The organism is Streptomyces sp. Rer75 (genome assembly GCF_013414305.1).
Lineage (GTDB): Bacteria > Actinomycetota > Actinomycetes > Streptomycetales > Streptomycetaceae > Streptomyces > Streptomyces himastatinicus.
Map to the genome: position 1 here is coordinate 574,497 of NZ_CP058693.1, position 57,305 is coordinate 631,801.

The window sequence follows — 57,305 nt, forward strand, 5'->3', positions numbered from 1 at the left end:
CGCTGACGCGAGAAGAGCCCGGTACCCCGCCGCCCGCGGAGGACGAGCGGGCCGTCGAGCTGCTCAAGAGTGTTCAGGACCTGCGCGCGCGGCAGGCGCGTGGCGAGTTCCGCAGCGACCTCGACGTCGGGGCGGTGTCCCTCGCCTTCTTCGCGGCCTCGATCGCCCCGGTGGCCCTCCCCTGGATCGCGCGCGAGTTCACCCAGCAGGACCCCGCGTCGCAGGAGTTCGTCGACCACTACTCCGAGCAGGTGGCCCGGATCATTTCCGCGCTCGCCGAAGCGCCGGTGAAGGATGGAGCGGTGAACGGCCCGGCGGAGGACGGCGAGCCCGAAGAGTGACGGTGGCCGTGCTCCCGGATGGCGGGAGCACGGGCGCTCAGCCCGGTGGAAGCCGCCGGGCCATCTGTAGGTGCGCCAGCTGCCAGCCGCCCGACGCGGCTGTCACCCAGACCCGGCTGACGGCGGCCTGGATGACGAAGGGAGTCAGCTCGGGCACGAAGGCCACGCGCATCTCCTGAAGACAGCTGACCACGGCCGTGGTGCCGAACCGCTGGACGGTCACGTCGTAGGTGTCCACCTGGCTGGTCCGGCCCAGGCGTGCCGCGTACCGCAGCCAGTCGTCCACACCGTGCATATGACCCACCGGCGAGTGCACGATGACGCAGTCGGGGCGCATCAGGGCACGCAGGCTCTGCTCCGGGTCCGGGAGTGTCTGCGCCGCGAGCCAGGCGGCCTCGGCGTCCTCGACCGTGGCCGGGGCGGTGGGGCTGACGGTCGCCGCTGTCGATGAGGTGGTCACAGTTCCAGCTCCAGGATCGGGGACCTCGACCGCGACGAGCACGGGGTGAACAGGCCCTCGGCACGCTCGTCGTCGGTCAGGACGTCGTCTCGGTGATCGGGCTCGCCGGCACGCACGCGTACGATGCACTCGCCGCAGATGCCCTGCCCGCACGAGGAGGGGGCCTCGACCCCGTTCGCCAGGAGGACGTCGAGGACGCTCTGATCCTCCGGGACGAGGTACTCCGCTCCCGTCGAGGACAGACGCACCGTGAATCCGCCTTCCCCTCCCCCGCCGGTCTCGGCGGCGGCCGTGGAGGCGCCGAAGCGCTCCGTGTGCAGGGCGGAGGCGGGCCATCCCAGCTCGGCCGCCCGCCCCAGCGCGTAGTCCATGAACCCACCGGGGCCGCAGACGTAGACCGCGGTGCCAGGGGCGGGTGCCCCCAGGTCGCGCCCCAGGTCGAGGAGTTGCTCCGGGCCTTGGTCGTCGAAGTGGAGGGTGGCCCGTGGGTGGTGCTCCAGCTCGGGGGCGAAGGCGGCGTCGGTCCGGCTGCGGGCACAGTAGTGCAGGTGGTAGTCGCCGCCTTCTGCGTCGAGGGCCTGTGCCATCGACAGCAGCGGGGTGATGCCGATGCCGCCCGCGAGGAGCAGGTGACGTCGCGCGGGCGCCAGACCGAAGCGGTTCCTCGGCGCGCCGATCCGTAGCGTGTCGCCCTCGGCGAGGCCGTGCATGGCTCGTGAACCGCCGCGCGACGCGGGCTCGTTGAGCACCGCGAGCCGGTACTGCTTGCGGATGCCCGGAGGCCCGCACAGGGAGTACTGCCGGACCAGCCCCGCCTCGCCGACCTGTACGTCGATGTGCGCGCCGGCCTCGTACTCCCACAGCTCGCCGCCGTCGGCGCGGGCGAGGTCGAAGACCGCGATTCTCGGCGTGGCGTCGTACCGGGCCACGACGACCGCGTCCGTCCAGGTGGTGCTCACGCCTCGGTCACGCCCCTGCCGCGGTCGGCGCGGCCGCCTCGTCCGCACCGGCGGGTTTCGGGACGTCGTCCCCCGGCTCCCGCCGGATGAAGGCCCCGGCTTCCACGTGGCGGACCGGCTCGCCCGGGACCCCGACGCCGAGCGGTTTCCGCCCCGCCTCGACGTCGTCGATCATCGTGCGCAGCATGCGCCGGAGCATGACCACCCCGCGGTCGGACGGGGCCAGGGTCTCCTCGGAGTGCTGGGTGATGTCGCCCTGGGACCACTGGGCCTCGTAGTCGCCGGGGAAGCGCTGGCGCTCCTCGTCGGTCATCTCCCAGTTGTCCTTGCCGTTCTGCCTGATGCCGAAGACGAAGGACTCGAGCCGGGTCGGGTCGGCGGAGCGGATGGAGAAGACCAGCCGGTGGTGGGTGTCGTCGGCGGGGACGACCCAGATCAGCATGTCGTGCCGGGCGTCGGGGGTCACCCGGACGAAGTCGGGCAGGGCGACGATGTTCGGCAGGTGGAGCTCCACCGACCAGTCGATGTCCACCAGCTCCCCGTCGGGGCCCTTCGTGTCCTGGTAGCGCTGCACGTACTTCACGCCGTGATCGGTGCGGTGGTAGGTGACGCGCTCGGCGATGGTGCTCGCGTCGTAGAAGTGCTCGGGAAAGCCGGTGGTGCCGGTCCCCTGGAACTGGAACCCGCTGTGGGTGGAATGGAGCCACGAGGCGTGCACGGGGTCGACGGCGTTCTCGTACAGCTGGAGCCAGTTGTAGTCCTGTTCCATGCCGATGACCGCGGCGCCGGGCACCGTCCAGCTGGTGTAGTAGCTCTCGCCCTCCCCGAGGGGCTCCAGGCTGTCGAAGCGCGGCAGCGGGGGCTTGTGCTCGGGCGGGCCCATGTAGACGAAGACCAGGCCGTACCGCTCCTCCACCGGGTACCACGGCTGGCGGGCGAGGTTGCGGCGGCGGCCGCCGTCGAGTTCACACGCCTGTTCCAGGCAGTGGCCCCGCACGTCGAACTTCCAGCCGTGGTAGCAGCAGCGGATGCCGTCCTCCTCGATACGGCCGTAGAAGAGGCTGCTGCCGCGGTGCGCACACCGCTCGAAGACGACGCCGGGGCGGCCCTGGCCGTCCCGGAAGACGATCAGGTCCTCGCCGAGCAGGCGGGCACGGTGCGGTACGTCGCTGGTGAGCGCGGTGGAACTGGCGATCGGCTGCCAGTAGCGGCGCAGCGCCTCGCCCATCGGCGTGCCGGGGCCGACTTCGGTCAGGCGGGCGTCGTGAGAGGAGGGCTTGCGCCCGTAGCCGGTTCCCGTGTCGACCACGGGCGTATCGGTCACGGTGGTGTCGGTCATGCTGAACCATCTCCTCGGCGTTGAGGTGGTGCGGACGCGTGAAGTGACGCGCGAAATGAGGCCACGGGCAGGGCCGGACGGTGTGCGGCGAACCTGCGGGCGCCTTCCGTTGTACGGCCCTGATGAAAAACTGTCAACGCACCTGACCTGCTTTGATGAATTACTTGCAGACCCTTTCTGGGCGAGTTACGTTGGCTTCGCGCCGAGGCGACGAGCCGCTCGCGGACTCCCGTCGTCTCGCGATCGCACCACCCCGGAACGCGCCGCGCGGGCGACGGCCTACCCTGCGCCTCCTCGCGCTCCTCGCCGCCGGCGCGCGTTCTTCCGGAGCCGAACCCCAGCCGAAGGAGACGATGATGTCTGGATCTCCCGCATGAGCGCCGGGCACGGCGCCGAGTACGACTACGTCGTCGTCGGCGCGGGCACGGCCGGTTGCGTCCTCGCCGCACGCCTGTCCGCCGACCCCGGGACACGCGTACTGCTGATCGAGGCCGGCCCGCCCGCGGACCGCGGCCTGCTGGTTCAACTACCCCTCGGGGTCGGGCTGTTGTCGGGCCGCAAGGGAATCGGCTGGGGGTACGAGACGGAGCCCGAGCCGGGACTGAACGGGAGACGCATTCCTGTGCCCCGTGGCCGGCTGGTCGGCGGGACCGGTTCGATCAACGGCTCCACCCACGTCCGCGCACACCGTCTCGACTACGACGACTGGGTCACGTCCGGCGCCACCGGCTGGGGCTGGGACGACCTCGTTCCCTACTTCCGCCGCTCCGAGAACAGTTGGCGCGGCGACACCGAACACCACGGCGGCTACGGACCCGTCACCGTGTCGACCTCCCCCGGAAGAGGCACCTTCGGACGGCGACTCGACCGCGCCGCCCGATCGCTGGGCATCGAGTTCCCCGACGACACGCAAAGCGGCGACCCCACCGGCGCCGGCCAGAACGAGACCGCCATCCGCCGCGGCCGGCGCCACAGCACCGCGGCCGCCTACCTGCGCCCCGCGCTGCGGCAGCGGCCCCATCTCACCCTGCTCTCCGGGGTGTTGGTGGATACGCTCCTCCTGGAGAACGGACGCGCGACCGGCGTCCGCGTCGTGAAAGGCGGCCGGAGCCGGGTGGTCCGGGCGGCCCGCGAGGTCGTGCTCTGCGGCGGCACGTACAACTCACCGCAGATACTGATGCGTTCAGGCATAGGTCCGGCCGACCATCTCCACGAGCACGGCATCGACACGGTGGTGGACCTTCCCGGCGTCGGCGCCAATCTTCACGAGCATCCGGCCGCGCCCGTACTGTTCGACGTCAAGGACCCGGTGACCTTCCACGAGCACCTGCGCGCGGACCGTCTGGTGCGCCACGCGCTCCGCTGGCTCGTCGCCGGGAGCGGCCCGCTGGCCCAGATGCCCGAATTCCTGTCGGCCTACGTCCGGACCCGCCCCGGCCTGGACCGCCCCGACGGATTCCTCGGCATCCTGGCCGGCGGGTTCGACGCCCGGCCCTGGTTCCCCGGCGTCCGGCCGCTGCGCAACCGCCACTGCGTGGCCCTCAACGCCGTCGCCACCCCACGCAGCCGTGGCGAGGTCCGGCTGCGGTCCGCCGACCCGACGGCCACTCCGCGCATCACGTTCAACCTCCTCACCGAGCCGGAGGACGTCGTCGCCCTGCGGGAAACCGTGCGCACCACGCTGGCCATCCTGCGCAGCCCCGAGGTCGCCCCGATGATCGGGGCGGAACTCGCACCGGGACCCGACGTGACCACCGACCAGGACCTCGAACGCTACCTGCGGGAGACCGGCTACTCCGCCAACCACGCCTGCGGCACCTGCGCCATCGGCACCTCCGGGAACGCCGTCGTCGACCCCGACCTGCGGGTCCGCGGTACCGACGGGCTGCGCGTCGTCGACGCGTCGGTGCTGCCGAACGTGCCCGGCGCGAACATCAACGCCACCGTCATCGCCGTCGCCGAGAAGGCGTCGGACCTGATCCGCGGCGTCCCGGTCGCCTCCGGCGCCACCGCCGCCCCGCTCCCCGAGAGGACCGCAGGATGAGGGAACCCCTGACCTACGCCATCGCGTACGGCGCGGCCGAGGCCGCGCTGGAGGCGGCCCGGGCCGAGGGCGCGCGCATCTGTGTGGTGGTGGTCAACCGCGGCGGCATCACCAAGGTGCTGCTCGGCGACGACGGAGTCGGCCCCATCGGTGTCGAGACCGCACGCCGCAAGGCGTACACCGCCGCCGTCACCGGCATGGCGACCTCCGCGTTCGCGGCGCTCGCCGCGGATCCGGCCATGGCCGTCGCCCCGCCCCATCTGGTCGACGGTCACCTGCTGCCGGTGCCCGGAGGGCAGCCGGTGGTCGTGGACGACGGCGAGGTCATCGGCGGCATCGGCATCGGTGGCGCCGACGGGGCCACCGACGACCGCCTCGCGGTGGAGGCGCTGAAGAGCATCGCAGAGCTGCTGGCGTAAGCACGAACGAACGAGCCCACCCCAGGAACACAGCCGAAGGAGCACACGATGATCGAAAATACCCTGGTGGTCGAGGGTGTGGCCCACGACTACAACTTCCTGCCCGAGAACTGCGTCGACCCGGCCTTCGGCCGCGCGATCGGCGAGCACATGTACCGCCAGCACCAGCGGTTCGGCGGGCCCGACTACGCCATCGAGAAGTCGCTCTATCTGAACCACGGCGCGGGCGCCGAAGCCATCGGGCGGTCGATCCTGGCGGAAAGCCAGTCCGACATCATCGTCTACCACGAGACACCGATCTACGGACACTTCCACGACGGCGGCTCACGTCTGTCCACCGGCCTCACGATGCGGGAGTTGTGGCCGAACCGGGTGCTCGTCTACGGCGCGGTGTCCCCGCTGCGGCCGGGCGCGGTCGACCGTGTCGACGAACTGGTCGACGAGCACCACGTGAACGCGCTCAAGCTCTACCCGATCGACCTGGTCGAGGGCCGGGTCACCTCACTGGACATGAGCGATCCGGAGGTGTGCTACCCGGTGTTCGAACGGGCCCGGGAACGCGGGCTGAAGGTCGTGGGAATCCACAAGGCGCTCCCGGTCGGCCCCGGGCCTGCCCACGCACTGCGGATCGACGACATCGAAGGCGCCGCGGCGGCGTTTCCCGACCTGACCTTCGAGGTGGTACACGGCGGACTGGCGTTCGTCGAGGAAACGGCCATGTTGATGGAGTGCGCTCCCAACGTCGTGGTCAACCTGGAGGTGACCTCCGCCCTGGCACGGACCGCACCGCGCCGGTTCGCCGAAGCGATCGGAGCCTTCCTCGCGGTACCCGGCGGCGCCCAGCGCATCATCTGGGGCACCGGTGTCATCGCGGCCCATCCGCGCCCGCTGATCGAGGCGTTCTGGGATCTCGAAACACCGCGGGACCTGATCGAGGAACGCGGCGTGGAGCCGCTCACCCCGGAGGCCAAGAGGGACATCCTCGGCCGCAACTTCCTGCGGCTGCACGGCATCGACGAGGACAAGCTGCGCGCCACGATCGCCGGCGACGAGTTCGACACCACCGAACTGGCCGCTCCGTGGGGCGGCAGGATCGAAACCGAGCTGGGGGCGGCGTGATGAGCGGTGTCACCGAGGCCCGGGTCCGGGACGAACTCAACGGAATCATCGACCCGTGCAGCATCACCGCGGGTGTCCCGGCCGGCATGGACGACATGGGGCTGATCAGTGACATCCAGGTCAGCGACGACGGCGCGGACGGTCAGCGGATCAGCGTGAAGATCGGGCTCACCGACCCGACCTGCATGCTGCTGGGCGCATTCGCCAACGAGGCGCGCGAGCGGCTCGCCGGGCTACCGGGTGTCACCGGTGTCGACGTCGTGCTGGACCACGAAATGGAGTGGACGCCGGACATGCTCGCCCCGCACTATCAGCAGCGGCTCGCCGAGCACCGCGCAAGGAGGCGTCGCAGCCTCCCTCTCCTCGCCGTGACCGCGAGGGGCGGAATCGGTGACCAGTGACGTCATGCAGGTACGGGCGAACAACGCCGACGTCATGGGCCGTTTCATGGAAGGGCTCAGCCGGGCACCGCGTCCCCCCGAGAAGATCGACCCGGCTGACGTCCGGGTGCTGCGCGACCTCGCGTACGGCACGGACCTGCGGATGGACCTGTATCTGCCGCAGTCCGCGCCGACGCCCACACCGGTGATCGTGTGGCTCGCGGGCGGCGGCTGGCGCAACCAACGGCGGGGGTACGGCCCCCGGTTGCCCCGGCTCTTCGCCGAACGCGGGTACGCCATGGCGGACATCGAGTACCGCTCCTCCGAGGTCTCCCCCTGGCCCGCCCAACTGCACGACGTCCTCGCCGCGCTGCGCCACCTGCGCGACATCGCGGACACCCATGCCCTGGACCGGGCGTCGATCGGGCTGTGGGGCAGCTCCGCCGGCGCGCACCTGGCACTGCTCGCGGCCTTCGCGGCCGACACCGACCACTCCCCCGCGGCGCCCGGTGTACGGGCCGTGGTGGCGGGCTATCCCCCCACGGATCTGCTGCACCTCAACGACGACGCCCTGCCCGGTGGGGTGCTGGGCGTGGACCGCTCCGATCCGGCCTGGGGCCTCCTGGGCGGACGCCCGTCGGACCGGGCCGCCACCGCCGTCGAGGCCAGTCCGGCCCGGCAGGTCCACCCGCGCGTACCGCCGGTGCTCCTGCTGCACGGCGACGCCGACCTCCTCGTCGGCCCGGCACAGAGCCGCAGGCTCCACGACGCCCTGCTCACGGCGGGCGCCGAATCCCATCTGCTGCTGGTCCACGGCGCCCACCACGGCTTCCTCAACACCGGCGACTGGGAACTGCACCCCATGACGGCCACCGCGCTGTCGTCCCGCGCCCCGGACGCCGAACGTTCCGTGCTGCTGACCCCCGCACTGATCGAGCGCTTCTTCGACCGCCACCTGCGAACGGATCCATGGCATGCCTGACACACCACCGCGCTACGACCACGTGGGCCGCGCCCTCTCCCGTCTCGCGCTGGCCGCCGTCTTCGTCTCCGGAGGCCGCCACGTGTGGCGGCACCCGGACGGCCCCGCGCAGGGAGCGGAGACCTTCCTGAAGCGGTGCCGCCGCGCGGTGCCACTCCTGGACCGGTTCACCGACCGGCAGCTGGTCCGCGCCAACGCGGCCGTCCATGTCACCGCGGGAGCCGCACTGGCGGCCGGCATCGCGCCCGCGGCCTGCTCGGCGGCGCTCGCCGGGTCGCTGGTGCCCACGACCCTCGCAGCCTTCCCCTTCTGGACCCAGCCCGATGGCCCGCAACGCGCCCACCAGCAAGGCGACTTCCTCAAAAACCTCGCCCTCGCCGGGGGCCTGCTCGCCGTCATCGTCCACGACGAGCGACAAACCCGGCGCACCTCCGGGTAGGACAACCACCACGCCCACATCAGGAGGACCCTCACCATGACCGCCACCACTCCCGCAGTGCCGGACCGGCAACGTCACATCGAGGACGAGCTGGTCCGCACGGTGCTCGCCTCGTTCCACGACACGCCGGATGCCCGGCTCAAGGAACTCATGCAGGGCCTGGTGCACCACCTGCACGCCTTCATCCGCGAGGTCCGCCTCACCGAAGCCGAATGGCAGCAGGCCATCGACTTCCTCACCGCCACCGGCCACATCACCACCGACCGCCGCCAGGAGTTCGTGCTGCTGTCCGACGTCCTCGGCGCCTCCATGCAGACCATCAACGTCAACCACGAGGCCACCGCGGGCGCCACCGAGGCCACCGTGGTCGGCCCCTTCTTCGTCGAAGGCTCCCCCGAGATCGCCCTGGGCGGCGACATGGCCGCAGGCGCCCCGGGAGAACCCTGCTGGGTCGAGGGCACCGTCACCGACACCGACGGCAACCCTGTCCCGGGCGCACGCCTCGAGGTATGGGAAGCCGACGAAGACGGCCTCTACGACGTGCAGCACGACGACGGCCACCTGGCCGCCCGGGCCCACCTGTACACCGACGAGCAGGGCGCCTACGCATTCTGGGGGCTCACCCCCACGCCGTACCCCATCCCCCATGACGGTCCCGTCGGAACCCTGCTCGACAAGACCGCGCGCTCGCCCCTGCGCGCCTCCCACCTGCATTTCATGGCCACCTCGCCCGGCCTGCGCACCCTCGTCACCCACATCTTCGTCGAGGGCGACAGCCTGCTGGGCTCCGACGCCGTGTTCGGCGTCAAGGACTCCCTCGTCAAGCGCTTCGAACGGCAGCCGGCCGGCACACCGGCCCCCGACGGGCGCGACCTGTCGGGACGGAGCTGGTCCCGAGTGCGGTTCGACATCGTGCTCTCCCCTCGGCGGACATGACCTCCACGGACAGAAGGAGAAGGCTCACGTGCGGTTCGAGCATGAAACCCTGGCGCAGCGCGTGTGTTTCGCACCCGGGGACGCTTCGGCGGCGGTGCGCGCCGAGGTGGAGCGGCTGGGCGGCTCCCGGGCGATGGTGATCGCGGCGCGCTCCGAGGCGGGTCTGGCCGAGAAGGTCACCGCCCAGGTGCCGGTCGTGGTCCGCCACGACGAGGTGGTGATGCACGTACCGGTCGCCTCGGCCGAGCGGGCGCGCGCCACGGCCGCCACGCACGAGGTGGACCTCCTGGTCAGCGTCGGCGGGGGCTCGACGACCGGACTCGCGAAGGCGATCGCGCTGACCAGCGGGCTCCCCATCGTGGCCGTACCCACGACGTACGCGGGGTCGGAGGCCACCAGCGTCTGGGGGCTGACCGAGGGGGCCCGCAAGACCACCGGAGTGGACGCGCGGGTCCTGCCTCGTTCGATCGTGTACGACGCGACGCTGACGCTCTCGCTGCCGGTGGCCATGAGTGTGGCTTCCGGGCTGAACGCCCTCGCACACTGCGTGGACTCCCTGTGGGCGCCGCGCACCGATCCGGTGGACCAGGCGCTGGCGGGAGAGGGCATCCGTGCGCTGGCGTCGGGGCTCCCGGCCGTCGTGACCGACCCGACCGGGCTCGAGGGCCGCGAGCGGGTCCTGTACGGGGCCTACCTGTCGGCGGTGGCGTTCTCCTCGGCGGGCTCGGGACTGCATCACAAGATCTGCCATGTGCTGGGTGGCGCGTACGACCTGCCACACGCCCAGACGCACGCGATCGTGCTGCCGTACGTACTGGCGTTCAACGCACCCGCCGCCCCGGAGGCCGAGCACCGGATCGCGGAAGCGTTCGGTGCCGCGTCGGCCGTTGACGGCCTCCAGCGGCTGCGGCGTGCGGTGGACGCACCGAAAGCACTGCGCGACTACGGGTTCGACGAGGCGGACATCGATGATGCCGTGCGAGCGATCCTGGAGGTGGTCCCGGCGAACAACCCGCGCGCTGTGGCCCGTCATGATCTGCGGCGGCTGCTGCGCGCCGCGTGGCAGGGTGCAGACCCGTCGAGCCAGCAGTGATGAACCGACGGCTGATCAAGCAGCCGGCTGGACCCGCACGGGCAGGGATGCCCATGAGCGCAGGGTGTTGTTGGGGTGGCGGAGCGGTGCGCCGGTGAGTTCGATCCGCTGGACGCGACGAGCCAGGGCGATCAGCAACGCCTCGGCCTCCAGACGGGCGACGTGCTGGCCGACGCACTGGTGCAGGCCCATGCCGAAGCCGACGTGGCCGGAGGGGTCACGGGTGAGGTCGAAGTGGTCGGGGTCGTGCCAGCGGCCCGGGTCGCGGTTGGCCGCGCCGAGGAACATGAGGATCTTCGTGCCCTGGGGGACGACCGTCCCGGCCATGGTGACGTCGGTGGTGGCGGTGCGAAAGAAGGTCTGCACGGGTGACTGCCAGCGGACTGCTTCGTCGAAGGAGGTCCGCGCCAGCTCCGGCTGTTCCCGCAGTCGTTGCCATGCGCCGGGGTGGGTGGCGAAGGCGTACAGGCAGGCCGCCAGGCCGTGCACGGTGGTGTCGATGCCGGCGGTGAGCAGGGACCGCACCACCAACGGCGCCTGTTCGTGCGTGAGATCGCCGCGGTCGGCGGCGGCCCAGATCTGCGCGCCGAAGCCGTCCGCACCCAGCGCCTCCCGGGTGCACTGGGCGTTCACCCACGCTGAAAGCTCGGCCACCCGGTGGTCGTCCGCCGCGACGAGGTCGTTGCGCGGGCCGAACGCGTTGAAGGCCATGTTTCCGTACGGCAGGAGGTTCTCCCGGCCGTCGGGGCCGAGGCCCACGGCGTCGGGAAAGGCACGCAGCGGGAACGCCTCCGCCAGTGCCACGAAGGCGTCGAACTCCGTTGCATCACGGAGGACTTGGTCGACCAGTTCCTCGGCGACCGCGGCCCACCTCGTGCGCAGACGGCGGAGGGCGGGCGGGGCGAGGATCTCGCTCAGCACCCGACGGGGTGCGTCGTGGCGTGGCGGGTCGGCCTCCAGGAGCAGGCTCGGCGGGCGCCACGGCTTCTCATGACGGAAGTTGGCCAGGCCCACACCGGAGCCCGACTCGAAGTGCTGCCAGTCCGCCAAAGCGGCGTGCACGTGCTCGTAGCGGGCCAGGGCGTGGACGTCGTAGCGCGACAGGTACACGACCGGACCGGCCTCGCGCAGAGCCTGGTGCAGCGGTTCGGGGTCCAGCAGGACCTCGTGGGCGAACGGGTCGGCGTCACTGACGGGCAGCGCGACGGCATGCTCCAGTGCCTCGGACATCACGGCTCCTCGGGAAGGTGGGAATCTCAGAGATCGTGGAGATCTCAGAGATCGAGGACGAGACGGTCGCCGCAGGACCGGGATACGCACACGAACATGCAGTCGTTCGCCCTCCGTTGCTGGTCGGTGAGGACGGAGTCCCGGTGGTCGGGCTGCCCTTCCAGCACCGGCGTCAGGCAGGTGCCGCAGGTTCCCTGCTCGCAAGAGGACAGCACGTCCGCCCCGGCGCGACGCACCGCCCCCAGCACCGAGACCTCCGGGGTGACGGTGACGGTGCGTCCCGTACGGCGCAGCTCCACCTCGAAGGTGGTCCCCCGTACCGGCCCGGTTTGCGCGGCTGCGGTGAAGCGCTCGACGCGCAGGGCGTACGGCGGCCAGGCGGCGCAGGCCGCTTCGACGGCGGCGAGGAGCGGGGCCGGGCCGCAGCAGTACACCTTGGTGTCGGTCCGCGGCGTGCCCAGCAGGGCCGCGAGGTCCGGCAGCCCGAGTTCGTCCTGCGGGACGACGTGTACCCGCTCGCCGTGGGCATCCGTCAGCTCCTCGCGGAAGGCCATCGACGCCCGGGTCCGGCCGCCGTACAGCAACCGCCAGACGGTGCCGAGCAGTTCGGCCTGGCGCACCATGGGCAGCAGCGGGGTGATGCCGATGCCGCCCGCGATGAAGAGGTACTTCTCCGACGGCACGAGGGGGAAGTGGTTGCGCGGGCCGCCGACCCCGACGCGGTCCCCCGGACGCAGTCGGTCGTGCACATATGCGGAGCAGCCGCGCCCCGCCGGTTCCCTCAGGACGGCGATCCTGTAGGTGTGCGCGTCCCATCGGTCGCCGCACAGGGAGTACTGCCGGGTCGTCCCTTCCGGCAACACCAGGTCGATATGGGAACCCGGCGTCCAGTCCGGCAGCCGGCCGCCGTCCGGGCGCGCGAGGGTGAGTGACACGACGCCCGCGGCGACGCGTTCCTTCGCGGCGACCACCAGAGTTGCCGCGCACCCGGGCGTCGGCTGTCCCGTGCCGACTCCGGACTCGGCATCCGTAACCACGCTGATTCCGGCCACGTTGCCACCTCCCGTCGTTGGGTTGCAGGCAGGATGCGCGGTCGCCACGAACCGTCGCGACGGCATTCTCAATCAGTGAGAGACGAACTTGTGGCGCCCCTCAGATGGCCATCGCACTGCCGTCAGGTGAGGCCACCCGCATCGCGCAGCCGCCCCGCGGCGCCCGGCGCCCCCAGCGCCCGGGAGACACCACGTGCCGCGGTGCGCACCACCGGCACGACGGACGCGGCCCCGGCCTCGTTCGGGACGATCACCGCCAGCGCGGCCACCACCTCACCGCGCGCGTCACGCACCGGTGCCGCGATGCCCAGGACCTCCGGGTGCACGTACCCGGGGCAGTACGCGTACCCCTGCCTGCGGACCTCGGCCAGCACGGCCCGCAGCCGCGCGGCGGTGGCCGGAGTGTTCGGGGTGTAGCGGTGCAGCGGCTCGTCGAGCACCCGTTGGCGCAGGTCGGCGGGGCCGTGGGCGAGGAGGATCAGGCCGCTGGAGGAGGCGTGCAGCGGAAGGCGGCCCGCGATGCGGGTGTAGTTGATGACCGCACCCGGTGCCGTCAGCCGCTCCAGGAACAGCACCTCGTCGCCGTCCAGCACGCCGAGCTGTACGTGATGTCCGACGACATCGTGGACGCCCTCCATGAACGGCATGGCCGCGTTGCGCAGCGACAGAGTGGGCGAGGCCCGGGTGGCCAGCTCCCACATGCGCATGCCGACCCGGACCCGGCGGCCGGTGTCCCGGGCCAGGAACCCGTACGAGACCAGCTCGGCCACCAGCCGCGATGCGGTCGCCACGTGCAGCCCCGTACGGCGGGAGATCTCCGAGACGGTCAGGGCCGGCTCCTCCGGCGTGAACGCCTCGAAGATCCGTACGGCCCGCGCCAGAACCGACTCGCCGTTCTGTGTCCTCACCTCGTCATCATCGGATCTCTCCCGGACGCGTCAACCCCACGGCGGCTCGTTTGTGGGGACGCCCGCGGTGGCGGAGGCGGTACCGCCCCTGGCGCGGGTGGCAGGGGCGCCGATGGAGCCCCTGCCGGGCGAAGTAACCGCCCCGGCCCGTCGGCAGAGCGTCTCGGAATTCGCCGCCCACTGGCAGTTCGCGGGCGGCAGGAGCGGTCCGCGGCCAGGTGGACCTCACGGGCGGCGCCGAGTCGACGGCGGGCGCCAAGTGCTAGCGTGAGGCGGACTGGGCCGGTCCGTCCGGCGAACCTGTGTCCTGACGGGGGACCCCTTCCACCATGCACCACCTTCCACGCGCCGCCGCGCTCGCCGCCTGCGCCCTTCTCACCCTCTCGGCCTGCTCCGGCAGCGGGTCAAGCGACGCACCATCCGCCGCCGGGAAGGATGGGAAGAACAGCACCAGCAGCGGCTCGCCGAGTTCGAAAGCCACGCCGTCGCGATCCGCCGCGGCGGGCGAGGCGACTGGCGGAACCGGCCCCGCTCAGGCCGTCACGTCCAAGGCCGAAGTCAGCATCAAGTCATGCCAGCTGCGCGACGCGTCCAAACTGTTCGCGGTCATCCAGCTCAACAACACCAAGGGCGCGGCGGACTACGCCTACACCGTCAAGGTCCGCTTCCTGAACCCCGCACACCCCGGCCAGGCGGTCTACACCACCCTCGCCCACCAGCCCGTCCCAGTCGGAGTCATGCGAAGCGCACTCGCCTCCACCGCTTGGAAGGGCAACACCGCCGCGATGCCGAAAACCTGCGAGGTCGCCAAGGCCACCAAGGTCAAGACGGCCAGCTGACCCGTCTGGGGCGGAGGTGGCTGCGGTCACGCCCGGCAGGGCTCCCCCATGTGTTCGTCCGGAACGCTGTACACCGCCTTGCGCACACCGATCACCTCTCGCAGCGCCGGCACGGCTGAGTGCGGATGTGCGCCACCAACCTCCGTACCGCCTCGTCCAGCGGCACATCGCACAACCGGAGGCAGCCCGGACCCGAGTGCGGTTCGCGTGCGTCGGCGTACCCCAGTAGCCGTGGCGCTCCCGCACCGAGGATCCGCAACGCCTCGGCCAACTTCGCGGCCCGCGCAGTGAGACTCGCGTCGCCCCTCAGGATGCGCTCGCGCGGCGGCGGGCCGGGACGTGATCCCCTCGTCCGGGGTTGTCTCCGTCGACCATGACGGTCGACACGGTGCTGCCGGGGAGCAGACAACCGTGGATGTGCCCGCCGACATGACCCGGCTGACCTTCGACACGATCGGGCTGTGCGGGTTCCGCTACGACTTCGAGTCGTTCCGCCGCGACGAGCCGCACCCCTTCGTCGCGGCCATGTCGCGCGCGCTCGACTTCGTCCAGGCCAAGGGCGAGTCACTGCCGGGCATGGAGGTGTTCAGGCAGAAGCAGAGCCAGCAGTTCCGCCGGGACGGCGAGTCGATGGCGGACCTGGTCGACGAGGTGATACGGCAGCGCAGGTCCTCCGGGGACACGAGCACGGACGATCTGCTCGGGCGAATGCTGCACACCCGGGACGCGGCGACCGGCGAACCGCTGGACGACGCCAACATCCGCCACCAGGTGATCACCTTCCTCATCGCCGGGCACGAGACCACCAGCGGCGCGCTGTCGTTCGCCCTGTACTACCTCACCAAGCACCCCGAGGTGCTGGCCCGGGCCCAGGCGGAGGCGGACGCCCTGTGGGGGGACGCCGACGAGCGACGAGCCCGACCCCGAGTACGGGGACATCGGCACGTTGACCTCGCCTGGGGCGAGAACGTGGAGCTGTTCGACCCGGACCGGTTCGCGGCGCGGCAGCGCATCAGGACCGGCCTGCGGCCCGGCGCGCTTCGGGCACCACCGCGTTGGCCTTCCTGCACGGCTCCAATCTGGCGACCGGCTCGGGTATCGCCCGTGACCTGGCGGTGGAGGGTGAGGAGCGTGGTTTCGCGACGTCCGTCACTCCCCTCAACGACACCGCGGGGAAGCTCAAGGACGTTGACCACCCGGTGGTCATCGTGGCCGCCTCCTACAACGGCAAGCCCACCGACGACGCCGCGGAGTTCGTCGCCTGGCTGGAGGGGCTGGAACCGGGCTCTTACGACGGTGTCGAGTACGCCGTTCTGGGGCTCGGCGACCACAATCAGCTCCTGGAACCTTGGCATCTCCCTGTCGGACTCGCAGTTCCAGAGCGTGTCGACGTCCGGTTGGCCGCGCCGCTGCTGGACCCGGCGAGGGTCGCCGGGTCGATGCGGGGCCTTCTTCAGACGGATGGTGTCCATGCGGGCGCGCGTTCGCGGTGCAGTGCGCGGCCGACGGTCAGGGCCCGTGCCGCGCGGTCCGCCGTCGCACCGCTGAGCCCCGTGCCCAGCCGCAGCGCGCGCAGGGTGAGGACTTGCGCGGCCATCATGGCGATGACCGGGTCGCGGGAGGTGAGGTAGCGCTCGCAGCCCGGGTCGCGCAGGTCGTCCCGAACCAGTCGGCGCCCGCCGCGCACCTGCTCCATGAGCTCTTCGATGCGCGTGTTCAGCGGGGCGGCCGCGCCGTTGGCCGCCCACCGCAGGTACGGCAGCTCGCGCGGCCCCATCGCCAGGACCACGGTCTCCGCCATCCGCCGCACGGCCGGATCGGGGTGCAGCAGCCGATGCGCCTGGCAGACCGGAATGCAGGTGCAGACCTTGTTGCAGGTGCAGATCGTGCCGCCGCCACCGCCGTAGGTGGGGTCCGGTGCCTCGTAGGTGGGTGGTTCGTACGTGGGTGGTTCGTATGTCGTCGGTGGTTCGTACGTGGGGGTCGGTGGTTCGTACGTCGTCGGTGGTTCGTACGTCGGCGTCGGGGAGTCGGGGGTCGGTGTCGTCGGGCTGAGGGTCGACGGACTCGATGAGGGGTGGGAGGTGGTGGGAGACGGCGAGGAGGGAGACTCCGAGCCCCCGTCGTCGCATCCGCCGAGCAGCAGGGCCGCCGCGACGGACGACGCGATCCCGGCCCCGAGGAGACCGCGCCGCCCCGATGCCGCCGACCACGGTGGTCCGGTGATGGGCAGGATCTCGACCGGCCCCGTGGCCTCCGGGTCGTCGACCCGCTGGATCTCGTAACGCGGAGCGTCCGGTGTCTGCTCGGGTGGCTGCCCGGCCTGGTTGTCCCTGTTGTCCTTGCTATCCCTCCCTGGGCGCCTCGGTCGCGGCCAGGGCAGCATGACGTCATTCATTCGTGCCTCCGTGGACGCCGCAGGGCTCCCCGGTGTGGTCGTCGCGCCATATGAGGCCGCCCGACCCGGCGATCCGGGTGAGGAGCTGGTCCTTCACCAGTTCCCTGGTGATGTGGCAGCGCTGGGACCCGGTGAACTCGCCTCGGCCGTTCGTCGCCAGCGACTTGTGATAGCAGTCGCCCGCGCAGTTCCACTTGGCGAAGCACCCGTCGCAGAACGACCGGTGTTCGACGCCCAGATCGCGCAGCCGGTCGAGACGGTCCATGTCGAAGGTGTAGCCGTCCGGCCCCGGCGAACCGTAGAAGAACACGTCGGCGAACTCGTTGTCCTCGGAGAACGCCTCGAAGCAGGCCGATACGTTCCCCGCGGGGCTCAGGCAGAAGTTGTCCTGGGTGATCCCGCAGAAGTGGTTGGTCAGCGTTCCGACCCGGGCCGCGCTGTAGATCAGCTCATGACCGAAGCGGGCGGCCCTGCCCTGCGCTTCCCGGTAGGCGGCGATGAACTCCTCGGTCTCCGCGTCCGGCTCCCCCGCGTGCCGTCCCAGCTGGTAGGCGGGTTCCACCTGGACACGCTTCGGTGTGAAGTTCGACAGCACGAACTCGATCGAGTCGGGCAGCAGCGGTATCTGCTCCGCGGTGACGGTCAGCCGCACCGCGTAGGGGTAGTCCGCGTCGGTGAAGCGCCGCATGGTGTGCATGACGCGCGCGCTCGATCCCGTGCCCCGTACGGTCGGCCGGTGCTTGTCGTGGGCCTCGGGCAGGCCGTCGAAGGGCAGGCTCATGCCGCCGTTGAGGTTGGTGATCATCCAGTCGATCTGGCGGTCGGTGAACACGCCGTTCCCCGCGGAGGCCGCGATGACCTGGAGGTCTCCTGCCCGCTCACGGGCGTACGCCAGCGACTCGGTCATCAGGCCCCAGTGGACGCTCGGCTCGCCGCCCCCGTGGTAGTGCACCCCGGCGAACGGGGCGCCCTCGCGCCGGGCGTTGTCGATGACGAAGTCGATGCCGCGCTTGGCCACGTCCATCGTCATATACGTGGCGGGACTGTCGCCCGCGGAGGCGTAGCAGTAGGTGCAGCGCAGATTGCACGCCGTCGTCAGGAAGAGCGTGACCTCGGTGGGCGTGGGGGTGCCCCGGCGGCGAGTGACCGGCGCGGGGGGTCTGTTCAGGAGCCCGGTCTCACGGGCGAACGCCGCGACGTTCTGGTCCCCGCCCTCACCACCTGTCAGGACGGCGGAGAGGGCCGCCACCATGCCGTTCGTGGCGGCGAAGGCCACCCCATGCAGGGGGGCGTACACCAGATGGGCCCCGTCTTCCAATGGAATCGCAAAGACATCCCCGGTTCCGTTCAACGATCGCTCCCAGCAGCTCGCCTCGACCGCGCTGCGACGGCACGGGCAGCAGTGGGATGTCGTACAGCGCACCCATCGCCCCCGTGGCAGCACCGGCGACCGCCATCCTGCGCCCCATCCTCGGGACCCCTCCCGAGGGTGATGTGCAAGCTAGCTCGTTCGAGTGAATCGCTACGGGTGTTGCGCGTTATGGACCGGATGCCGATATGGGCGCCGCCGAGCGGCCCTGCCCGGCCTCCTGGAAGGACCCCGGCTCAGGCGGCAAGCCTCGGTGCCACGGCCACCGCGGGCACGGGTGCCACCGGGATGCGTACCGGTGCGACGGGGGAAGGGGCGGGCCACACGCGGTACGTGGTCTTGGCCTGGTCCACAAGGGGATCACCGAGGGTGGCTCGCCCCTCGGAGTACAGCCTGTCGCATTCGGGGGTGGGGAGGGCGACGTAGCAACCTCCCCGGTTGGTGGCGGAGTCGTACGGCTGCCAGTAGCCGTACCGGCGGCGGCCGCTCGCGTGCACGGTGAGGAACACCGGAGTGCGGGAGTCGGACACGACGCGGAGCACACCGGCGCTGGAAACGTCGAACGGGGCCTCGGAGCGGGAGCGGGACTGGTAGCGGGCGGGGGACATCACGATCGCCTTTCCGAGGGGCCGGGACTCAAGATCAATTACCCAATTAAAGCAGCGTTTTGATCTTGAGTACACAACTTTCTTGCATGCAAAGGGGATTGGATCACGCGGCCCCGCACCGACCCGGTGACAGGCACACGGGGGTGCGGGGCAGTCCGCGGGTCGTCGCCGCCTCACCGACCGGGTGGTGTCAGCTGCCCGTGGCCCGGACGGTGCTCATGACCTGCTTGATCTGGGCAGCGGTCAGCGCGTTCGGAACACCTTGGTCCGCGTAGATCACCCAGCCGTGCATGGTCCCGTCGGGGAGCTTCTGCGCGATGCTGTGCACGATCGCCTTCGGCGGGACGCATGAGCTGGGGCGGTTGGTGACGGTGACCTCGGCGGTCGCGGTGTAGCCGTCGATGCCGCCCTGCTTCAGCGGCTTGGCCGGAGTGACCTTGACCTTGGGCTTGTGGTCCTCGCCACCGTACGCGGCGAAGCCCCAGTTGCCCGCCCAGTTGCGAGCGTTCTCCTGGAGGGAGCCGTCCTTGCCGCCGCCCGTGGTGCCGACGGTGGCGAGCTGCCCCTTGCCCGCCTCGCCGATGGCCTTCGGGTTGGGACTCGACCCGCAGCCGCCCTCGCGGTAGTTGGCGGCTCCGGTCATGACGACGATCGGCTGGCCGTTCTTGTCCGTGTAGGACAGGGCCGTGCCCTCGTCGATGCGCTTCCACTTCTTGGCCTCGGCGGGCACGTCGTAACGGAAGTGGTGCTTCTGTGAGGTCTGCGTCTGCCATCCCGGGACCGACGGCTGGTCGCCCGAGGGGCTGGCCGGGCCGGAGGACTGGGACGATCCTGCCGAGGGTGCCTTCGACCCGGCCGCGTCGGTGCCCTTGTCCGTGGCCTGGCCGGTGTCTTCGTTGCACCCGCTCACAGCGAGGGTCATGCCTATGCCGACGGCTGCGATCAGAGTCTTCTTCGTTCGTCGGGACGGCATCCGGGTGGCCTGTCGGTGCTGAGCAATGCGCTTGAGGATCTTTGGCTGAGACATGATCGGCACTTTAAGCCACCTGCGCTGGCGCAATCCCACCGGTGGATGCCTCATCGCGAGACGTATACCTACTCGTGACACACAACACCGATCGGTGACGTTCCTGCACACCGTGCCGGATCGGCGGCCTTTACCGCTGATCCGGATCACCATAGGGTCCAGCCCATGGACTGGTTGGGGCCGGTGAACACGCTGATGGGTGCGGGGATCGGCGTGGGCGCGACGCTTCTCGCCGACCGGCTTCGCTGGCGCCGTGAGCGCGAAGCGCTCCGCCAGGACACGCGTCGGCAGGCGTACGCGTCGTTCATGGCTGCCCTCTCGGAGGTGTATACGCGCCTCCATGTGATCGCTCGCGAGGGAGGCTCGGCGGAGGACGCGGGAAGGGCGGCCCACGAGGCTTTCGCGTCCAGCAACCTGTATCCGTTGCGCTACGAGCTCGCGCTGATCGCTCCGTGGGAGGTCATGGAACCGACCAACCAGGTCTTCTGGAAGATTCGCGACCTCCGTGACCTGGTGGCCACCGGCGTCACCACGGAGGATCCGGCCTTCGGGAAACACCTTCGCGACTACCTCGCGGCGGCTGAGACCGCGCAGACGGCCATGCGCCGGGACCTTGGCACCTCCTGGCCGCAACACGACGAGGATCCCCCTGCGCCACGCGCCGGTTGAAGCACACGGCACCGCGCCCAGGAGGATCGTGGGGGCATCCTGGGCGGGTCCCGTCCCGCCCAGGACGCGGTGTTCTACGACGAGCCCTTCGAGGCGCCGACTTCCGCCGGCGCGGCCGGTGCCGTGGCCTCGTCGTCGACCGTGTCCTCGTTGTCGTCGGCCGTGGCGGCTTCCCGCGTGTCCTGACCGTCCTGATGGGCGTCCCGCTTCTTCTCCGAACGGTCCACGACGGCGGCGGCCAGCGCGTTGCCGACGACGTTCACCGCGGTACGCGCCATGTCGACGATGAAGTCGACGCCGACCAGGAGCGCGACCCCCTCGGCCGGGATGCCCACCGACTTGCCCGCGGCGAGGAGCACCACGATGGAGGCCGATGTGACGCCCGCCATCCCCTTGGAGAGCACCACCAGGACACCGACCATGAGCAGCAGGGACGGTATCGAGGTGTCCGCGCCGTAGGCGTGGGCGAGGTACACCAGGGCGGTGGCCTGGTAGAGCACGGAGCCGTCGGAGTTGAAGGAGTAGCCGAGGGGGACGACGAACGAGGACGTCGAGCGGCTGACGCCGAAGGCTTCGAGCTTGCCCATCAGGGGTGCCAGAACCGCTTCGGAACTGCGCGTGACGAAGGCGAGCCCGACGAGTCCGCCGATCTGCTTGAGCAGGTCCACGTACCGGATGCGGTAGATCAGCGCGATGGCCGGGAAGACCACGCCGAGGACGATGGCCAGGCCCGCGTAGACGACGGCGATGAAGCCGAGCAGGCTCTTGAGGTTGCCGAATCCGTAGTGCGCCACGTCGTAGCTGATGAAGCCGAGGACGCCCAGGGGGGCGAGGCGGATGACATAGCCGACGACCTTGAACATGGCCGACGAGACGGATTCCAGGACCGAGGAGAAGGGTGCGGACTTCTCACCGATGGCGGCCATCCCGACACCGAGGAAGAGCGCGAAGACGATCGCGGCGAGCAGGTTGCCCTCGGTGAACGCGGCGAAGACGTTCTTCGGAACCGAGTGCAGGATCAGCTCGTGGAAGTCGACGCCCTGGTCCATGGACTCCAGGCTCTTGGTGTCGCCGCCGGCGACGGGGGCGCCCCTGCCGATGCCGGTGAACTCGGCCAGCGCCACCGCGATCAGGAGGATCACCGTGGTGACGACCTCGAAGTAGAGGACCGCCTTGCCGGCGACGCGGCCCACCTTCTTCACCGACTCCATGCGGGCGATGCCCAGCACGATCAGCGGGAAGACCAGGGGCAGCACGACCATCTGCACCAGGTTGAGGAAGATGTCACCGAGGAGCTTCAACTGCTCGCCGACGGAGGGTGCGAAAGTCCCGATCAGCGCGCCGAGGCCGACGGCAAGCGCCGACTGCACTCCGAGGGGCAGCCGCCACCAGCGCTTTGCGCGCGCCGACGGGGCCGTCCCGCCGGGGTCGGACTCGGAACGGTCGGTGGGGGGCGCCGTGCTGTGTCCTTTGTGCATGTTTGGAGCTCCAATGGGTTGTGCTCTGGGGGGAGTTCAGCCGACGTCCGTCGCCCGGGCCGCGCCGCGGACGGCTCCGGCGACCGCGCCCGCGACCGTGTCGTTGAAGACACTCGGGATGACGTAGTTCGGGTTGAGCTCGTCCTCGCTGACCACGTCCGCCAGCGCGCTCGCGGCGGCGAGCATCATGTCGGTGTCGACGGTCCGGGACTGGGCGTCCAGGAGGCCACGGAAGACACCAGGGAAGACCAGGACGTTGTTGATCTGGTTCGGGAAGTCCGAGCGGCCGGTGGCGACCACCGCGGCGGTCTGACGGGCGATCGCCGGGTCCACCTCGGGGTCCGGGTTGGCCAGCGCGAACACGATCGCGTCGTCCGCCATCGCCGCCACGTCCTCGCCCGACAGCACGTTCGGGGCCGACACGCCGATGAAGACATCCGCGCCCCGCACCGCCTCCCGCAGCGTGCCCGTGACACCCTCCGGGTTGGTGTTGTCCGCGATCCACCGCAGCGGCGAGTCCGGATCGGCGGAGACCAGGTCCTCACGGCCGGAGTGCACCACACCGTGGATGTCGGCGACCACCGCGTGCCGCACACCCGCGGCGTTCAGCAGCTTCAGGATCGCCGTGCCCGCCGCACCCGCGCCGGACATCACCACCCGCACGTCCTCGATCTTCTTGTTCACCACCCGCAGCGCATTGGTCAGCGCCGCCAGCACCACGATCGCCGTGCCGTGCTGGTCGTCGTGGAAGACCGGGATGTCCACCGCCTCCCGCAGCCGCGCCTCGATCTCGAAGCACCGCGGGGCGGAGATGTCCTCCAGGTTGATGCCCGCAAACCCCGGGGCGATGGCCTTGACGATCTCCACGATCGCGTCGGTGTCCTGGGTGTCCAGACAGATCGGCCACGCGTCGATCCCGGCGAAGCGCTTGAACAGCGCCGCCTTGCCCTCCATCACCGGCAGCGCGGCCTTCGGCCCGATGTTCCCCAGCCCCAGCACCGCGGAACCGTCCGTGACGACCGCGACGCTGTTGCGCTTGATGGTCAGCCGCCGGGCATCCTCCGGATTGTCCGCGATCGCCTGGCACACCCGCGCCACACCGGGGGTGTAGACCATGGACAGATCGTCACGGTTGCGGATCGGGTGCTTCGACGACATCTCGATCTTGCCGCCGAGGTGCATCAGGAACGTACGGTCGGAGACCTTGCCCAGCGACACACCCTCGATACCGCGCAGCTTCTCCACGATCTCATCGGCGTGCGCGGTCGACGTCGCCGCGATCGTGACGTCGATACGGAGCTTTTCGTGGCCGGAAGCGGTCACATCGAGGCCGGTGACGGAGCCACCGGAGGACTCCACGGCCGTGGTCAGCTGGCTGACCGCCGTACCGCTCGCGGGGACCTCCAGCCGGACCGTCATCGAGTACGAGACGCTGGGCGCCGTTGCCATGACCGTCTTCCTCCACTGGTGCCTTGTGTGTTCGTTACGTTGATTTCGGTGCGCAGGCGGCATCAGGCCGTCGTCCCGGCGATGTGCTCCGGACGCAGCAGGGTCGCGAGCCGGTCGGCGGGCAGCAGGCCCTTCTCCAGGACGAGTTCGGCGACGCCGCGGCCGGTGGCGAGGGCCTCCTTGGCGATGCCGGTGGCGGCGGTGTAGCCGATGTGCGGGTTGAGGGCGGTGACGAGCCCGATCGAGTTCGCCACGCTCGCGCGCAGGGTCTCGGTGTTGGCGGTGATGCCGGAGACGCAGCGGGTGGCGAGGGTGAGACAGGCGGCCCGAAGGTGGGTGACGCTCTCCGAGAGGGAGTGCAGGATGATCGGCTCGAAGGCGTTCAGCTGAAGCTGCCCGGCCTCGGCGGCCATCGTGATGGCCACGTCGTTGCCGATCACCTCGAAGGCCACCTGGTTGACGACCTCGGGGATCACCGGGTTGACCTTGCCGGGCATGATGCTCGAACCCGCCTGCACCGGCGGCAAGTTGATCTCATTCAGCCCGGCACGCGGGCCCGAGGAGAGCAGCCGCAGGTCGTTGCAGCTCTTGGACAGCTTGACCGCGATGCGCTTCAGGACACCCGACAGATGGACGAACGCCCCACAGTCCTGGGTGGCCTCGACCAGATTGGCGGCGGTGATCAGCGGCAGCCCGGTGATGTCCTCCAAGTGGCCGCGGGCGGCCTCCGCGTAGCCCCTCGGGGCGTTGAGGCCGGTGCCGATCGCGGTGGCGCCAAGGTTGATCTCGTGTACGAGGCCGGAGGCCTCCAGCAGCCGGCTCTGGTCTTCCTCCAGCATCACTGCGTACGAGGAGAATTCCTGACCCAGCGTCATCGGCACCGCGTCCTGGAGCTGGGTGCGGCCCATCTTCAGGATGTCGCGGAACTCCTCGGCCTTGGCGGCGAAGGCCAGGCGCAGGACGGTCATCGCGTCGAGGAGCTCCCGTACGGCGATGATCGTGGCGACCTTGACGGCGGTCGGGTAGACGTCGTTCGTTGACTGGCTGAGGTTGACGTCCTCGTTGGGGTGCAGGCGGGAGTAGTCGCCCTTTTCATGGCCCAGGATCTCCAGCGCCCGGTTGGCGATCACCTCGTTGGCGTTCATGTTGGTCGAGGTCCCGGCACCGCCCTGGATCACGTCGACGACGAACTGATCGTGCAGTCGGCCGTCCCGGATCTCCCGGCACGCGGCGGCGATGGCGTCGGCCTTCTCCGGAGCCAGCAGTCCGAGATCCTCATTGGCCCGTGCCGCGGCCTCCTTGACCGCGGCGAGGGCGTTGGTCAGGTGCGGGTATGCGGAGATCGCCGTACCGGTGATGGGGAAGTTCTCCGAAGCGCGCAGGGTGTGGATGCCCCAGTACGCGTCGGCGGGCACCTCCCGGTCGCCGAGCAGATCGTGTTCACGGCGATGACCGGCAGTCATGGACACATCAGTTCCTTGGGAAGGGGTGGTGGGGATTCGGACGAAGGAGGGCATCACACGAGCACGGGACCCCTGCGGGCGCGGGGACGCCAGCCGGCTCGGAGCCCGGGGCCAACGGCGGTCCTTGCCGTTGCGTTCATGGAAGACCACTTTGGAGAGCCGATCCTGTGAAGTCCATCGGCAATTTCCCAGGTTGCCTGTGAAGCTCTGCTTCACAGGAGCCGTCCCGTCTGGTGAACTGCCTCATGTGATCGATCCACGGAGACTCCGGGTGCTGCGCGCCCTGGCCGAGCACGGCACCGTCACCGCCGCCGCCCAGGCCCTCTACCTGTCCCCATCAGCGGCTTCGCAGCAGCTCGCGGCGCTCGAGGCGGAGGTCGGGCACGCGCTGCTGGAGCGGCGCGGCCGCACCGTCCGGCTCACGCCCACGGGCGCCGTGCTCGCCGACCATGCGGCAAGGATCGCCGCGCAGCTGGAGCAGGCGGAGGCCGACATGGCCGCCAGCTCGGCGGGTCTGGCGGGTGAGGTGACCATCGCCGCGTTCGCGAGTGCGATCACCGAAGTGGTGGCCCCGACGGTGGCGGCGCTGCGGAAACGCGCTCCGCAGGTGCGAATCCGCGTGAAGGACGCCGAGGGGCACGCGAGCCGTCGGCTCCTCATCGACGGCGCGGTCGACATCGCCCTGGCGGTGGAGCACCGGGACACCCCCGGCCAGAACGGCGAGCAGCTGCTCCGTAAGCCGTTGTACGCCGAACCGTTCGATGTCGTCCTGCCGGCCGACCATCCGCTGGCCTCCGCCCCGGAACTGGCCCTGACCGACCTGAGCGCGGATCCGTGGGTCACGCCGTGGCCCGGCAACCCGGTGCATGACGTGGTCCTGCGCGCCTGCGAGGAGGTGGGTTTCCAGCCCCGGGCGGAGTGCCTGGCCGATGACTCCCGGGCGGTGTGCGCACTGGTCTCCGCCGGCGCCGGGGTGGCGATGGTGCCCCGTTCGGCGCTGCACGGCATCGCTTTCGGCGGCGCCGTCGTACGTCCGGTCAGCGGCTCCCGTCCGACGCGGCGGGTGTTCACGGCCGTCCGGCGCGGCAGCGAGGGCCACCCGCTGCTCCAGCTGGCGCTGCGCGGGCTGGGCGACCAGGCGGCCGGCCTCAGCTCCTGACCTGCGGGGGCGACGGCCGCCGGGTCCTGGAAGCGTGCGTGCGGTGCTGCCGGTCTGAGAGGGGGGAAGTGCTCACAGCTTTTCGAAGGGGTCGTGCTCGGCGAGGAGCTTCTCCACCCGCGCCTGGTCGACCCGGCTGACGAGCTGCCCGGCCTCCTGCCGGTCCCGGATCACCTTGGCCAGGGTGAACGCGGAGGTCACCAGGTAGAGCACGGCGATGGCCAGGAAGCCTCGTACCCAGGCGTCGGCGTTCAACCGGAAGATGCCGATGGCGGTGGCCGCCATGGCGATGGAAAAGGAGGCGACCGCCTGACCGTAGAACGCGGTCGTGCTCTGCTGCTTGACCGGTGTCTCACTCATGGGCAAAGAATCGGCGGCCGCCGTCGGCCCCACATCCGCCCGGATACTCAGGTACGTACTCAGATCGGGCGCGCGCCACGGTGCCCTCGCCGGGTCTCGCCCTCCCCCCTTCCCTCCGGTCCATTGTTTCGCGCGGCGAAATGGGCTGCGCAACAACACAGGTGGGCGCCAGCCTCGAAGAACGCGGGCCCGGATTGCGGATCGGAACGGGGGAGGGCCCGACACGCGCCCTGCGGCGGAGAACGGCAGGACGAACCCAGCAACTCGCGATCAGTGGAGGGAAGCCGTGCGATCGAGGTACTCAGTCATCGTGGCCCTGGCGGCAGGGGCCGCCGTCGCGCTCCCGGGGGCGGCTGCGGCACACACGGCAGCCGGTGGGGGCACCGGCGCGGAGCAGACGACCACGGAGGTCCGCCCCCTGGGCAACTGTTCCATCGGCGGCCATATCTGCGGAAACGTCTACAACCGCGACAACCGGTACACGCTTATGATCACCAATGACTGGGGGAAGCACAGCAACTCCTCGACGTGGCGCACCCTCAAGCCCGGTCAGAACGGGCACCACGTGGGCGTGAAGGACGTCGACGGGTACTGGGTCGGCCCCGGGTGCAAGGCCAAGCGTTCGCTGGGGATGAGGACGGTGGGGCCCGGCTGGCACAAGGTGCGGGACGGCCAGAAGATCCAGATCGTCGACATCCGCTGCTGACCGGTCCGCCCGCCCGGTCGTGCGCGACCGTGGGGCGTGGCCCCGGCGGTGTGCCCCGCGGTCAGACCGCGGGGCACGTCGTGCGGTATGCGGTGCCGGGGATCAGCTGCCGCCACTCCTGTGGCGTGAGGTTGCGGCCGGCCGTGCGGCACAGCTGCGCCGAGGTGTGCCGGGGGTCGGCGTTCCACAGCATGACGGACTGGTCGTCGCCTCCGGTGGCCAGCGTGCGGCCGTCGGGGCCGAAGGCGAGCGACCTGACCTGCTTGGTGTGCCCGGTCAGCAGGGCCAGCGGGCTGCGCCGGGCGATGTCCCACAGCATCACCGACTTGTTCGAGTTGGCTGTGGCGAGCATGCGGCCGTCCCTGCTGAACGCCAGCGCGAACGCGGGACCGGTGCTGTCGGCGAGGGTGGCCACGCGGGTGCGCTTGGCGACGTCCCACAGCATCACCTTCTGATCGATTCCGGCGGTCGCCAGCATGCGGCCGTCCGGGCTGAAGGCCACGGATCTGAGCTGTCCCGTATGCCCTGACAGGGTGGCCAGCCTGGTCCGTCTCGCCACGTCCCAGAGCGTCGCTTTGCGGTCCTGGTTGGCGGTGGCGAGGAATCGGCCGTCGGGGCTGAAGGCCACGCCGTTGACGGCGGTTTCGGCTTCTCCGGACGCCGCGGTCAGGGAGGCCAGCCGGGTGCGGCGGGCGGCGTCCCACAGGATGACCTTCTTGTCCGCGCCGCCCGTCGCGACGAGGCGCCCGTCCGGGCTGTACGCGACGTCCATGACGCGACCGGCATGCCCGGTACGCCTGACGGGCGGGCCGTGGCCCGCACCGTTCCAGAAGGTCAGGACGTGGTTGCGGGCGCTCGCGGGCCGCCCGTCGGTACCGCTCACGGTGGCGAGCGTGCGTCCGTCGGGGGCGAACGCCACGGCGTGTACGGAACCGGATCCGCTGGTGAACGTGGCGCGGCGGGTGCGGCGCCTACTGTCCCAGAGCACGACGTCGTCACCGCCGGCCGTGGCGAGCGTGCGGCCGTCCGGGCCGAAGGCGACGTCGTTGATCCGGTCGCGGTGGCCGGAGAGGGGAATCCGGGCCGTGTCCCAGAGCACGACCTTGCCGTCCTCGCCCGCGGACGCGAGGAGGGAGTCCCGTGGGCTGAAGGCGAGCGTGTAGACGTTGGTGGTCTGCCCGGTCAGCGTGGTCAGGCGGGTGGCGCTGCCGGAGTCCCACAGCATGACCGACTTGTCGTGCCCTCCGGTGGCGAGGGTGCGCCCGTCGGGGCTGAAGGCCACCGCTCTGACCTCGCCGCTGTGTCCGCGCAGGGTGGCGACGCGGGTGTGGCGCCGGACGTCCCACAGCCTCGCGGTCCAGTCGTCGCTCGCTGTGGCGAGCGTACGGCCGTCCGGGCTGAAGGCGACGGCGTCGACGGACCGGGTGTGGCCGGTGAGGGTGGCGATCCGCTTTCCCGTGGCGGTGTTCCACAGCATCACCCGGTGGTCAGCGCCCGCGGTGGCGAGCGTACGGCCGTCCGGGCTGAAGGCGACCGCCCAGACGATGCCGGTGTGGCCGGAGAGGGTGAGCCGCCGGGCGTGGCGCCCGGTGTCCCAGAGTCTGACGGAGTGATCGGCACCCGCGGTGGCCGCGGTCCGGCTGTCCGGGCTGAAGGCGATGCTCTTGATCTGCCCCTTGTGGCCGGTCAGGGCCGCCGATGGCCGCCGCGTCGCAGCGTCCCAGAGCACCAGCTTCCCGTCGTTGCCTCCCGTTGCGAGCGTGCGGCCGTCCGGGCTGTAGGCCACCGCGCGCAGCCAGGTGGAGTGTCCGGTCAGGGTGGCCAGCCGCCGTCGTGCGCCCGTGTCCCACAGCATCAGCGTGCGGTCGCGGCTGACGGTGGCGAGCGTTCCATCGGGGCCGAAGGCGGCCTCGGAGACGGCGTCGTTGTGGCCGGACAGCTCGGCCCGGTAGTACTGACGTGCCGAGATGGTCAGCATGGCGCTGCGCGCTTCGAACGTCCGCGCGGTACGGAATGCCTCCACGCTCAGCAGCATGGCCGCAGCGGGCCGGGATTCGGCGAGGCCGAGCGCCTCGGCCGCCAGTTGCCGTGATACGGCGACCCGGTGGGCCCGCAGGGCGTCCCGGCGCTGTTGCAGGGCGACCACGCTGACGCCGGTGACCACGAGCAGCAGCAGCGCGAGGCCCGCGGCGAGGAGGCGCAGATGGCGGTGTCGCCGCACGGCGGCGGCCCGCTCGCTGTCCTCCAAGTCGACGCTCGCGTCGAGGAACGCGCGCTCAGCCGCGTTCAGCTCGTCGCGGCTGCCGTCGCGGGACGCCCAGTCGCGGAGTATCGCGAGCCGCGTTCCCCGGTACAGGGCACCGGAGTCGCGGTCGAGCTGCGTCCATGCCTGTGCGGCCTCGGTCAGGTGCCGGTGGACCCGCAGCCGCTCACGGTCCTCCTCGACCCAGGCGCGCAGCCGCGGCCAGCCGCTGATCAGCGCCTCGTGTGCGAGATCGGCGGCGTCCTCGTCCAGGGTGATCAGCCGGGCGCGGGTCAGCTGCTCGAGGACGATGGAGAGGTCCTCGGGGGAGGCCGTGCTGTCCAGTTCGGACCGGTCGACAGGGCGGCGGGTGTCCTGGGCACCTTCACCTGGGGTGATGAGCCTGAGCAGGACGCGGCGGGCGATCTCGGCACGTTCGGGGGTGAGTTCGGCGTAGGCGTGCTCCGCGGTGCGGGCGATGGCACCGTGCAGGCCGCCCGCCGCCTCGTAGGCTGCCTCGGTCAGTGCGCGGCCGCGGCGGCGGCGCCATGTCTCCAGCAGTACGTGGGACAGCAGGGGCAGTCCCCCGGGCTCGTCCGTGACCTCCTCGATGAGCCGGGCGGTCAGGGCGCGTTCCACGATGAGTCCCGCGGCAGCGGCCGGTTTCACGATCGCCTCGCGCAGCTCGGCCGGGCTCATCGGGCCGACCAGCAGGGTGGCGGTCCGCAGCGCGTCGGTGAGCCCGCGGTGTTCGGCGCACCGCCCGAGGAAGTCGGCGCGCACCGCGATGATCACGCGTAATCGGCTACCGGGTTCACGCGCCGCCTTGAGCAGGTCGGTGAATGCCGTCCGCTCCGCGGTGTCGGCGCACAGCGTGAAGGTCTCCTCGAACTGGTCGACGACGACCACCGTGTCGCCGCCGGCGTCCTTCGGTGTGAGCCGTCCGGCGTGGGTGCGGGCGGGGTGCGGGCCGGGGGTGAAGATGCGGATGGCCGCGGGGCGTTCGTCCTGTGGGGCGGCGTTCTGGAGGGCGGGGATCAGCCCGGCGCGCAGCAGCGAGGACTTTCCGCTGCCGGAGGCGCCGACGAGGGCGGTCAGACGGTGCTTGCGCGTCAGTTCGAGGAGATCGGCGATCAGCTCGTCGCGGCCGAAGAACCGCTCCTGATCGCGGAGTTCGAACCGGGCCAGGCCCTGGTAGGGCGGCTCGGCGTTGTCGTGTTCGGCCGCCTCGGCGGCAGCTTCTTCGGCCGTCTGCCTCCAGCGCCGTTCCCATTCCTCCGGGTCTCCTCCGCATCCCTCGACGTAGGCCAGGGTGACCTGAAGTGAGGGCAGCTGCTCGCCGGAGGCGGCTCTGGAGAGGGTGGAGACCGTGTACGGCGTTCGCCGGGCCAGAACGCGGTAGGTGACGTCGGCTTCCTGCCGCAGCTTGCGCAGCTCCAACGCGAACCGCTGTACGGGCCCGGCGCCCGGGTCCAGCGGCGCTTCCGGTCGGCCCACTCGAAGCCCCTTTCCCCGCTCCCCCGTCGTCGCCCGTCATCGCCCGTCGTCGCTCGCCGTGAGAGCTCGTCCCCTCTCACGCTACGGAGCGGCCAAAGGGCTGGGCAAGAGGCCCTGTTGGCGGGCGCGACGGCGGGGCGCCGCCCTCGTTTGCTGCCTCACCTGCGGCGACGTGATTGTTGCGGGCCGCGGACGGGGGCTGCGCAACAAGGTTGACGCCGCGGAGAGTCGGTGACGTAAGGCGTCGCCCGGTGCACAGCCTGCCGGGCGGCACACCGGACCGAAGACCACTGCGCCCCCGCGCCGCACCGGCCCGGGGGCCGGAACCGAAGGGAAAAGATCACCATGTCGATCACGATCCGCACCGCTCTGGCAGCCGTCGCGCTCGTCGGCGGCACCGCTCTTGCCGCGGTGCCTGCGGCGTCCGCCGCCGACTCCGCGCCCGCGGCCGGCAGCTCCCAGGCCGGTGGCTTCCACATGTACCAGCACGACAACTACAAGGGCGGCTGGGCGTACGTCACGGGCACCGACAAGTACCTGCGGGACAACGACTGGGACAGGGGAGGGAGTGTCGACAACAGCACCAGCTCGGTGAAGAACCAGACGCGCAAGTACGTGGACATGTACCAGAACGGCCGCAACAGGCAGAACCGGTGCACGGGTGCGCACACGACGTCGTACCCGGGCACCAATGACCGGAACCTGAGCAACGACGCGATCAAGGACAACCGGCTGAGCTGCGTCATCTTCCGCTAGGGGGTGTCTTGTCGATCAGGCCGGATCAGCGAGCGACGTCTGGTGCGGTAGCTCGCAACCCGCGTGAGGAGAGCGCAGCGGCGCTGCGCGCGACGAGCGCGGGGCCGCGAGGTGCCGTGCCAGGCGTCGGGAGCCCGGCCTGATCGGCAAGACACCCCCTAGGTCCGCCGGGTGGGGGTGGCGCCCATGCCGACCGGCGGGCGCCACCCCCACCGCACGAGCACACCGGAAGGGAGACAGGAGGGGCCATGACCATCCGTTCCAGCGCGGCCCGCTCGGGCGCGGGCCTCCTGCTGCTGTGCACCGTCGCGACGGGATGCGCCACCACGGCACCGGCCCGGCAGCCGCCACAGGGCGAAGTGGCAGTGCCGTCCATCGGCGCCGAGGCCCGGAACTTCGTCCTACCCTTCGACGCCTACGAGTTGTCCGACCGGGACATCCACACGATCGAGTCGGCCGAAGACCTCCTCCTGCGCCGTTGCATGCGCGACCGGGGCATGGGCTGGAAGCTGCTGCCCCGCGCGGTCGGCAAGGACCTGGCCCCGCCGAACCGCTCCCGCTACGGGCTGGTCGAGGCCGAGGTCGCCCGCCGCTTCGGGTATCACGTGCCGCCCGCCCTGCCGACCGCCGCGCGGCGTGAGGCGGCGGGCACGTCACGGGATGCCGGTCTGACGTCCCGGCAGCGCCGGGCCGCGTACGGGAGGGAGGGCACGGGAGGGTGTTGGAGCGCGGCGCACGCGCAACTGCTGCGCGGCGCGCCGACGTCCGATCATTCCCTGTTCAACCGGCTGGTCACGCGCGACTTCGAGCGGTCCCGGCGCGATGCGGCCGTCCGCCGGGGCGTGCGCGCGTGGAGCGCCTGCCTGCGCGCGGAGGGCTTCCGTCACACCGATCCTCTGAGCGTCGCCGACAAGCCGGCCTGGGCGAGGTCGTCCCGCCCGTCGCCCGAGGAGATCCGTACCGCGGTCGCCGACGTACGGTGCAAGGACAGGACCCGGCTCGTCGAGATCTGGCGCACCGCCGAGGCACGTCTCCAGACGGAGACCATCCGCGCTCACGCCCGGAGTTTCCGCGCGCTGAAGGCGGCCAAACAGCACTGGCTTCGCGCGGCCGAACGGGTTCTCGCCCGCCGGGGCGCGTACGGCCGTGGAAGTGGCCGGTGAGGGTGGTCAGGGACGGGCCGGGGCGCCGGGCAGGCCCGCGCTGCCGGGCAGGGGTGTGGTGGCCGGGCGGCCCGCGAGCACCTCGAGGATGTTGTCGACGGCGAGGTCGACCATGGCGGCCCGGGTGGCTTCGGTGGCGGAGCCGATGTGCGGGAGCGTCGCCACGCGCGGCTCGCCGACCAGGGGGGACAGGTCGGTGCCCATGGGTTCGCGTTCGTAGACGTCCAGGCCGACCGAGTGGATGCCTCCCTCGCGTACGGCGTGGAGCAGGGCGTTCTCGTCGATGACGCCGCCGCGGGAGGTGCTGACCAGGGTGGCGGTGTGCTTCATGGCGGCCAGTTCGGCGGCGCCGATGAGGTGGCGGGTCTGCGGGGTCAGGGGGACGTGCAGCGAGACCACGTCGGCCTCGGCGAGGAGGGTGGGCAGGTCCACGGCCTTGGAGGGCGGGTCCTGGGTGTCGTCGGGCGCGAAGGGGTCGTGGTGCAGTACGCGCATGCCGAAGCCCTGGGCGCGGCGTGCGACCGCGCGCCCGATCTGGCCGAAGCCGACCAGGCCGAGGGTCGCGCCGTGGATGTCCAGGCCGAGGTAGTCGTCCATCCGGAACAGGTCCCACCGCCCGGCGGCGAGGGAGTCACGGGCGGCGCCGAGCCGGCGGCGGGCCATGAGGATGAGCCCGAAGGTGAGGTCGGCGGTGGTCTCGGCGAGGACGCCGGGGGTGTGGGTCACCACGACTCCGCGCTCGGCCGCCGCCTCCCGGTCCACGCCGTCGAATCCCATGCTGGCCAGTCCGACGACCTTCAGCGAGGGTCCGGCGGCGTCGAGGAGGGCGGCGTCCACCCGGTCGTTGCCCAGGCAGAGGATGCCGCTCGCCCCGGCGGAGAGGGCGTGCAGTTCGGCCGGTTCGGGCTTGCCGTGGCCGTCCCAGCGCACCAGGTCCGACTGGGCCGCCAGCCGGTCCAGGCCCTGGCCGGGCAGGGCGGGCCGGGTGGTGAGCACTCGCTGGGTCATACGCCGCTCCTCGGTTTTTTCCATTGAATGGAAAAGGTATCTGCTCAACGGAAAGCATCGTCAGGACCGTGGCCGGTGGATGTCAACCACTGGATGAAAATCGATTCCGTAGAGTGGTAATTTGCACAGCGTGAGCACCAGCGATGTCCCGGCCGATGTCCCAGCCGATGTCCTCGGCCGGGCGATCCGGCTGCTCGTCCTGGTCGGCGAGCACCCGCACGGCATCACGCTGTCGGCACTGGCCCGCGAGAGCGGTGTCCCCGTCAGCACCTCGCACCGGCTGGTCAACTCCCTCTGCCGGGAGGGCCTGGTGGAGTTCGAGGCTGCCGGAAAGCGCTACAAGCCGGGGCTGCGGCTGTTCCAGCTCGGCCAGCAGGCGGGGCAGGCGTACGGATTCGCGGGCACCGCCCTCCCCGTGATGCAGCGCGTGACGCGGCAGACCGAGGAAGCCACCCTCATGTCCGTCCTCGACGGCACACGCCACCTGTACGTGCACTACGTGGACGGCCCCCAGCCGGTCGGCGTGCGCAGCGATCCCGGCCGCCACGGTCCGCTGCACTGCACCTCGATGGGCAAGGTCCTCATGGCCTTCGCGCCCGACGACGTACGCACCGACCTCCTGGAGCGCGTCGCCCTCACCCCGCACGGGCCGAACAGCATCACCGACCGCGACGCCCTGCGCGCGGCCGTCACCCGCGCCGCCGAGCGTGGCTACGCCACGGCCGACGAGGAACACCACCGCGGCCTGCGCGCCGTCGCCGTCCCGGTCCTGCGGCCCGACGGAAGCGTCTTCGCCGCCCTGTCCACGGCGGCGCCCGCCTTCCGCCGCAGCATGGACGATCTGATCGCCCTGGTGCCGCTGCTTCAGTCGGCGGCCTCCGAGCTGGGCGTCCGACTGCCCGCGCGCTGATTTCGGCTACACACGGTGCGCCGTCGGTAGCCCATATGCGCCCGAATTGAGCCGACATATCCGTGGATACTGGGGTCAGCTCACGCGCTCTCCGCGCACCGCGGTTACGCAGCGGTTTCCTTCGCATCAACCTCGCCCGAGGGGTTGACGCCCCCTGAGGTGATAGCGAAACTCTTCTCATCTGAGAACACGTTCTCGCTCCAGTCGGGCCGTCCAAGCACGGGCCGGGTGTCATCGGCGATCAGGTGATCGGAGAAAGACTTGGCCACTGCCACCGCCGCCCCATCCGGGGTCGAACAGACCACCGTCAGGCGCGCCACCGCCGCCGGTGCCATCGGTTCGTTCGTCGAGTGGTACGACTACGGCATCTACGGTCTCCTCGCCGGGTCCGTCTCCGTCGTGTTCTTTCCCGGGGACGCCGATTCCGCCCTGCTGCTGACCTACGCCGGATTCGCGGTCAGCTTCGCCATCCGCCCGTTCGGAGCGGCGATATGCGGCCACTTGGGCGACCGGATGGGCCGCAAGCGGCTGCTCGCCGTGCTCATTCTGCTGATCTCCGGGGCGACCGCCGCCATCGGTGTCCTGCCGACCTACGCGGCCATCGGCTGGGCGGCGCCCGTCCTGCTGATTCTTCTGCGCATGCTCCAGGGGTTCTCGGCGGGCGGAGAGGTCGCCGGGGCCATGTCCTTCGTCGCGGAACACGCCGAGGACAAGCGGCGCGGGTATACGACGAGCTGGCTTCCCGTCGGCTCCTTCGTGGCGCTGCTCGTGGGCTCGCTCATCTCCCGGCTCCTCATCGACACCGTGGGCCAGGACGCCATGAACAGCTGGGCCTGGCGGGTGCCGTTCCTGATCGCCGTTCCGCTGGGAGCCGTGGGCTTCTACATCCGCGCGAAGCTGGAGGACACCCCCAGGTTCCAGGCGATCATCGAATCGCGGAACGTGGCGCGCAACCCCCTCAAGGAGGCCCTGACCTCCCGGGAGCACCTCAAGGCCATCGGCCTCGCCATCGCGCTCCCGGCGCTCAACGGGCCGGGCTACTACATCGTCTTCGTCTACATGCCCACGTATCTGGCGCAGGAGCTGAAGTTCACCCCGTCGAACGCGCTCCTGGTCACCGCGGCGGGACTGCTCGCCATCAGCGTCACCATCCCCCTCATGGCGCGGCTGTCCGACCGGTTCGGCCGCAAGCCCCTGCTGGCGGGCTCGTCGCTGGCCATGGCGGTCCTCGGCCACCCCTGTTTCCAGCTCATCTCGCACGGCAGCGTGGCGGCGGCCACTCTGGGCGCCGCCACGCTGGCGGTGGCCTTCGCCGGGCACGCGGGCGTCATCCAGGTCGCCCTGACCGAGCTGTTCCCGACCCGGGTGCGGTACAGCGCCTACAGCATCGGCTTCAGCATCACCACGGCCATCTTCGGTGGCGCCGCTCCCCTGCTCATGACGTATCTGATCGACCGGACCGGCGACACGAGCGTGCCCAGCTACGCCGTCGTCCTCACGGCGCTCATCACCTTCGTCACCACCCTGGCGCTCAAGGAGACGTCCGGAAAGCCGCTGCGCGACAGCTGATCCCCCTCGCCCTCACAGTTTGGAATCCCGATGACGGAGAAAACCGAGGTGAGCGCCCAGTCCCGCTGGCGGGTGGGGTTCGACATCGGCGGCACCTTCACCGACCTGGTCCTCCTGGACGACGCCACCGGCGGGACGTACCGGCACAAGACCCTCACCACCCCGGCCGACCCCTCCGAGGGCGCCTACGACGGGCTGGTCAGCCTCCTCGAACTCGCCGGTCTCCGGGCCGAGGACGTCACCTCGCTGATCCACGGCACCACCCTCGCCATCAATTCCCTCCTGGAGCGCAAGGGCGCCAGGACCGCGTTCGTCGCCACCAAGGGGTTCCGTGACGTCCTGGTCCTCGGCCGCGAGTACCGCTACGACATCTACGACCTGGACGGCTCCCCCGCCCCGCCGCTCCTCCCCCGGTCCCAGGCGTTCGAACTGGACGAGCGGGTCACCGCGGCCGGGGAGGTCGTCCGCCCGCTGCGCGAGGAGGAACTCGTCCAACTGGCCCACCGGCTGCGCGAGGAGGAGTACGAGGCGGTCGCCGTGCTGTTCCTGCACAGCTACGCCTGGCCCGAGCACGAGCGGGAGGCCGCCCGCATCCTCACCCGCGAACTGCCCGGCGTCAGCGTCTCCGTCTCGCACCATGTCTCCCGGGAGATCCGCGAGTACGACCGGGGCGTCCTGACCGCGATGAACGCGTTCATCCAGCCCAAGGCCAAGCGGTACATGGCCCGGCTCGACACGAAGCTGCGGGGCGGCGGATTCAACGGGGACTGGCTGGTGATGGGGTCGCACGGCGGCCTCATCGCGCCGTCGGTGGCGGGCGAGTTCCCGACCCGCATCATCGAGTCGGGGCCCGCGGCCGGTGTCGTCGCCACCGCCGACTTCGCCAAGAAGGGCGGACACCAGGAGGTTCTCGCCTTCGACATGGGCGGCACCACCGCCAAGGCGTGTCTGGTGCGCGGCGGTGAGCCCTCCATCACCACCGACTACGAGGTGGGCCGCGCCGACCGGCTGCTCAAGGGCAGCGGGCTGCCGGTGAAGCTGCCCGTCGTCGACATGATCGAGATCGGGGCGGGCGGCGGCAGCATCGCACGGGTCGACGCACTCGGGCTGCTGGAGATCGGCCCCGAGAGCGCGAGCGCCGACCCGGGTCCCGCCTGCTACGCCAAGGGCGGCACCGAGCCGACCGTCACCGACGCCAACGTCGTCCTCGGGCTGCTCGACCCCGGCTCCTTCCTGGGCGGCCGGATGACCCTGGACGTCGAGGCGGCGCGGACCGCGCTCGCAAGGGTCGCCGAACCGCTGGGTCTGAGCATCGAGGAGGCCGCCTGGGGCATCCACGAGGTCGCCAACAACAAGATGGCCGAGGCGCTGCGCACCCACGCGGTCGAGAAGGGCGTCAATCCGGCGAACCTCACGATGCTGGCGTTCGGCGGAGCGGGTCCCAGCCACGCGTACTCGCTCGGCAAGCTGCTCGGTGTGCGGGAGGTGTACTTCCCGGCCGGGGCCGGTGTCTACTCGGCGTTCGGGTTGTTGACCGCGCCGCCGACCTCGGACTTCGTCCGCGCCGACCGCCGCCGGCTGGACGAGGACATCGACCTGGCCACGGTCCGGGCGGTGTTCGAGGACGGGTTCGCCGAGGCGCTCACCGTCCTCGACGCCACCGGTGTCGACCGGGGCGCCGTGCGGCGCGAGCACCTGGCCGATGTGCGCTACGTCGGCCAGGGCTCCGAACTCACCGTCCGCGTGCCGGACTCGTTCCTCTCCGGCGGCGACACCGCCGCGCTCGTGGGCGAGTTCGAGGAGGCGCACCGGCGCCGGTTCGGGCGCATCCTGCCCGGGGTGCCCGCCGAGGTCGTGAACTGGCGCGGCCGCGCCCGTACCGAGGCACCGGCGGTGGCCTCGCCGGACCGGGCCGCGGACGCGGACACCGCCGTCGGCCACCGCACCATCCCGGTCTATCTGGGACGGGAGCCGGGCCGCCGCGACGCGCCGGTCGTGCACCGCGCCGGCCTTCCCGTCGGCCGGAAGATCGACGGTCCCGCGCTCATCCAGGAGGACGAGTGCGCCATCTACGTCGGTCCCGACGCGACCGCGGTCCTCGACGAACACGGCAACATCCTGATGGAGGTCGACTGATGGCTGCCCGGGTCAACCTGGACGATCCGATCACCCTGCGCATCACCTGGGACCGTCTCGTCTCCCTCTCCGAGGAGGCGGCGACCACGCTGGTGAACATGGCGTTCTCCAGCATCGTGCGCGAAGTCGGCGACTACTCGTGTCTGCTCATGGATTCCGAGGGGAATTCCCTCGCCCAGCCCAGGACCAGCATTCCCGTCTTCATCGGCACCCTGCCCGCGACCGTCCGCCACTTCCTGGAGAAGTTCCCGGCCGAGACGCTGCGCCCCGGTGACAGCCTCATCACCAACGATCCGTGGCTCGGCACCGGGCAGCTCAACGACGTCACGATCGCGACCCCGGTCTTCATCGACGGTGAACTCGTCGCGTTCTCCGGCTCGGTCGCCCACATGTCCGACATCGGCGGCACCCTCAACATGGGCTCGGCGCGCGAGGTCTACGAGGAGGGCTTCGGCATCCCGCCGAGCAAGCTGATCGACGGCGGGCGGCCCAACGAGCAGCTGCTGGAACTCTTCCTCTCCAACGTCCGCGCTCCCGACCAGGTGCAGGGCGACCTCCAGGCCATGCTCGCCGCCAACCACGTGGGCGCGGAAGGCCTGCTGGCGCTGATGGGCGACCTCGGCCTGGACCGGGTCGACGAGCTGGCCGCCACCATCCATCAGCTCACCGAGAACGCGATGCGCCGGGCCATCGCCGGCGTACCGGACGGGCGTTACGAGGCGTCCGTCGACATCGGCGACTTCGAGGGCGACATCCACTTGCAGGTGGCCATCGAGGTGTCCGGCTCCGACATCACCGTGGACTTCGCGGGCTCCTCCCCCGAGTCGGCGTACGGCACCAACTGCCCGATGTGCTACACGTACGCGTACACCGTCTATCCGCTCAAGTGTCTGCTGGAGCCCAGCCTTCCCAACAACGAGGGCTGCCTCAAGCCGATCACCGTCACCGCGCCCGAGGGCTCCATCGCCAACGCCCAGCGCCCCCGCGCGTGCGAGATGCGCAACCGGATCGGCCATATGGTGCACGCCGCGATCTTCACCGCGCTGGCGGACGTCCTGCCCGACCGGGTCATGGGCCACTCCGGCAGCGCTCCGGTCACCGTGGACGTGCTGTCGGGCACGCGCGCCGACGGCAGCCGGTTCGTGGAGAACCTCTGTGTCAACGGCGGCACCGGCGCCCGTCCGCACGGGGACGGGGTGATCGCCGCCTTCCCGGGCAACATGTCCGCGACGCCGATCGAACTCCTGGAATCGTCCGCGCCCGTGCTGTTCGAGGCGAAGGAGATCATCCCGGACTCGGCCGGTGCCGGACGGTACCGGGGCGGGCCCGGTCAGCGCATGGTCATCCGCAACATCGGCGACCGGCCCGTCACCCACTCCATGTTCTACTCGCGCATGCACCATGTGGCCGACGGTGTCCTCGGTGGCGAGCCCGGCACGCCGAACCGTGTGCTGGTCAACGGCGAGCCGCATCCGCAGCCGGTGGGGCGGCACGACCTCGCCCCGGGTGATGTGGTGGACATCGAACTGCCCAGTGGCGGCGGCAAGTTCCCGGCCGCCGAGCGTGACCGGGAGGCCATCCTCGCCGACCTCGCCGAGGGCATCCTGACCCCCGAGGGCGCCCGGCGCGCCTACGGCTGGGAGGGCTGATGGGGCTCCTCGACGGCAAGACCGCGCTGGTCACCGGGGCGGGCACCGGCATTCGGGCCGCGCTCGCCGCAGTGCGGCCGGGCAGCGAGTTCGGCGCCCGGGGCGAGGGGCACCTGCGGTTGTCGTACGCTGCCAGCCCGGAATCCATCACCGAGGGGGTCCGCCGACTGGCTCGCGGCCTCTCGGCCCTCCGCTGAACGGTGGTTCATATGCAACAGGAGCGTCGGCCGATGCGCAGTGACACGGAGCGCAACCGCAGGCAGCTCATCAAGGCCGCCGCGCGGCTGTTCGAGAGCTCGCCGACCCAGGTCAGCCTGGCCGACATCGCCAAGCACGCCGAGGTGTCCACCGCGACGGCGTACCGGCACTTCTCCTCCATCCAGGAGATCCTGCACGCCTTCCGGTCACAGGTGGGTTCCGAACTGTGCGAGTTCAGCGCGCGGCAGACCACCACTGGCATGGTCAAGCTGGAGGCGGTGTCCCGCTACTGGGTCTCGCTCGTCCTGGAGCACGGCGGGGCGATGGCGCAGATGCGCTCCCACCGCGGCTACCTCGAACGGCTGCGCGAGGGCACCGGCTATCTCGCCCCCCAGGCCGAAGCCCTCGCCGAGCCACTGCGGCAGACCACCGAGGAACTCGGGCTGGGCGACCTGGGTGACGAGGCCCTGTACCTGTGGAACACCCTGTTCGACCCCCGCGACATCCTCGACCTCATCAAGAGCGGACGAACGGAGGACGAGGCCGCCACCCGCCTGGTGGCGGCACTCCGCGGCGCCCTCATCGGCTGGTCCACGGCGACGGACCAGGAGGGCGAGCGCCCTGACTGAACGGCCGGTCGACCGCTGACGGCGCTCAGCACTCGATGACGTTGACCGCGAGGCCGCCGCGCGCCGTCTCCTTGTACTTGACCTTCATGTCGGCGCCGGTGTCCTTCATGGTCTTGATGACCTTGTCGAGGGAGACATGGTGGCGGCCGTCGCCGCGCAGCGCCATCCGTGCGGCGGTGACGGCCTTGACCGCCGCCATGCCGTTGCGCTCGATGCAGGGGATCTGCACCAGGCCGCCGACGGGGTCACACGTCAGACCGAGGTTGTGTTCCATGCCGATCTCGGCGGCGTTCTCGACCTGTTCCGGGCTGCCGCCGAGCACCTCGGCGAGGCCGCCGGCGGCCATGGAGCAGGCGGAGCCGACCTCGCCCTGGCAGCCGACCTCGGCGCCGGAGATGGAGGCGTTCTCCTTGAAGAGCATGCCGATGGCACCGGCCGCGAGGAGGAAGCGGATGATGCCTTCCTCGTCGGCGCCGGGGACGAAGCGGGTGTAGTAGTGCAGGACGGCCGGGATGATCCCGGCGGCGCCGTTCGTCGGGGCGGTGACGACACGGCCACCGGCCGCGTTCTCCTCGTTGACCGCCATCGCGTACAGGGTCACCCACTCCATCGCGCGGGCCGCCGCGTCACCCTCGGAGCGCAGCGCCCGGGCGGCGTTGGCGGCGCGGCGACGGACCTTCAGGCCGCCGGGCAAGATGCCCTCCTGGGAGAGACCGCGGGAGACACAGGCCTCCATCACCTGCCAGATCTCCAGCAGACCCGCCCGGATCTCCTCCTCGCTGCGCCACGCCTTCTCGTTCTCCAGCATCAGGGCGGTGATCGACAGGCCGGTCTCGCGCGTCAGGCGCAGCAGTTCGTCGCCGGTGCGGAACGGGTGGGCCAGTTGGGTGTCTTCCGGTTTGATGCGGTCTTCGCCGACGGCGTCCTCGTCGACCACGAAGCCGCCGCCGACCGAGTAGTAGGTCTTCTCCAGCAGCGGATGCCCGGACTCGTCGTACGCGAAGAGCGTCATGCCGTTGGCGTGGTACGGCAGGGAGCGACGGCGGTGCAGGACCAGCTGGGACGCGGCGTCGAAGTCGATCTCGTGGGCCGGGCCGATGTCGGCGCCGAGGAGACGGAGGCGCCCGGTGGCGCGGATCCGTTCGACGTCCGGCTCGGCCCGGGCGACGTCGACCGTGTGCGGTTCGTTGCCCTCCAGGCCGAGCAGCACGGCCTTGGGGGTGCCGTGGCCGTGGCCGGTGGCGCCGAGGGAGCCGAACAGCTCCGCCCGCACCGCGGCGGTCTGGGCGAGCAGGCCGTCCTGCTTCAGCCGGGTGGCGAACATGCGGGAGGCCCGCATCGGGCCGACGGTGTGCGAGCTGGACGGGCCGATGCCGATCGAGAACAGGTCGAAGACGCTGATTGCCACGCCATACTCCGTGGGGCGGGATCACGGGCGCGTTCCCGCGGGGTTGTCGGTTTCGGGTCCGGGAGAGGGGATGTCTTCTCCGTCAGGGCAGTGACGCGGGGACCGCCGAGGGAGCGGTGAGGGTGCGGCGGAGCCGGTTGAACAGCTTCGGCTGGTTCATGGAGAGCACGGCGACGGCGGCGCCCTCGTGGCGGTAGACGGCCGCGAAGGAGCGGCTGTCGACGTCGCCCTCGACCACCTCGGGCTCGGCGCCGGGGACGACGTGCCCGGCGAGCTGGATGCGCACCCGGTACTGGTCGGACCAGAAGTGCGGTGCGGTGAGCGGAGGTTGGGCCGAGGCGCCGGAGAGCAGTGTGCGGGCGGCGGTCTTCGCCTGCTCGGTGGCGTTGCTCCAGTGCTCGATGCGGGCGTGCCGTCCGGTGAAGGGGTGGGGGCAGCGGGCGACGTCACCGACCGCGACCACGCCCGGGACGCTGGTTGCGCAACCGGCGTCGCACACCACGCCGTCGTCCACGGTGACACCGGAACCGGCGAGCCAGCCGGTGGCGGGCCGCACCCCCACCCCGACCACGACGATGTCGGCGGGCAGCAGGCGCCCGTCCTCCAGCTGCACGCCGGTGACCCGGCCTTGGCCGGCGAATCCCGCCACGCCGGTGCCGCACAGCAGGCGCACCCCGTGATCGGTGTGGAGCGAGGAGCACACCAGCCCCATTTCGCGCCCCAGTTGGCGTTCCAGCGGTACGTCGAGCGCCTCGACCACGGTGACGTCGAGGCCGAGCCGGTGGGCGGTGGACGCCACCTCGGCACCGATGAACCCGGCGCCGATGACGACGACCCGGGGCAGGCCGTCCAGCAGCTCGGCGCGCAGGGCCTGGGCGTCGTCCAGGGTGCGCAGGGTGTGGACACCGGCCATCCCGTCCGTGCCGGGGAGCGTCCGGGGGGTGGCGCCGGTCGCGACGACGATCCCGTCGGTGCGTACCTCGCGCCCTCCGGCGAGGGTGACGGTCCGGGCCGCGGTGTCGAGCCGCACGGCGCGCTCGCCGAGCAACCACTGCGCCTGGAGCTCCTCATACTCCTCCGTGTCGCTGAGCATGAGCGCGTCGGCGCCGACGTCGCCCCTGAGGAATTCCTTGGACAGCGGCGGGCGGTCGTACGGGACGTGGCGCTCCTCGCCGACGACGACGATGTCGCCGTCGAAGCCTTCCGTGCGCAGCGCGCGGACCGTGCTCAGGCCCGCCAGCGATGCTCCGACGACGGTGATGCTCCTCATGTGGGCTCCCCGACGGAGACGTGGCGCGGGACGATCATGGGGTACCTCCGGGTTGCGAGCTGTCTCGCATGCGCGGCTAGATTTCGGGGCGCACGCGGCGGGGGTCGAACAGCGCGATGGGGTGTTCGGTGGTGCCCTCGGTGGCGAGGTCGGCGAGGATCTCGCCGACGACGGGTACGAACTTGAATCCGTGGCCGGAGAATCCGTAGGCCACCGTCACCCTCGGGTGCTCGGGGTGCTGGGCGAGGACGAAGTGTTCGTCCGGGGTGTTGGCGTACATGCAGGCCGTGGCCTTGAGGAAGCGAGTTGGCAGGGTGGGGATGCGCAGGCGCAGATATTCGGCCATGGCCCCGATCTCCTCGGAGCGGACCCGGCGGTCGACGGTCTCGGGGTTGCTGGGGAGGCCCTTGCGGAAGAAGGCGACCTTGGCGCCGCCGTCGGGACCGTCGAGGGCGGGGAAGCCGCAGATCTGCGTGCCGTCCGCGTCCTCCCAGATGTACACGGGGTGCCGGTCGGCGGTGAACGGGCCGGTTCCGCCTTCGGGCTGGAACCAGTACATGACCTGCCGCTCGACCGTCACGGTCACACCGAGGTCGGAGAGGAGGTTCGACGCCCAGGCGCCGGGGGCGATGACCAGCCGGTCGGCGGTGTAGATGCCACGGTCGGTGACCACCCACGCCTTGCCGCCCGGCCCGTCGGCCTGCCATCCGAAGACGGTTTCCACGAAGTGCAGGTCGGCGCCGTGGATGCGGGCCAGATCCAAGTGGGCGGTGACGGTGGCCTCCGGCCGCGCCACACCGGCCTTGCGCTCGTAGAAGGCGACGTCCTCGGCGCCCGGTTTGAACGTGGGGAAGCGGCTCCGGATGTCGGCGGTGGTGAGGACCTCGTGGTCCAGGCCCCACTGCTGGGCGCTGCGCAGCGTACCGGCGAACGCCTGGCTGTCCTCGCGCCCGATCACGAGGCCGCCGGTCCGGGTGAACACCTCGTGGCCGGAGTCGGCGGCCAGCTTCTCCCACAGTTCGTGGGCGCGGAGCAGCAGGGGCACATAGGCCGGGTCCTCGAAGTAGGCCTGCCGGTAGATGCGGGATCCGCCGTGGCTGGAGCCGAGGTTGTGGGCCGGGCCGAAGCGCTCCAGTCCGAGCACTCGCTGCCCGCGGGCGGCGAGGTGGTAGGCGGCTGCGCTTCCCATCCCGCCCAGACCGACGACGATCACGTCGTACGAAGGGGCCATCCGTCCATCTCTCCTGGCTCGCCTGGAAATTCTGCCGATAACGCGTTGGTTCTGCGGTTGCCCATGGCTCTCCTTTCAGATTCGGGTTCTCTGACGGCGCGTCAATGCCCCCGGGTCACCCATGCGTCGAGATGCGGTGCCTCGGCCCCGATCGAGGTGGTGCCGCCGTGGCCGGTGTGTACGGCGGTGGAGGCGGGGAGAGCAAAGAGCCGGTCGCGGATCGAGGCGATGATGGTGTCGAAATCGGAGTAGGAGCGGCCGGTGGCTCCGGGACCGCCCTGGAAGAGGGTGTCGCCGGAGAACAGGGCTCCCAGCTCGGGCGCGTACAGGCAGACCGCACCGGGCGAGTGCCCGGGAGTGTGCAGTACGTACAGCCCGGTACCGGCCACGCTCAGCAGTTCGCCGTCGACCAGCTCCCGGTCCGGTTTCCGCTGGGGGTGTACGGACTTCCACAGCACCGTGTCCGCCGGGTGGAGCAGGATGGGCGCGCCGGTGCGGGTGGCGAGGGCGGGGGCGGCGTTGATGTGGTCGTTGTGGGCGTGGGTGCACACGATGCCGACCAGGTGCCGGTCGCCGATGGCGTCCGCGATGGCCGCTTCGTCGTGTGCGGCGTCGATGACCATGACCTCGCGTTCGTCACCGATCAGCCAGACGTTGTTGTCCACCTCCCAGCTGCCCCCGTCCAGCTCGAAGGTTCCGGAGGTGACCAGGTGCTCGATGCGCGCCGTCACAGAATCACCACCGAGCGCAGGACCTCGCCGCGGTGCATCTTGGCGAACGCGGCCTCGACGTCGTCCAGGGTGATTTCCTCGGTGACGAAGCGGCCGAGGTCGAATCGGCCCTGCTGGTAGAGGTCGACCAGGGCGGGGAAGTCCCGGGAGGGCAGGCAGTCGCCGTACCAGGAGGACTTCAGGGCTCCGCCACGGCCGAAGACGTCCAGCAGGGGCAGGTCGACGGTCATCTCCGGGGTGGGGACGCCGACCAGGACCGCGGTCCCGGCCAAGTCGCGGGCGTAGAAGGCCTGTCGGTAGGTTTCGGGACGGCCCACCGCGTCCACGACGACATCGGCGCCGAAGCCGCCGGTAATGGCGCGGATGGCCTCGACGGCGTCGGTCTGGGAGGAGTCGACGGTGTCGGTGGCGCCGAACTCCTCGGCCCACTTCAGCTTCCGCTGGTCGACGTCGACGGCGATGATACGGCCGGCGCCGGCCAGCTTGGCGCCCGCGATGGCGGCCATGCCCACGCCGCCGCAGCCGATCACCGCGATCGAGTCCCCGCGGCCGACGCCGCCCGTGTTGACCGCGGCGCCGAACCCGGCCATCACGCCGCAGCCGAGCAGTCCCGCCGCGGCGGCCGAGGCGGTGGGATCCACCTTGGTGCACTGCCCGGCGGCGACCAGGGTCTTCTCGGCGAAGGCGCCGATGCCCAGGGCCGGGGACAGCGGGGTGCCGTCGGCCAGCGTCATCGACTGGGTGGCGTTGTGGGTGTCGAAGCAGTACCACGGTTTGCCCTTGCGGCAGGCCCGGCACTGGCCGCAGACCGCACGCCAGTTGAGCACCACGAAATCGCCGGGCGCCACGGCGGTGACGCCTGCGCCGACTGCCTCGACCACGCCCGCGGCCTCATGGCCGAGCAGGAAGGGGAACTCGTCGTTGATCCCGCCCTGCTGGTAGTGCAGGTCGGTGTGGCAGACACCGCACGCCTGCACCTGCACCAGCGCCTCACCCGGGCCGGGGTCCGGCACCAGGACGGTCTCCACCGAGACCGGAGCGCCCTTCTGCCGGGCGACGACGGCGCGTACCTCGTGTGTCACTGTCGCTCTCCTCGTTGCGGGGCGGCCGAATGCGCGGTTTCGGCCGGTGGTTTCGTGTGGCGGGGACGCCGCGTCGCTCCGCCGGAGCGATCGGCGAGGGAGGGGAATGAACTCCGCTGTCCGCGGGGAGCACGAACGGCGGACGGTGCACTGAACGGCTTGCCGACCGGCCCCGGACCGATGTGCCGGGAGCGTGGGAAGGCCGAGACCGAGCCGTCGCGATTTGTTGCGCATGGCGCGTGCCGCTTCATTATGAGCAACAATCTGTCTTCCGGGTGACCGCTGTCAAGGAGTTGGCCGGGCGAACTTTCCCTCCGGCGCGCCGGCCGCCGCATCCTGCCGGGAGCGGCCGGGGAGTGCGCTGGTCTCCGCCAGGGTGCGGCCCTTCGTCTCCTCGGCCCACGCCACGGACACCAGCCAGCCCACCAGGGTGATTCCGGCGCCGATCAGCATGGTCGTGCCGATGCCCAGCCTGCTGAGGGAGATCGGCAGCAGATAGGTGCCCGCGGCGGCGCCGATACGGCTGATGGAGGTGGCCACGCCACCCGCGGTGGCCCGGATGTTGGTGGGGAACAGCTCATTGGGATAGGTCCACTCCAGCACCGTGGGGCCGCCCGAGAGGAGGGCATAGGTACAGAAGCACACGATGACCACCCCGATGGGAAGCGACGAGCCGCCCCCGAGCACCACGAGCGGGACCACCATCAGGGCGAACGACCAGGTGATGACGGGGCGTCGCCCCACCCGGTCCACCAGGCGCAGCGCGGGGAGGCAGCCCAGTACGAACACGATGCTGATCAGCGCCGAGCCCAGGTTGCTGGTGTGGCCCTCGCCGAGGCCGAAGGAATCCAGGATGGCGGGGCCGAAGGTGTACAGGGCGAACATCGGCGTGATCTGGCACATGTAGAACAGCCCGCAGAACAACGTCCGCCGCAGATAGACGCCTTCGACCAGGTCACGGATCTGCTTCTTCTCCACGGACTGCTCGGCGGCCGAGGCCACGAGCAGCTCGTCGATGGGAATGGTGCGCCCGAGGGCCCGTTGGATCGACTTCTGGGCGTCGGCGGTGCGGCCCTTGTTCACCAGCCACAGCGGGGACTCGGGGGTGCCGACGCGCAGCAGCAGGATCAAGGCGCTCAGTACGGCGCCGGAGGCGAGCATCCACCGCCAGGTACCGTCGCCGCCGATCTCGGCCATGACGTAGCCGACCACGTAGGCGGCCGCCGCACCGACGTACCAGGCGAGGGTGAGGATGCCGAGCAGCCGGCCACGGTGCCGGTTCGGCACCCATTAGGCCAGCAGGGACGTCGCGATCGGGTAGTCGGCTCCGATGGCCATGCCGAGCACGAAGCGCAGCACGACGAACTGCCAGGTTTCGGTGGCGAACACCGACAGCAGCGATCCGCCCACCAGGACCGCCAGGTCGATGGTGTACATCGCCTCGCGGCCGAGCTTGTCGGTGACGGCCCCGAAGAACAGGCCCCCGACGAAGATGCCGACCAGTGCGGCGGCGCCGATGAGGCTCTCGTCCCCCGTGGTCAGCTGGAGCTCGTTGCTCATGCCGACCAGCGCGACGCCGATGATGCTGAGCAGGTAGCCGTCCAGGAAGGGGCCACCGGCGCAGGCCCAGGTGAGTTTTCGGTGGAATCCGCTCAGTGGCGCCTCGTCGATGGCGGGGATGGACATCTGACCTCCCGGGATGGGGGACGGAGGGTTGCGTGGCCGCGGGGCGCTCGGGCAGGTCGGGGCCCGGAGGGCGGGGTGTTCATCGCGCGTCTGACAGCTGCGGCTGGAGAGGGTCCCGCGCGGGCGCGGCGGCGGCGGTGCGTTCGGCGGTCTCGACGACGTTGGCGAGCAGCATGGCCCGGGTCATGGGACCGACGCCGCCCGGCATGGGGGCGACCCATCCGGCGACCGTGGCGACGTCCGGGTGGACGTCGCCGAGCAGGCCGTCTTCGGTGCGGGTGATGCCGACGTCGAGGACGGCGGCGCCGGGCCGGACCATGTCCGCGGTGACGATTCCGGGGGAACCGGCGGCCGCGACGACGATGTCCGCGTCGCGCACGTGCCAGGCCATGCCCGTGGTTCCGGTGTGGCACAGCGTCACGGTCGCGTTCTCGGACCTGCGGGTGAGCAGCAGTCCGAGGGGGCGGCCGACGGTGACGCCGCGGCCGATGACGCAGACCCGGGCCCCGGCGAGGGGCACGTCGTGGCGGCGCAGCAGTTCGACGACGCCGCGCGGGGTGCAGGGCAGGGGGCCGTCGACGCCGAGCACGAGCCGGCCGAGGTTGGCCGGGTGCAGGCCGTCGGCATCCTTGGCGGGGTCCATGCGGGCGAGGACGGCGCCGGTGTCGAGGCCGCGGGGCAGCGGGAGCTGCACGATGTAGCCGGTGCAGGCGGGGTCGGCGTTGAGTTCGTCGACGACGGCCTCGACCTGCGCTTGCGTGGCGTCGGCGGGGAGTTCGCGGCGGATCGAGGCGATGCCGACCTGGGCGCAGTCGCGGTGTTTTCCGGCGACGTAGGCGTGGCTGCCGGGGTCGTCGCCGACGAGCAGTGTGCCGAGGCCGGGCGCCGCGCCCCGGGCCGTGAGGGCGGCGACGCGGGCGGTGAGTTCGGTGCGGATCTCCGCGGCGGTGCGGCGTCCGTCGAGGATGTGTGCGCTCATGTTTGTGGTTCCTCTTCCTCAGCCGCGCAGGCGCTGCATGGACGGGTCGAACAGGGGCTCCTGGGCGACGGCCGCGGGGATCCGCCGGCCGAAGTAGCCGATGTGCAGGGTCCGGCCGGGGGTGGCGAGTTCGGCGGGGAGCCAGGCGTAGGCGATGCCCTTGCCGATGGTGTAGCCGAAGGCGGCGCTGGTGACGTAGCCGACCGGGCGGTCGCCGTCGTACACGGGCTCCTTGCCCATGACGACGGAGCCCGGGTCGTCGATGGTCAGGCAGGTGAGCCGCCGGGTCACGGATTCCGCGCGCCGCTCCAGCGCGGCCTTTCCGATGAAGTCGGCCTTGTCGCGCTTCACGGCGAAGCCGACCCCGGCCTCGTACGGGTCGTGCTCGTAGGTCATGTCGGTGCCGAAGGAGCGGTAGCCCTTCTCCAGGCGGAGGCTGTTGAACGCGCCACGCCCGGCGGCGATGATCCCGTGTTCGCGGCCCGCCTCCCAGAGGGTGTCCCAGAGCTTGGTGCCCATGTCGGCGGTGGTGTACAGCTCCCAGCCCAGTTCGCCGACGTAGCTCAGCCGCATGGCGGTGACGGGGACGGCGCCGATGTGGGCGCGCCGGGCCCGGAAGAACTTCAGGCCCTGATGGGAGAAGTCCTGGTCGGCCAGGGGTTGCAGGACCTCGCGCGCCGTGGGGCCCCACAGGCCGATGCAGCAGGTGCCGGCGGTGATGTCGCGCACCTGCACCGACCCGTCCTCGGGCAGGTGGCGGGTGAACCAGTCGAGGTCGAGGTTGCCGTTGGCGCCGACCTGGAAGTGGTCGCGGCCCAGGCGGGCGACGGTCACGTCGCTGCGGATGCCGCCGTCGTGGTCGAGCGTGAGTGTGTAGGTGACGGAGCCGACGGACTTGTCGACGTTGCCCGTGGTGAGGTGCTGGAGGAAGGCGGCGGCCCCGCGGCCGGTGACCTCCAGGCGTTTGAGGGCCGTCATGTCGTACATCGCGACGCTCGTACGCGTGGCCTGGGCCTCGGCGCCGACGATCGGCGACCAGTGGCGGGCCGCCCAGTCGCCCGGTACGGGGATGTTCCGCCCCGCCACCAGGGCGTCGTTGGCCTCGTACCACTGGGGCCGTTCCCAGCCGCTCGCCTCCAGGAAGACGGCGCCCAGGTCCCGCTGGCGGGGGTGGAAGGGGCTGGTGCGCAGGGGCCTGGGCGCGCCGGGCGGCTGGAGGGGGTGGAGGATGTCGTACACCTCGGTGAAGTTCTGGCAGTCGCGGGCCAGTACGTACTCCGGGGCGAGCTGGTGGGGCTCGAAGCGGTTGACGTCGCACTCGTGCAGGTCGAACGACGAGCAGTGGCCGTCGACGAGCCATTCGGCCATGGCGCGGCCGACGCCCGCGGAGTGGGTGACCCAGACGGCCTCGGCGACCCAGAAGCCCTTCACGTCCGGGGACTGGCCGAGCAGGGGCAGTCCGTCGGTGGTGAAGGAGAACAGGCCGTTGATGCCCTCCTCGACGTCGGCCTCCTTCGTCGCGGGCAGCAGGGCCTGGGTCTCGGTCCACGCCTCGGCGAAGTCGTCCTCGGTGAAGCGCAGGACGGAGGGCATTTCTTCGGCGGCGTCCACGGAGAGGATGTCGTCCGCGTCGATGGGCATGGGCCGGTGTCCGTAGGAGCCGATGCCGAGCCGGTCGAAGCGGTCGCGGTAGTACAGGTCCGCGTCCTGGTGGCGCAGGATCGGGCGGATGGCTTCCCGGTCCTGCCCGGCGAGGGCGGGCACCGGGCCGGTCCAGGCGAGTTGGTGGGCCAACGGGGTCAGCGGGAGGTTCATGCCGACCATGCGGGCCACCTTGGGGCCCCAGATCCCGGCGCAGCACACGACGATGTCGGCGGGGATCTCGCCGTGGTCGGTGACGACGGCCGTCACCCGGTCGTCGTCATCGGTGTGGATGTCGAGGACCTCGTGGCGGCCGAGGGTGCGTACGCCGCGGGCGCGGGCGGCGCGGAGCTGCGCCTCGACCGCGAGGACGGCCTTGGCCAGGCCGTCGGTGGGGATGTGGAGTCCGCCGAGCACGCGCTCGCGCGCCACCAGCGGGTGCAGCTCGACGCATTCCTCGGGGCCGATCACCCGGGCCTCGATGCCCCACGAGGCGAGCCAGCCCTGCCGTCGGTGGAGTTCGTCCAGGCGCTCGGGCGTGGTGGCGACCTCCAGGCCGCCGACCTCCAGGAAGCAGGGCTGTCCGTCGAGGTCGAGGGAGCGGAACTTCTCGACCGTGTAGCGGGCCAGCTCGGTCATGGCCTTCGAAGAGTTGGTCTGGAACACCAGGCCGGGTGCGTGGGACGTCGACCCGCCGGTGGCGGGCAGCGGGCCCTGGTCCACGACCGTCACGTCGGTCCAGCCCCGGGAGGACAGTTCGTCCGCCAGCGCCGCCCCCACGACGCCCGCGCCGATGATGACCACTCGCGGTCCCGCCATCACAAAACCTCCAGTTGCGTTCAGCGCAACATGCCTCGCATTGCGCAACTCACAGTGCAGGGGGCCCAGGGGGCTGTCAAGGGTTGGACCAGGGAGACGACCGGCCCGCAAAAGCCCCCTTGACCGCCCGGCCACCGCACTGGACCATGTTGCGCATCACTCACAACGTTGCGCCATACGCACCACGATGGAGGATGCCATGTCTCCTCGACCGCAGCCCGGCCGCGAGTTCGTCCTCACCCTTTCGTGCCCGGACCGGGCCGGCCTCGTCCACGCCGTGGCCACCTATCTCGTCGGCCACTCCGGCAACATCCTGGAGAGTCAGCAGTTCGACGACCGGCGGCAGGACCGCTTCTTCATGCGGGTGCACTTCGACGTCCTGGACCCGGACGTCTCCCTGGCGGATCTGCGGACCGGTTTCGGGCCGGTGGCCGAGGCTCACCGGATCACCTGGCAGCTGCACGACGCGTCGACCCCGACCCGCACGCTGATCATGGTGTCGAAGTTCGGCCACTGCCTGAACGACCTGCTCTTCCGCAAGTCCACGGGCGCCCTCAAGGTCGACATCCCGGCGATCGTCTCCAACCACCGCACCTTCGAGCCGCTGGCCCGGAACTACGGCATCCCCTTCCACCACATACCGGTGACCCCGGAGACGAAGCACGAGGCGGAGGCGCGGCTGCTGCACCTCGTGGACGAGCTGGACGTCGACCTCGTGGTCCTCGCCCGTTACATGCAGATCCTCTCCGACGACCTGTGCAAGCAGCTCGACGGCCGGGCGATCAACATCCACCACTCGTTCCTGCCGAGCTTCAAGGGCGCGCGGCCGTACGTGCAGGCCCATGAGCGCGGTGTGAAGCTCGTGGGGGCCACGGCCCACTACGTCACGTCCGACCTCGACGAAGGCCCGATCATCGAGCAGGACGTCGTCCGCGTGGACCACTCGCGCGCCCCGGACGAGCTGGTCACCATGGGCCGCGACGTCGAGGCCCAAGTGCTCGCCCGCGCCGTGGAGTGGCACAGCGAGAGCCGGGTACTGGTCAACGGCAACCGTACGGTCGTCTTCCGCTGACGGCCGCCCTCCGGCGGGTCCTGACCGGCGGGACCCGCGCTCACCTGCACGTATAGTTGCGTTATGAGCAACTACACGGCAGATGGTGGAACAACAGGTCCCCCTGGGACCGGGGTGCAGTCCGTCGACCGTGCCGTCAGCGTCATGGAGATCCTCGCCCAGCGCGGCGAGGCGGGCGTGAGCGAGGTCGCCGCCGAGATCGAGGTGCACAAGTCGACCGCGTTCCGCCTGCTCGGGGCGCTGGAGGCCCGCGGTCTGGTCGAGCAGGCGGCCGAGCGGGGCAAGTACCGGCTCGGCTTCGGGATCGTGCGCCTGGCTGGCTCGGTCATGGGCCGCCTCGACATCACCCAGCAGGGCCGGCCGGTGTGCGAGCGGCTGGCCGAGGAGATCGGCGAGACCGTCAACATCGCCGTCCTGCGCGAGCACTACGCGGTCAACCTCTACCAGGTACGCGGCCCGGGCGCCGTCGGCACGCACCGCTGGGTCGGACAGCTCACCCCGCTGCACGCCACGTCCAGCGGCAAGATCCTGCTGGCCCACCTGTCCTCGAAGGAGCGCGCCGCGGCGCTCAAGGCGTCCGGGATGGAGAAGCTGACGCCGCGCACCCTGACCGCCAAGACCAAGCTGGAGAAGAACCTCACCGAGACGCGGAAGCGCGGGTACGCGGTGACGCTGGAGGAACTCGAGATCGGACTGCACGCCATGGCGGCCCCGATCCGGTCCGGCGACGGCGAGGTCATCGCCGCCCTCAGCGCCTCCGGCCCCGCCTACCGGTTCACCGAGGAGCGCATCCCCGAACTCGCTCCGGTACTGGTCAAGGGTGCCGAGGAGATCAGTCACCGGATGGGCTACGCGGGCTGAGCCCCGTCCGGCCCGGGTGCGCGGGCCGGTGGCGCCTGAACGTCGGGGGCCGGTCGGCCGCGATCCGCTACGCGCCGAGGCGGGCCTGGAGCCAGGCGTGGAAGGCGCCGATGTGGTGCTCGCTGGGCACCAGGACACCGCCCTTGGCGTACGCCCGGGACTCCATCCCCGGCTGCGTACGCTCACACGCGTCGAAGTCCTGCTGATTCACCCGGTGGAACAGCTCCACCGAACGCTCCACATCCGCACCGCTGTCGACCACACGCGGAAGGTAGAGCCAGTCGCACTCCACGACCGTGCGGTCGGCCGCCATCGGATACATCCGGTGGAAGATGACGTGGTCCGGTACGAGGTTGATGAACACCTGCGGCCTGACCGTCATCGCGTAATAGCGACGGTCCTGCCCCTCGGCCACCGTCGGAATCCGGTCCAGCCCCTCCGAGCCGTCGACCGTGAATCCCTGGGCCTCTTCCCCGAACTCCGCGCCGTGGCCCACGTAGTACTGCGCAGCGAAACCATCCGCGAACTCCGGCAGCACCTCCGTCAGCTCCGGATGGATCGTCGCGCAGTGGTAGCACTCCATGAAGTTCTCGATGATCAGCTTCCAGTTGGCCCGTACGTCGTAGGTGATCCGCCGCCCCGGCCGCAGCCCCTCGATCCCGTAATTCCCGATCGCCTCGGCATCTCCCAGCCGCTCGGCCACCACGCCGATCACGTCCTCCTCGAACGAGGGAGGATCGTCGGCCAGGCACACCCACACATACCCCAGCCACTCCCGGACGTGGACCGTGACCAGCCCGAATTCGACCCGGTCGACATCCGGCATCGACGTCAGGTTCGGCGCCGCCACCAGCTTCCCGTCCAGACCGTAGGTCCAGGCGTGATACGGACACTGAAACGCCCGCTTCACCTCACCCGACTCCTGCGTGCACAACCTCGCGCCACGGTGCCGGCAGATGTTCAAGAACGCCTTCACCGAACCGTCCCGGGCGCGGGAGACCAGCACACTCTCCCGCCCCACCTGGCAGGTACGGAAGCTCCCCGGCTTGTCCAGGTCCGCGGCACGGGCCACGCAGAACCACATGGCCTCGAAGATCCGTTCCTGCTCCGCCGCGAAGATCTCAGGATCGGTGTAGAACTCCCCCGACAGCGTGGAGATCAGGCTCGGGGACACACTGGTGGTGGTCATCGATGTCACCTCAGGAGATGTCAGGCGCACACGCGACGGGCGCCGGGCCGTCGTCGGGCATCGTGCGTCGGGGCGCCATCGACGGCTCGCGATGACGCGTTCCTTATTGTGCAACATGGAGCGCATCACGCAACAGAGCCTGATGCCGCGGACCTGGCCGCCGTGGCCATCAGTGGCCTTCGACGATGGGGGTCAGGCCGTCGAGGAGGGCCGAGAGGCCGGAGGCGAAGAGCTCGTCGAGGCGCAGGTCATAGCCACCGGTGCCAGCGGTGCCAGCGGTGCCAGCGGTGCCAGCGGTGCCAGCGGTAAAGGATCCGACCACCTTGGCGAAGGTCGGGAAGCGGCCGGATTCCACCAGCTCCCGGAGTGCGGGTGCCCGGCTGTCCATCCACTGGTCTTCCGATTGCCCCGTGGAGGCTTCGGCGTGCGCCTCCCACTCCAGGTGCACCGCCATGCCCTGGACGTGGCTGTAGATCAGTATGTGGATGTCGAACAGCGTGGTCGGATCGAGGCCGTGGCCGTCGAGGGCACTGAGCATCCATTCGCCGTGGGCGATCAGATTGGGCACGATCAACGGGCGGGTGAGGGAGCCGAGTTGGGCCAGCCACGGGTGCCTGCGGTACAGGGTCCAGAGGGTACGAGCACCCAGCTCGATGCGTGGCCGCCACCCTTCGGGCGCATCGGCGGGGTAGGTCTCCTCGCCGAATGCGGCATCGGCCATGAGCAGGACGAGGTCGTCCTTGCTGGGGACGTATCGGTAGGGCGACATGGCGGCGACGCCGAGCCGGGCCGCGACACCGCGCATGGAGAGAGCCGGGAGTCCTTCGGCATCGGCGATGGCGATGGCGGTACGGACGATCCCGTCGAGGGTCAGCTCCTGCTCCGGGGCCGGGACCGGGGCGGACGACGCGGGCTTGCGGGGCGGCGTGACGGGAGCGGTTCCGGCGACGACGGTGCCGGTCCGGGGACGGGTCTCGACAAGTCCCTCGAGGCGCAGGGTGGTCAGGGCCTTGGTGGCGGTGGCGAGCGCGACACCGCGCTCCCTGGCGATCTGGCGGGTCGAGGGGACCCGGTCCCCTGGGGCGAGTTCGCCGTCGATGATGCGTTGGCGGATCTCGGTGACGATGCGCAGGTAGGGCGGCTGGTCGGATGCGTCCGTGGGCTTCGTCACGTCCTGCCGCCTTTCGGTTCTGTTCTAGTGCAGAGGCTATCAGCGAGGACGCCGAGGAAGGGGTAACTGCCCTAGTACAGGCTCTGTGTTTGACCTGTTGAAGCGTCTGCGCGTACGGCGTACGTTCACTGCGCGTACAGCGTATTGGAGGCTTCCCATGAAGACCGTTCTCATCTCCGGCGGCGGCATCGCCGGGCCCGTACTCGCCCACTGGCTTCATCGCCACGGCTTCGAGACCACCATCGTCGAACGCGCCCCTGGCCCCCGCCCCGGCGGCCAGGCGGTGGACATCCGGGGCGTCGGGCTCGACGTCATCGAGCGGATGGGCCTCCTGGAACAGGCGCAACGCGTACGCACCCGGATGCGCGGCATGTCGATCCTCGATCCCGACGGCCACGAAGTCGATCGCTCCACCGAGGCGACCTTCAGCAGCGGCCGCCTCGACAGCGATGACATCGAGCTGCTGCGCGACGACCTCGTACGGATGGTGCACGAGCGCACGCGCGCGGACACCGAGTACCTCTTCGGCGACAGCATCACCGCGCTCGATCAGGACACGACCGGCGTGCGCGTCGACTTCGCCCACGGGGCGTCCCGCACGTTCGGCCTCGTGATCGGGGCCGACGGACTGCACTCGACCGTTCGGCGCCTGGCCTTCGGCCCCGAGGACCGCTTCGCCCATCACCTGGGCAGCTATCTGTCCGTGTTCGGTGCGGACAACTTCCTCGCCCTGGACCACTGGCAGATATGGCTTCGGGACGGCGACGTGGGCTTCGGCATCATGCCCGTCCGCGACAACACCGAACTCAGGATCGCCTTCGGCTTCCAGTCACCCCCTCTCCCCCACGACCGCCGCGACAACGGCACCCTTCGCCGACTCATCGTCGACAAGCTCGCATCACTGAGATGGGAAGGATCCCGCCTGGCCGCGGCGGCAGAGGAAGCGCCCGACTTCTACTGCGACGCCATGGCCCAGATCCGGATGGATCACTGGTCGCGGGGCAGGGTGGCCCTCCTCGGCGACGCCGGTTACTGCCCTTCCCCGCTCTCGGGGCAGGGCACCAGCCTCGCCCTCGCGGGCGCCTACGTGCTGGCCGACTGCCTCGCCCGGGCGGGGGGCGATCATCACGTGGCGTACTCCCGCTACGAGCAGCGGATGCGCACCTTCGTCAACGTCAACCA

48 protein-coding genes and 3 pseudogenes (2 of these 51 cut by a window edge) are annotated in these 57,305 nt (G+C 70.7%); 26 read left to right on the plus strand and 25 right to left on the minus strand.

Annotation, left to right across the window (positions count from 1 at the left end; all coding sequences use genetic code 11):
* Positions 1-341 carry the end of a TetR/AcrR family transcriptional regulator gene (locus HYQ63_RS01795; protein WP_257231530.1) on the plus strand. 367 nt of this gene lie to the left of the window's left edge, so the window shows 341 of its 708 coding nt (coding positions 368-708); the start codon falls outside the window, past its left edge; the stop codon is at positions 339-341.
* 37 nt (positions 342-378) lie between these two features.
* Here the strand turns inward: HYQ63_RS01795 and HYQ63_RS01800 are convergent, their stop codons facing one another.
* From HYQ63_RS01800 to HYQ63_RS01810, 3 genes are read right to left on the minus strand one after another with little or no spacing between them, the layout of a single operon-like run.
* The gene (locus HYQ63_RS01800; RefSeq protein ID WP_179932172.1) at positions 379-801 is read right to left on the minus strand and encodes a nuclear transport factor 2 family protein; all 423 of its coding nucleotides are present in this window, start codon (positions 799-801) and stop codon (positions 379-381) included.
* Positions 798-1,760, minus strand: coding sequence for a PDR/VanB family oxidoreductase (locus HYQ63_RS01805; RefSeq protein WP_179932173.1), 963 nt, complete (start codon positions 1,758-1,760; stop codon positions 798-800). The genes HYQ63_RS01800 and HYQ63_RS01805 overlap by 4 nt, the downstream gene beginning before the upstream one ends.
* 7 nt (positions 1,761-1,767) lie before the next feature.
* Positions 1,768-3,099 (minus strand): Rieske 2Fe-2S domain-containing protein, encoded by a 1,332-nt coding sequence (locus HYQ63_RS01810; RefSeq protein ID WP_179932174.1) that lies wholly within the window; start codon positions 3,097-3,099, stop codon positions 1,768-1,770.
* Positions 3,100-3,472: 373 nt separating this feature from the next.
* On the opposite strand from HYQ63_RS01810, the gene HYQ63_RS01815 reads away from it, so the two are divergent.
* Genes HYQ63_RS01815 through HYQ63_RS01850 form a run of 8 tightly spaced genes read left to right on the plus strand, consistent with a single transcriptional unit; the run spans position 3,473 to position 10,511 of the window.
* Positions 3,473-5,143, plus strand: a complete 1,671-nt coding sequence (locus HYQ63_RS01815) for a GMC family oxidoreductase (protein ID WP_179932175.1) — start codon at positions 3,473-3,475, stop codon at positions 5,141-5,143.
* Entirely contained in the window at positions 5,140-5,562 is a 423-nt protein-coding gene (locus HYQ63_RS01820; protein WP_179932176.1) for a heme-binding protein, read from the plus strand. Before HYQ63_RS01815 ends, HYQ63_RS01820 begins: the two co-directional genes overlap by 4 nt.
* A 48-nt stretch (positions 5,563-5,610) precedes the next feature.
* On the plus strand, positions 5,611-6,681 hold the full coding sequence (locus HYQ63_RS01825) for an amidohydrolase family protein (RefSeq protein ID WP_179932177.1): 1,071 nt from the start codon (positions 5,611-5,613) through the stop codon (positions 6,679-6,681).
* On the plus strand, positions 6,681-7,082 hold the full coding sequence (locus HYQ63_RS01830; protein ID WP_179932178.1) for a metal-sulfur cluster assembly factor: 402 nt from the start codon (positions 6,681-6,683) through the stop codon (positions 7,080-7,082). The genes HYQ63_RS01825 and HYQ63_RS01830 overlap by 1 nt, the downstream gene beginning before the upstream one ends.
* On the plus strand, positions 7,072-8,043 hold the full coding sequence (locus HYQ63_RS01835; RefSeq protein ID WP_179932179.1) for an alpha/beta hydrolase: 972 nt from the start codon (positions 7,072-7,074) through the stop codon (positions 8,041-8,043). Before HYQ63_RS01830 ends, HYQ63_RS01835 begins: the two co-directional genes overlap by 11 nt.
* The gene (locus HYQ63_RS01840; protein ID WP_179932180.1) at positions 8,036-8,482 is read left to right on the plus strand and encodes a DoxX family membrane protein; all 447 of its coding nucleotides are present in this window, start codon (positions 8,036-8,038) and stop codon (positions 8,480-8,482) included. Before HYQ63_RS01835 ends, HYQ63_RS01840 begins: the two co-directional genes overlap by 8 nt.
* A 36-nt stretch (positions 8,483-8,518) precedes the next feature.
* The gene (locus tag HYQ63_RS01845) at positions 8,519-9,418 is read left to right on the plus strand and encodes a dioxygenase (protein ID WP_179932181.1); all 900 of its coding nucleotides are present in this window, start codon (positions 8,519-8,521) and stop codon (positions 9,416-9,418) included.
* 28 nt (positions 9,419-9,446) lie between these two features.
* The gene (locus HYQ63_RS01850) at positions 9,447-10,511 is read left to right on the plus strand and encodes a maleylacetate reductase (protein ID WP_179932182.1); all 1,065 of its coding nucleotides are present in this window, start codon (positions 9,447-9,449) and stop codon (positions 10,509-10,511) included.
* Positions 10,512-10,526: 15 nt separating this feature from the next.
* Here HYQ63_RS01850 and HYQ63_RS01855 read toward each other — a convergent pair whose 3' ends face one another.
* The 3 genes from HYQ63_RS01855 to HYQ63_RS01865 all read right to left on the minus strand — a co-directional run bounded on the left by HYQ63_RS01855 (position 10,527) and on the right by HYQ63_RS01865 (position 13,701).
* Complete coding sequence (locus HYQ63_RS01855; RefSeq protein ID WP_179932183.1) at positions 10,527-11,741, minus strand: cytochrome P450; 1,215 nt, start codon at positions 11,739-11,741, stop codon at positions 10,527-10,529.
* 44 nt (positions 11,742-11,785) lie between these two features.
* Complete coding sequence (locus HYQ63_RS01860; RefSeq protein ID WP_257231533.1) at positions 11,786-12,793, minus strand: PDR/VanB family oxidoreductase; 1,008 nt, start codon at positions 12,791-12,793, stop codon at positions 11,786-11,788.
* Between the two features lie 122 nt (positions 12,794-12,915).
* Positions 12,916-13,701 carry an IclR family transcriptional regulator gene (locus HYQ63_RS01865; protein WP_179932184.1) on the minus strand — a complete coding sequence of 262 codons (786 nt, stop codon included), beginning with the start codon at positions 13,699-13,701 and terminating at the stop codon, positions 12,916-12,918.
* A 329-nt stretch (positions 13,702-14,030) separates the two neighbouring features.
* On the opposite strand from HYQ63_RS01865, the gene HYQ63_RS01870 reads away from it, so the two are divergent.
* The 3 genes and pseudogenes from HYQ63_RS01870 to HYQ63_RS44255 form a co-directional block, all read left to right on the plus strand.
* Positions 14,031-14,540 (plus strand): hypothetical protein, encoded by a 510-nt coding sequence (locus HYQ63_RS01870; RefSeq protein WP_179932185.1) that lies wholly within the window; start codon positions 14,031-14,033, stop codon positions 14,538-14,540.
* A gap of 429 nt (positions 14,541-14,969) precedes the next feature.
* A pseudogene (locus HYQ63_RS44250) lies at positions 14,970-15,386 on the plus strand (cytochrome P450); the annotation flags it as partial.
* A gap of 269 nt (positions 15,387-15,655) precedes the next feature.
* Positions 15,656-15,814: pseudogene (locus HYQ63_RS44255) on the plus strand (hypothetical protein); the annotation flags it as partial.
* A 179-nt stretch (positions 15,815-15,993) separates the two neighbouring features.
* Here the strand turns inward: HYQ63_RS44255 and HYQ63_RS44260 are convergent.
* The 3 genes from HYQ63_RS44260 to HYQ63_RS01885 all read right to left on the minus strand — a co-directional run bounded on the left by HYQ63_RS44260 (position 15,994) and on the right by HYQ63_RS01885 (position 19,942).
* Positions 15,994-16,938 (minus strand): hypothetical protein, encoded by a 945-nt coding sequence (locus HYQ63_RS44260; protein WP_257231534.1) that lies wholly within the window; start codon positions 16,936-16,938, stop codon positions 15,994-15,996.
* Positions 16,931-18,235, minus strand: coding sequence for a radical SAM protein (locus HYQ63_RS01880; RefSeq protein ID WP_179932186.1), 1,305 nt, complete (start codon positions 18,233-18,235; stop codon positions 16,931-16,933). The genes HYQ63_RS44260 and HYQ63_RS01880 overlap by 8 nt, the downstream gene beginning before the upstream one ends.
* Before the next feature lie 870 nt (positions 18,236-19,105).
* Complete coding sequence (locus HYQ63_RS01885; protein WP_257231535.1) at positions 19,106-19,942, minus strand: hypothetical protein; 837 nt, start codon at positions 19,940-19,942, stop codon at positions 19,106-19,108.
* Positions 19,943-20,107: 165 nt separating this feature from the next.
* On the opposite strand from HYQ63_RS01885, the gene HYQ63_RS01890 reads away from it, so the two are divergent.
* On the plus strand, positions 20,108-20,611 hold the full coding sequence (locus HYQ63_RS01890) for a hypothetical protein (protein ID WP_179932187.1): 504 nt from the start codon (positions 20,108-20,110) through the stop codon (positions 20,609-20,611).
* 74 nt (positions 20,612-20,685) lie between these two features.
* Here the strand turns inward: HYQ63_RS01890 and HYQ63_RS01895 are convergent, their stop codons facing one another.
* From HYQ63_RS01895 to aspA, 3 genes are all read right to left on the minus strand, one after another.
* Positions 20,686-22,089: a dicarboxylate/amino acid:cation symporter gene (locus HYQ63_RS01895; RefSeq protein WP_257231536.1), complete on the minus strand. Its 1,404-nt coding sequence runs from the start codon at positions 22,087-22,089 to the stop codon at positions 20,686-20,688.
* A gap of 36 nt (positions 22,090-22,125) precedes the next feature.
* Positions 22,126-23,538 carry an NAD-dependent malic enzyme gene (locus HYQ63_RS01900; protein ID WP_179932188.1) on the minus strand — a complete coding sequence of 471 codons (1,413 nt, stop codon included), beginning with the start codon at positions 23,536-23,538 and terminating at the stop codon, positions 22,126-22,128.
* A 62-nt stretch (positions 23,539-23,600) separates the two neighbouring features.
* Positions 23,601-25,001 carry an aspartate ammonia-lyase gene (aspA, locus tag HYQ63_RS01905; protein WP_179932189.1) on the minus strand — a complete coding sequence of 467 codons (1,401 nt, stop codon included), beginning with the start codon at positions 24,999-25,001 and terminating at the stop codon, positions 23,601-23,603.
* Between the two features lie 247 nt (positions 25,002-25,248).
* Between aspA and HYQ63_RS01910 the strand changes: the two genes are divergently transcribed.
* A complete protein-coding gene (locus HYQ63_RS01910) occupies positions 25,249-26,160 on the plus strand; it encodes a LysR family transcriptional regulator (protein WP_179932190.1) in 912 nt (303 codons plus the stop codon).
* Between the two features lie 72 nt (positions 26,161-26,232).
* Here the strand turns inward: HYQ63_RS01910 and HYQ63_RS01915 are convergent, their stop codons facing one another.
* A complete protein-coding gene (locus HYQ63_RS01915) occupies positions 26,233-26,520 on the minus strand; it encodes a YiaA/YiaB family inner membrane protein (RefSeq protein WP_123098588.1) in 288 nt (95 codons plus the stop codon).
* A gap of 310 nt (positions 26,521-26,830) precedes the next feature.
* Between HYQ63_RS01915 and HYQ63_RS01920 the strand changes: the two genes are divergently transcribed.
* On the plus strand, positions 26,831-27,226 hold the full coding sequence (locus tag HYQ63_RS01920) for a hypothetical protein (protein WP_179932191.1): 396 nt from the start codon (positions 26,831-26,833) through the stop codon (positions 27,224-27,226).
* Between the two features lie 61 nt (positions 27,227-27,287).
* On the opposite strand, the gene HYQ63_RS01925 is transcribed toward HYQ63_RS01920, so the two are convergent.
* Complete coding sequence (locus HYQ63_RS01925; protein WP_179932192.1) at positions 27,288-30,965, minus strand: helix-turn-helix domain-containing protein; 3,678 nt, start codon at positions 30,963-30,965, stop codon at positions 27,288-27,290.
* Positions 30,966-31,310: 345 nt separating this feature from the next.
* On the opposite strand from HYQ63_RS01925, the gene HYQ63_RS01930 reads away from it, so the two are divergent.
* Positions 31,311-31,721, plus strand: a complete 411-nt coding sequence (locus HYQ63_RS01930; RefSeq protein WP_179932193.1) for a peptidase inhibitor family I36 protein — start codon at positions 31,311-31,313, stop codon at positions 31,719-31,721.
* 248 nt (positions 31,722-31,969) lie between these two features.
* Positions 31,970-32,884 carry a hypothetical protein gene (locus tag HYQ63_RS01935; RefSeq protein WP_179932194.1) on the plus strand — a complete coding sequence of 305 codons (915 nt, stop codon included), beginning with the start codon at positions 31,970-31,972 and terminating at the stop codon, positions 32,882-32,884.
* Between the two features lie 6 nt (positions 32,885-32,890).
* On the opposite strand, the gene HYQ63_RS01940 is transcribed toward HYQ63_RS01935, so the two are convergent.
* Complete coding sequence (locus tag HYQ63_RS01940; RefSeq protein WP_179932195.1) at positions 32,891-33,892, minus strand: D-glycerate dehydrogenase; 1,002 nt, start codon at positions 33,890-33,892, stop codon at positions 32,891-32,893.
* A gap of 130 nt (positions 33,893-34,022) precedes the next feature.
* On the opposite strand from HYQ63_RS01940, the gene HYQ63_RS01945 reads away from it, so the two are divergent.
* From HYQ63_RS01945 to HYQ63_RS01970, 6 genes are all read left to right on the plus strand, one after another.
* The gene (locus HYQ63_RS01945; RefSeq protein ID WP_257231537.1) at positions 34,023-34,802 is read left to right on the plus strand and encodes an IclR family transcriptional regulator; all 780 of its coding nucleotides are present in this window, start codon (positions 34,023-34,025) and stop codon (positions 34,800-34,802) included.
* A 261-nt stretch (positions 34,803-35,063) separates the two neighbouring features.
* Positions 35,064-36,371: an MFS transporter gene (locus HYQ63_RS01950; protein WP_179932197.1), complete on the plus strand. Its 1,308-nt coding sequence runs from the start codon at positions 35,064-35,066 to the stop codon at positions 36,369-36,371.
* 30 nt (positions 36,372-36,401) lie between these two features.
* Positions 36,402-38,507 (plus strand): hydantoinase/oxoprolinase family protein, encoded by a 2,106-nt coding sequence (locus HYQ63_RS01955; protein WP_179932198.1) that lies wholly within the window; start codon positions 36,402-36,404, stop codon positions 38,505-38,507.
* Complete coding sequence (locus HYQ63_RS01960) at positions 38,507-40,156, plus strand: hydantoinase B/oxoprolinase family protein (protein ID WP_179932199.1); 1,650 nt, start codon at positions 38,507-38,509, stop codon at positions 40,154-40,156. Before HYQ63_RS01955 ends, HYQ63_RS01960 begins: the two co-directional genes overlap by 1 nt.
* Positions 40,156-40,353, plus strand: coding sequence for a hypothetical protein (locus HYQ63_RS01965; RefSeq protein WP_257231538.1), 198 nt, complete (start codon positions 40,156-40,158; stop codon positions 40,351-40,353). Before HYQ63_RS01960 ends, HYQ63_RS01965 begins: the two co-directional genes overlap by 1 nt.
* 33 nt (positions 40,354-40,386) lie before the next feature.
* Positions 40,387-40,983: a TetR/AcrR family transcriptional regulator gene (locus HYQ63_RS01970; protein WP_179932200.1), complete on the plus strand. Its 597-nt coding sequence runs from the start codon at positions 40,387-40,389 to the stop codon at positions 40,981-40,983.
* Positions 40,984-41,008: 25 nt separating this feature from the next.
* On the opposite strand, the gene HYQ63_RS01975 is transcribed toward HYQ63_RS01970, so the two are convergent.
* From HYQ63_RS01975 to HYQ63_RS02010, 8 genes and pseudogenes are all read right to left on the minus strand, one after another.
* Positions 41,009-42,391, minus strand: a complete 1,383-nt coding sequence (locus HYQ63_RS01975) for an L-serine ammonia-lyase (protein ID WP_179932201.1) — start codon at positions 42,389-42,391, stop codon at positions 41,009-41,011.
* Between the two features lie 82 nt (positions 42,392-42,473).
* Entirely contained in the window at positions 42,474-43,661 is a 1,188-nt protein-coding gene (locus HYQ63_RS01980; protein WP_179932202.1) for an NAD(P)/FAD-dependent oxidoreductase, read from the minus strand.
* Between the two features lie 76 nt (positions 43,662-43,737).
* Complete coding sequence (gene solA, locus HYQ63_RS01985) at positions 43,738-44,892, minus strand: N-methyl-L-tryptophan oxidase (RefSeq protein ID WP_179932203.1); 1,155 nt, start codon at positions 44,890-44,892, stop codon at positions 43,738-43,740.
* A gap of 101 nt (positions 44,893-44,993) precedes the next feature.
* The gene (locus HYQ63_RS01990) at positions 44,994-45,623 is read right to left on the minus strand and encodes an MBL fold metallo-hydrolase (RefSeq protein ID WP_179932204.1); all 630 of its coding nucleotides are present in this window, start codon (positions 45,621-45,623) and stop codon (positions 44,994-44,996) included.
* The gene (locus HYQ63_RS01995) at positions 45,620-46,705 is read right to left on the minus strand and encodes an S-(hydroxymethyl)mycothiol dehydrogenase (protein WP_179932205.1); all 1,086 of its coding nucleotides are present in this window, start codon (positions 46,703-46,705) and stop codon (positions 45,620-45,622) included. Before HYQ63_RS01995 ends, HYQ63_RS01990 begins: the two co-directional genes overlap by 4 nt.
* A 285-nt stretch (positions 46,706-46,990) precedes the next feature.
* A pseudogene (locus HYQ63_RS02000) lies at positions 46,991-48,391 on the minus strand (MFS transporter).
* 79 nt (positions 48,392-48,470) lie between these two features.
* On the minus strand, positions 48,471-49,370 hold the full coding sequence (locus HYQ63_RS02005; protein WP_179932206.1) for a bifunctional methylenetetrahydrofolate dehydrogenase/methenyltetrahydrofolate cyclohydrolase: 900 nt from the start codon (positions 49,368-49,370) through the stop codon (positions 48,471-48,473).
* Positions 49,371-49,388: 18 nt separating this feature from the next.
* Complete coding sequence (locus tag HYQ63_RS02010; RefSeq protein ID WP_179932207.1) at positions 49,389-51,830, minus strand: FAD-dependent oxidoreductase; 2,442 nt, start codon at positions 51,828-51,830, stop codon at positions 49,389-49,391.
* A gap of 199 nt (positions 51,831-52,029) precedes the next feature.
* Here HYQ63_RS02010 and purU point away from each other — a divergent pair, with 199 nt between their 5' ends.
* Together purU and HYQ63_RS02020 are read left to right on the plus strand one after the other, a co-directional pair.
* Positions 52,030-52,902 carry a formyltetrahydrofolate deformylase gene (gene purU, locus HYQ63_RS02015; RefSeq protein WP_179932208.1) on the plus strand — a complete coding sequence of 291 codons (873 nt, stop codon included), beginning with the start codon at positions 52,030-52,032 and terminating at the stop codon, positions 52,900-52,902.
* Between the two features lie 63 nt (positions 52,903-52,965).
* Positions 52,966-53,763: an IclR family transcriptional regulator gene (locus tag HYQ63_RS02020; protein WP_179932209.1), complete on the plus strand. Its 798-nt coding sequence runs from the start codon at positions 52,966-52,968 to the stop codon at positions 53,761-53,763.
* A 67-nt stretch (positions 53,764-53,830) separates the two neighbouring features.
* Here HYQ63_RS02020 and HYQ63_RS02025 read toward each other — a convergent pair whose 3' ends face one another.
* Together HYQ63_RS02025 and HYQ63_RS02030 are read right to left on the minus strand one after the other, a co-directional pair.
* Positions 53,831-54,952, minus strand: a complete 1,122-nt coding sequence (locus HYQ63_RS02025) for an aromatic ring-hydroxylating dioxygenase subunit alpha (RefSeq protein ID WP_179932210.1) — start codon at positions 54,950-54,952, stop codon at positions 53,831-53,833.
* Between the two features lie 169 nt (positions 54,953-55,121).
* Complete coding sequence (locus tag HYQ63_RS02030) at positions 55,122-56,123, minus strand: GntR family transcriptional regulator (RefSeq protein ID WP_179932211.1); 1,002 nt, start codon at positions 56,121-56,123, stop codon at positions 55,122-55,124.
* 157 nt (positions 56,124-56,280) lie between these two features.
* Here HYQ63_RS02030 and HYQ63_RS02035 point away from each other — a divergent pair, with 157 nt between their 5' ends.
* A protein-coding gene (locus tag HYQ63_RS02035; protein ID WP_179932212.1) for an FAD-dependent monooxygenase crosses the window boundary here: on the plus strand, positions 56,281-57,305 show its 5' portion. It continues 85 nt past the right edge of the window; the window shows 1,025 of its 1,110 coding nt (coding positions 1-1,025); the start codon lies at positions 56,281-56,283; its stop codon lies beyond the right edge, outside the window.

What these genes read in the sequence shown, in the direction of transcription:
- HYQ63_RS02025 (WP_179932210.1), bottom strand. Translation starts at nt 54,952, where the DNA reads ATGACCACCACCAGTGTGTCCCCGAGCCTGATCTCCACGCTGTCGGGG.
- HYQ63_RS01840 (WP_179932180.1), top strand. Translation starts at nt 8,036, where the DNA reads ATGCCTGACACACCACCGCGCTACGACCACGTGGGCCGCGCCCTCTCC.
- aspA (WP_179932189.1), bottom strand. Translation starts at nt 25,001, where the DNA reads ATGACTGCCGGTCATCGCCGTGAACACGATCTGCTCGGCGACCGGGAG.
- HYQ63_RS02005 (WP_179932206.1), bottom strand. Translation starts at nt 49,370, where the DNA reads ATGAGCGCACACATCCTCGACGGACGCCGCACCGCCGCGGAGATCCGC.
- HYQ63_RS01820 (WP_179932176.1), top strand. Translation starts at nt 5,140, where the DNA reads ATGAGGGAACCCCTGACCTACGCCATCGCGTACGGCGCGGCCGAGGCC.
- HYQ63_RS01885 (WP_257231535.1), bottom strand. Translation starts at nt 19,942, where the DNA reads ATGTCTCAGCCAAAGATCCTCAAGCGCATTGCTCAGCACCGACAGGCC.
- HYQ63_RS44260 (WP_257231534.1), bottom strand. Translation starts at nt 16,938, where the DNA reads ATGAATGACGTCATGCTGCCCTGGCCGCGACCGAGGCGCCCAGGGAGG.
- HYQ63_RS01960 (WP_179932199.1), top strand. Translation starts at nt 38,507, where the DNA reads ATGGCTGCCCGGGTCAACCTGGACGATCCGATCACCCTGCGCATCACC.
- HYQ63_RS01980 (WP_179932202.1), bottom strand. Translation starts at nt 43,661, where the DNA reads ATGAGGAGCATCACCGTCGTCGGAGCATCGCTGGCGGGCCTGAGCACG.
- HYQ63_RS01845 (WP_179932181.1), top strand. Translation starts at nt 8,519, where the DNA reads ATGACCGCCACCACTCCCGCAGTGCCGGACCGGCAACGTCACATCGAG.
- HYQ63_RS01825 (WP_179932177.1), top strand. Translation starts at nt 5,611, where the DNA reads ATGATCGAAAATACCCTGGTGGTCGAGGGTGTGGCCCACGACTACAAC.
- HYQ63_RS01970 (WP_179932200.1), top strand. Translation starts at nt 40,387, where the DNA reads ATGCGCAGTGACACGGAGCGCAACCGCAGGCAGCTCATCAAGGCCGCC.
- HYQ63_RS01895 (WP_257231536.1), bottom strand. Translation starts at nt 22,089, where the DNA reads ATGCACAAAGGACACAGCACGGCGCCCCCCACCGACCGTTCCGAGTCC.
- HYQ63_RS01830 (WP_179932178.1), top strand. Translation starts at nt 6,681, where the DNA reads ATGAGCGGTGTCACCGAGGCCCGGGTCCGGGACGAACTCAACGGAATC.
- HYQ63_RS01940 (WP_179932195.1), bottom strand. Translation starts at nt 33,892, where the DNA reads ATGACCCAGCGAGTGCTCACCACCCGGCCCGCCCTGCCCGGCCAGGGC.
- HYQ63_RS01930 (WP_179932193.1), top strand. Translation starts at nt 31,311, where the DNA reads ATGTCGATCACGATCCGCACCGCTCTGGCAGCCGTCGCGCTCGTCGGC.
- purU (WP_179932208.1), top strand. Translation starts at nt 52,030, where the DNA reads ATGTCTCCTCGACCGCAGCCCGGCCGCGAGTTCGTCCTCACCCTTTCG.
- HYQ63_RS01870 (WP_179932185.1), top strand. Translation starts at nt 14,031, where the DNA reads ATGCACCACCTTCCACGCGCCGCCGCGCTCGCCGCCTGCGCCCTTCTC.
- HYQ63_RS01965 (WP_257231538.1), top strand. Translation starts at nt 40,156, where the DNA reads ATGGGGCTCCTCGACGGCAAGACCGCGCTGGTCACCGGGGCGGGCACC.
- HYQ63_RS01955 (WP_179932198.1), top strand. Translation starts at nt 36,402, where the DNA reads ATGACGGAGAAAACCGAGGTGAGCGCCCAGTCCCGCTGGCGGGTGGGG.
- HYQ63_RS01855 (WP_179932183.1), bottom strand. Translation starts at nt 11,741, where the DNA reads ATGTCCGAGGCACTGGAGCATGCCGTCGCGCTGCCCGTCAGTGACGCC.
- solA (WP_179932203.1), bottom strand. Translation starts at nt 44,892, where the DNA reads ATGGCCCCTTCGTACGACGTGATCGTCGTCGGTCTGGGCGGGATGGGA.
- HYQ63_RS02010 (WP_179932207.1), bottom strand. Translation starts at nt 51,830, where the DNA reads ATGGCGGGACCGCGAGTGGTCATCATCGGCGCGGGCGTCGTGGGGGCG.
- HYQ63_RS01915 (WP_123098588.1), bottom strand. Translation starts at nt 26,520, where the DNA reads ATGAGTGAGACACCGGTCAAGCAGCAGAGCACGACCGCGTTCTACGGT.
- HYQ63_RS01890 (WP_179932187.1), top strand. Translation starts at nt 20,108, where the DNA reads ATGGACTGGTTGGGGCCGGTGAACACGCTGATGGGTGCGGGGATCGGC.
- HYQ63_RS01815 (WP_179932175.1), top strand. Translation starts at nt 3,473, where the DNA reads ATGAGCGCCGGGCACGGCGCCGAGTACGACTACGTCGTCGTCGGCGCG.
- HYQ63_RS02020 (WP_179932209.1), top strand. Translation starts at nt 52,966, where the DNA reads ATGAGCAACTACACGGCAGATGGTGGAACAACAGGTCCCCCTGGGACC.
- HYQ63_RS01900 (WP_179932188.1), bottom strand. Translation starts at nt 23,538, where the DNA reads ATGGCAACGGCGCCCAGCGTCTCGTACTCGATGACGGTCCGGCTGGAG.
- HYQ63_RS01810 (WP_179932174.1), bottom strand. Translation starts at nt 3,099, where the DNA reads ATGACCGACACCACCGTGACCGATACGCCCGTGGTCGACACGGGAACC.
- HYQ63_RS01935 (WP_179932194.1), top strand. Translation starts at nt 31,970, where the DNA reads ATGACCATCCGTTCCAGCGCGGCCCGCTCGGGCGCGGGCCTCCTGCTG.